The organism is Bartonella ancashensis (assembly GCF_001281405.1).
Taxonomy (GTDB): domain Bacteria; phylum Pseudomonadota; class Alphaproteobacteria; order Rhizobiales; family Rhizobiaceae; genus Bartonella; species Bartonella ancashensis.
Genome location: NZ_CP010401.1, coordinates 155,172 through 205,000 on the forward strand (window position 1 = coordinate 155,172; position 49,829 = coordinate 205,000).

The window sequence follows — 49,829 nt, forward strand, 5'->3', positions numbered from 1 at the left end:
CACATGATGGAATTATAACACATGCTGGTGAAGTCAAGATGACTGGAGGTTCCATCACAGCAAAAGCGAATGCTGTAATAGCTCAATATGACCCTAAAAATAGTAAAAATACGCTCATTACTTTAGCTGGTACGTACATAAAATCTGAACTCAATGGCCTTCATGCAATAGGTGAAAAAGCAAAAATCGTTATGACTGGAGGCCAAATTTTTGCGAATAAAAATGCATTCATCGTAGAAAATGGCGGGCAACTTGAAATTACAAATGTCTCTTCTGCAAAAGCTAATGACCATGGTATAATTTTGAGAACCTCCAATGAAGAAGGAAACCCTGCTGGTTCAAAGCATTCCAATAAAGTAACTTTGACTAATACAAAATTGGTTGTAAAAGACGGCATTGGCATTCTTGGAACTTCTGCAAAAGGTGAAATAAACCTAAAAAATTCTGAAATTCATGCAGATGTCTTATTGGACAGTGTGAAGCAAGAAGAAGGAAATATTAAAAATGGTTCTGCTAATCTCACACTCAAAGCTGAAAATTCTATCTTAGAAGGTAGTGTACGCACCGCAAAAAATGATAACGTCTCCTTCGATCTTAACAATACAATATGGAACCTAAAGACAAGTAATGAAAAAGACGAAAATGGTCAATTGCTTGATATTAAAGACAGATCATATTCTAAAATTTCTAAGCTCACACTGAAAGACAGTACCATCTTTTTTAAAGAACCTGACGGCGATAATTATCACACATTGCTCATAGACTCGAAAACACCTGCTTCCTTTGTGCAAGACCATAATTTTAAAAATGATCCTATTGCCTACATCGCAGAAGGAAATGCGAAAATTTATATCAATAGCCAATGGAGTAATGGTGCTAAAATAGGAGATCAAAAAACTGATCGACTTCTCATTAACGGTGACGTATTAGGAACCACTATAGTCTACGTCAAAATAAAAGAAAATAACACTGACCAAGAAGATGACTCCATACCTTTGAATAAACAGGGTATTTCGCTCATTCAAGTTTCCGGTAAAGCTGATAAGAACTCTTTTAAGCTAGCAAATAATTATATTACGCTTAATGACTCACCCTACAAATACACACTTAATGCCTATGGAAAAGATTCAAGTAACGGTGAATCAAACTCTGATCAAAACTTGGTCAATCCTGGTGATGATTTTTGGGACTTTCGCCTACAACGTGCATATCTTGATCCCGACAAAAAAATAAGAGCTGTCGCTTCACAACTTGCCAGTTATCTAATTTTGCCTAACGCTCTATTTTCTGCTGGTCTTACCGATATGGATCATCAAGAAACAACCCTATCACACATACGATCAAACTCTTTATACGTAAATGATCACAAAAACAATTCCTTCTCTCTCTCTTCCTATGGCCATACAATGGCACTATCATCTGAACGTACAGCGCTAGAATATGGCTATGGAGCTAACGTCAACTATGGTGCTTTACAAACAAGGCTGGAACTAAAAACATTGGAAAGAAAGAACTCTACCACATATACCGGCTTTTTAGGAACTTATGGTAGCCTCTCTTTTACTCCAAAGGACATGGCTGATTCTAGTAAGAACAATCTAAATAAATGGTCAATAACAGCCTATAGCAGCACACACTACGATAGTGGCCTATATGTCAATACATTACTATCCTACGGTATTGTCAATGGTAATACCACCAATGACATAATAGGTAATACTTCAACATTAGATGGCACAAGAATGTGGGGATTATCCGCAACCGTTGGACAATTATTTGAAACAAACGTTGAAAACCTTCTTTTAGAATCACAAGCACAAGTTGCTTACCAAAATTTAATCTTTCCTATCATTTCAGATGTTGACGGTTTTAAAGTTGATATGGGGTCTCCACATCAGTGGTTGGTACGTCTTGGCGGACGTTTGACAAAAACAGTTGTTAAAGCTGAAAATGAAAACATAATTTCCTTTTATAACAAACTGAATCTCATGAAAACATTTGGCAGCAGTGATACGATAAAAATTGGTGATATATTCCACGTTGATCCTATGGGATCTTTACTCGAAGGAGGTGTAGGTATAAATGCTCAATTATTCCAGCAGGTGAGCTTACATGGGGATATAAGCCACCGACACAAACTCCAAAAAGCCGGTATATCTGGAAATATCGTTTCAGGAGGATTGCGCTATAACTTCTAAACATGATATGTGACATTGATCATTTAGATGTAGCAATTACAAAATTGCGTAAATTGATTTGACTTTTTGATAAAAAAAGTGATAGCGCTCACCGAACATTATTTGAAATGATCAGACCTACCTTCTTCGGTTAAACACAAGAGGGTGAAGTAGGGGTGGTCTGTAGGTGGGGGAACATTTTCATGAATAATAAATATTCTTGGTTGTGCACAGCAACTGCTAGCGTTTTTTTTCTTTATACAAATTTTCACGCAACTGCTGAAAGCGTTGGTGTTGATAGTGGAGAAACGGTAAATCTTGTCGACAAAACCTATACATCTGAAGGTGCCGGAATAAAGGGAGCAGCCATTCATGTTGATGGTTCCACGGGTAAGAATGGTGGCACAATCATCGGCACCAATATAACATTAACATCTAATGGTGCAGGAGGAATCGGTGCAGGAGCTATGGGGTCTAATAGTGTAATCATACTAACGAATACAAAAATTCACTCTATAGGTCTTGCCCTTGCAGCACTAGATGGTGGTCAAATCTCAATGAAAGGTGGTTCGATCGATACCATAGGAACTGCTCTTAATATCAGTTCCCCTGGGAACATAGCCCAATTAACCTCCATCACCCTAGATGATGTTGATGTAAAAGCAGACCTAGCCATTTATGTGACAGATAGAAATTCCAGAGCTATTATCAATGGAGGAAAAATTTCTGCAAATACTGCTTTTTCGATAAGAGAAGGTGGACAAGCTAAAGTAACAGATACAACTGTGATAGCAAATAAAGTCGGTATCAACCTTGTGGATCGATGGTCGGGGGCCCCAACCGGAGAGGTTAGTCAAATAAGTATGACTAATGCAAACGTAACTGTAGAAAATGGTACCGGAATTCTCAATCAAGCTCGACTTGGCAAAATTGATCTCAAAAATTCTGTAATTCGCGCTGATGTTTTACTAATTAGCTTAGCAATTACAAAAACAAGAGATTTTGAAAAAATTGAAGACCGTAAGGACATTTCTCCTCTGCTCCAATTAAAAGCAGAGGATTCCATTTTGGAAGGAAATACACGAATTCTAGATGATCGCAAAGTATCCTTTGATCTAACAAATACAACATGGTACTTAAAGATCAGTAATGAAAAGGACGGCAACGGAGACCTTATTGATATCGCAACTAGATCAAACTCTCAAATTTCTGAACTTATACTGAACAATAGCAAAGTCATTTTTAAGGAGCCAATGGGAAGTGATTATCAAACATTACTTGTAGGCCCTAATATTTCTTCCTTAAAAGATTCCGATTCTAAAGACGATATATCACCTGTATATGTTGCACAGGGAGATACACAAGTTCATTTTAATGCAATATGGAGCAGTGGTAAAAATATAAAAGATCAAAAAACTGACCGGCTCCTCATTAATGGTGACGTTGCAGGAACTACCACAGTTCATGTCAAAATAAAAAGAAATGGTGAAGATAAGGATGATACCCTTCCTTGGAATCAACGAGGTCTTTCACTCATTCAAATCTCTGGAGAAGCTAATGAAAATTCCTTTAAATTAGCGAATGGTTACGTAGCCCTTGATGGCAAACCGTACAAATATATACTTAATGCCTATGGAAAAAACTCAAGCCATGGAGCAGCCGACGCAGATCAAAATCTAATCAATCCGGGCAATGATTTTTGGGATTTTCGCTTGCAGAATGAGTATCTCAATCCTTCACCTCCTAACCCAGGTAATCCCGACCCAGGTAATCCCGACCCAGGGAGGCCCAATCCAGATGGTGGTGTAAAAGCTGTTGTTCCACAAGTAGCTAGTTATTTAGTTTTGCCCAATACTCTCTTTTCTGCTGGTTTGACTGATATAAATCACCAAAACACGCTTTTATCCCATATATGGTCAGCGCCTCAGGGCACAATGCGTGATAACGATAATATCTTTTTCTTTTCCTCTTACGGTCACGCAATGACTTTATCCTCAAAACGCACAGCCCTAGAGTACAGCTATGGTGCCAATACGCATTATACAGCTTTGCAAGCAGGTTTGATATTGAAAACATTGGAAAGCCAAAGTACTATCACACATATTGGTTGGTTGGGAACTTATGGCGAATTATCCTTCACTCCGAGAGATATGGCTGATTCTGATAAAAATAAATTAGACAAATTATCGTTTACAGCCTACAGCAGCACACAATATAATGATAATTTATATATTGATACGCTACTATCCTACGGTATGATCCTCAATGGAAACACCACAAATGCTATCATTGGAAAAACTTCAACATTGGAAGGCACAAAAACATTTAGCTTGTCTAGCACCATCAGAAAGCCACTAGAAATAGGCATTAATAAACTTGTTTTTGAACCAAAAGCACAACTTTCTTACCAGTATTTGATGTTTGATACTATTTCAGATGTTGATGGTTTTAAAGTTGATATGGGTCATCCTTCTCAATGGTCAGTGCGTATCGGTGGACGTTTAACAAAAACAATTAAACCTAATGAAAAAATAAATGCTTTTTCTTTCTATAGTAAACTAGATATTGTGAAAATCTTCGGCAATGATAGTTCAATAAAGATTGGTGACATCTTTCAACGTGACCCTGTAGGTGACTTTCTCGAAGGAGGTATTGGTGTTGACGCACAGTTATCTTCAGCGGTTTCCTTATATGGAGAGATGAACTATCAGCACAAATTCCAAAAATTTGGTATGTCAGGAAAGAGCTTCTCAGGAGGTTTACGTTACCGTTTTTAAAAGCAATTCTAATATGATTAATCTGCATCTCTGCAAACCATAAACTTAATAATTTAATAAAGCAAAGACGTTTATTCTGTGAAGAATGTTTTGTGGAAAAATAAACTCTTACTACCTCTCTGATAAAAAACAAAGGGAGGTAGTTTTTTTAGAAAGTTTCTAAGCAAAACATCTTCTCCACTATACATAACAATCATAGAGCATAACAATTACAAGATTCGTTTGTTTGGTTACTTTAACAAAAGCATCGCAAATACAACCGTCAAGAATGGAGAAGTTACATTTCTCTCCCATAGAATTTATATTCCACAACGACTAATACAGAAATTCTGCAATCTACATCGACACCTTCAAGCAAAAAATAATAGAAAGCTAAAGCTATTGAGCTTCTATCCAGCATTTATCCCTTGAAATGACAGACTAATCAATTTCAAAAGCATTAGTGTCACGCAATCCAACATAAAACCTATTAAAAACCACATAACAAATTTTACAAAATATACGATTTTCTCTTTTTCATTCCTAATTTCAATAATAGATTGAGTGAAAAACTCAATTTCTCTCTGTTACAGAAAAGAAAAGTTATATATTCTCCACCGACTCAGTTATTACAGTCAATATAAAAATTTAAATTTTTTTATGAAAAATTTTAACATTAAAATGCAAAAACACATATTTTCCATAATGGATTATTTTAAATGTTAAACTTTCAAAACATCGTAATGCATCTAAAATTTAATTTTTTCTTTACAAAAAATCCATAACAAACTAAATTGGTTCACAAGAATCATTTCAGTTTTGAAAGTTGTAAAAAGAGGGAATTAGATACTTTAGGAGCGCAGACGTGTTGAAGAAAAATATTTTGTTTTGTACAGTTGCTGGGATTTTATTCTGTTCTCACTTGGGGGGAGCACACGCGGGCGGGGAATCTTCTGGCGATGTGGCAAGAGGTGGCAGCCCTGTCCGGAACGCGGAACGGGATTCTCGCGGTGTTTCTAGCCCTTCTGGGTCCCCCTCTCATTTTGGTGCTAAAGTTGGGATAAGGGCACATGATTCCGATGTGCATGTTACAGGAGAGTCATTTAGTAATAAATTTTTCGGAATTCATGCTGAGAATGGCAGAGCCGTTGACGCAGCTAATATTACTTTGAAAGATGCACATGCCGCTATACATGTTGGGGGTGGCAGTGTTAGCCTTAGAGATTCAAATATCCAATCTCTAGGTCATCATAATTTTGGTATTGTAGGCCCCGTATCCAGTGTTGGGAGCGCAGACAGTAAGGGAAGTTTTGTAACATTAACTAATACAAAGCTTCATCTTGATAATTCTGTTGGCATTTTAGGAAGACACGGGCGTCTGACAGTAACCTTAAGGGATTCGCATGTTGATACCGATGTTCTAGTAAAGAGGTTGCAGCCTCACGATGGCGAAAATAGGCTGTCTCTCAGTATTACCAGCAGTAATTCTTCCTTAAGGGGTGGAGTAAAGACTATTTTAGCGGGAGATAATTTTGATGAAATCATAAAAAATGAGACATTTACTCCCTTACCTACAATTTCAGCGCAAGGGCGGGATGTATTGCCGTTGGTAAGTGGTCGGCAGCAACAGGAAGCTCCTGCTAGGCAAGTGGACGCTTCAGGGAGTCCAGGAATGCGGAGTCATGCATCAGCAGAAACGAACAGGCCGCAAATCACGCCTAACGAGCGATCCAGTGGAGCTCGTGTACATAGTCACGGAGTGAGCGGTTCTTCTTCGAGAAGCGTCTCTGGGAATTTAGTGCAAAACGGGGTTGTTCTGAATTTGCATAATAATTCTAAGTGGACACTAACCGTTAGCAAACGTGAAATGTCTGATAGTGGCGAGTTCATACATAGAAAACCGGAGATTGGTCTTGAAAGAAGGGCGACTTCTGATCTTTCTGTACTCAACATAAGAGATAGTTCTGTTGTTTTTGAAGCTCCTAAAGAAGGTGTCTACCAGAAATTGTATGTGGGGTATGGAAATCCTGGAACTAGGGATGTCTATTCTGCACAAGGTGATGCACGTTTGCATCTTAACGTTGAAGTGAATGATGGTCACATAGTGGGAAAAGGAAAGCATGATCAGGTTATAATCAGAGGGGATGTATCGGGGAAAACTGTAATTCATGTGAAGTCTGTTGATCATCGTAAAGAAAAGAAGAAAAGAGAAGCTGTTGTACATAAGAGGAGTAATGTAACGTGCGCGATGGATGTAGTTTCTGCTCGTAACGATGTGGCTTCGCTTGTTCGGGTTTTTGGAAAGGTAGAGAAGGATTCTTTCCAATTAAAGAATGGGTATACTACATTTGATGGTCTTCCTTATAAATATGTTCTTACTGTCCATAAGTCAGAGTTAAAGAATGATGTGGCTGTGGATGCTCCCAGCGGTAAGGATCCTACTCCAATTGCCTCTCCTGGCAAGGTTGCTCCGTATTGGGATTTCCGGTTGCAGAAAGGGCATCTTGTCCCTCAGGCTGCAAGTTATTTAGTTGTGCCCGGTACCCTGTTTTTCTCTGGATTTACTGATGCAAAAAACCAGAACATGTTCTTAAATGACATCTGGACAATGCCATCGGAAACAGGAACGAACGGAGCTTCTTCTTTCTTCTTATCTTCTTACGGGGGTAAAGGAACTTTGTCATCTGATCGTACCCCTCATGACTATTCTCATGGTGCGGATGTTCGCTATGGTGCACTACAGACAGGTGTAGTCTTTGCCAAAGAAGTAAGCCAAAATACTGATTCTCGTTTTGGTATTTTGGGAACATATGGTCGCCTTTCTTTCATACCAGCAGATATGGAAGATGCTGCTAAAAGTACTTTGAACAAGTGGTCTTTGACTGCCTATGGAAGTTTACAGCATGATACTGGTTTGTACGCAAATTTACTTCTGTCGTATGGTGTTCTTAAAGGCGATATCGCGAATGCTATTGAAGGAAAAACTGCTTCCCTAGATAATGCAAAAGCATTGAGTGCTTCTGCTGTTATTGGTCGGGAAATTAAAACCGATATTAAGAGCTTAACTGTTAGACCTGAAGCGCAAATTGTCTATCAGCGTTTTTCATTTAAAGAGATCTTAGATCTTGGTGGATTTGAGGTTGATATGCTGGACCCTTACCAATGGTTGCTGAATATAGGTGGACGTTTGACAAAAACTGTTTCCTTAAGTGACGAATTGGGAGATATTTCTCTGTATGGTAAGATGTATCTCATAAAATCCTTCGGTGAAACCGCAACGATGCGGATGGGTGATGTCTTCCATCTTGACACAACAGGATCTTCTGTTGAAGGCGGTGTTGGGATTGATGCGAAGATCATGAAAGACGTTACCTTCCATGCTGACGTAAGCCATCGTTTCAGATTGCAAGAAACAGGTGTATCGGGAACTTCTTTCTCAGGTGGAATACGTTACCGCTTCTAATATAGAAATTGAAATTTACCATATAAAAAGAGGCAGCAGAACGTGCTGCCTTTTTTGTTAAAGAGATTTATTTTATAGGATTTTTACCAATAAGTGGAATACCAATATACCCTAAGAGTAAATAGCTTTTTATAATTAATTATAAAAAGATTGAATCCTACCCTTCTCAATTTAGAAACTATTCAAAAAAAATCTTCACATTTATTACACAACGGGAAAAGCTTTAATTTCTATTTTGCCATACTATCATGATGTTACCTTTCACAAAGATAGGTAGATTAAGTAACGTGAGTACCTCTTTTACACAGCGGTAAGATCTTCTTAAATTTATGAAATATTTATTAAGCTTTTTTCTATACAAAAAAAATTACCAATTTTTGCATTTTAGAAAACAAATTTCGCGGTATTGACACTAATTTACGCAGTTTAAACTGCACTTAATTTACATTTAGAAGATATCAATTCTAGGACTTATTACACCTAGCATTAGTTTCCTAACTATAATATAGCTCCAATCCTCTACTGAGCAGTATCATGAAAAACAATCTTAAATTGGTTTTGTGTAACGCTGTATTTTCAATATATCCGCTCAATTTGTAAAATTTAGCTATAAAATTAAAAAGATCTTATTAAACTAACAACCAACAAATTCCACCCATCAATCAATACAAAAAATAAAATTTTGAATGGTAAAGAAATAACTGTTGGAGGAAGCATCATCATTCCCATTGACATTGTCAACGTTGCCACAACGAGATCTATTACCAAAAACGGCAAAACAATAAGAAAGCCAATTTCAAATCCACGACGCAATTCAGAAATCATAAAAGCAGGAACTAATATTCGAAAATCAATATTTTCACCTGTTTGAACCTGAAAAGAGGGATCAGAAAGATCAACAAATAAATTCAAATCTTTTTCTCGAACTTGTGACATCATAAACTCTCGAAACGGCTGACTAATCTTCTCTATTGCCTGCTTCTCACTGATTTCATTATTTATTAAAGGTTGTACCCCTTCTTCCCAAGAAGCATTAAATGTTGGTGCCATTACATAAAAAGTCATAAATAGAGCCAAAGAAATCATGACAAGATTAGGAGGTGCTGTTTGTAACCCCAATCCCGAACGTAAAAGTGAAAAAGCGATAACAAAGCGAGTAAAACTCGTCACCATAATAAGTAAACCAGGAGCAACTGATAAAATAGTCAATATACCAAATAATTGGATAATACGCCCACTAACCGGACCTCCAATAGATGGGAGAAGTTCAGAAAACCCACCTGCCCCTGTAATGCCACCAGTTTGTTGAGCAAAAGCACCTGTTGTCGCTACAATAAATATCATTGCAATGAAACTACCAAGCCTCTTCATTGCTCTATTACCAACTGTGAAATCAAAATGTTACTAATCTTATTATCAGAGCGAATTTTGGCGCGATCAAAGAGGTCAGCACGCAAATTCATCAAACCCGACGGTCCCTCTATCTGATCAATGGTTACTTGGTGCAAAAACGCCAAAAAATCATTCGATATATCAGATACAAGAATTGATGAAATTGTCTGGCCAGATTGAACAACTAAAAAAATCTCCGCTCGAATCCAAGCTGTCTCCGGCTCAGCAATATTCGTCACAATAGGGGGTAAAGCAATAACGTGAGAACTACCTATTACCCTATCAACAGACTTTTGCACGGATGCTTCCTTGGAATTATCAGAAGTTAATATTCTTTTTTGATCAATCCAGATTCCAAAAAACCACCCAGAAGCTCCAGCAATCAATGTTAAGATAACTCCAACGATTAAAAGTGTAACCACACTATGATTTTCTTTCGTTGTTGTCTTTTCCTGCATCGGCGCTTCTTCCATAAAAACCTCACTATAAAATGTATAAAGCAACCAAATAAACCAGTCGCATTTCTTAATTAACTAGCCATATTCAAAAAAATTCTAAATAACTGTCCCTTAAAAAGGTGCAATTTGATTTAATAATTGCTGACCATAAGGAGGTTGTTGTATTTCACTCAAACGCCCGCGCCCACCATATGAAATGCGTGCTTCAGCAATTTTATCGTACTCAATCATATTATTTCCTGAAATATCGCGTGGGCGCACAACTCCCGCAACATTGAGAATGCGCAATTCATTATTTACCCTTACCTCCTGTGAACCACGAATGACTAAATTGCCATTAGGCAAGACGTTGGTTACAATAGCTGCTACAGATAAACTAATATTTTCTCTCCGTTCAATTTTTCCATCTCCTTTAAACTGGTTAGATGACTCAGCTTCAATACTACCCGCAAGCTTTCTTAAAAAAGACTCTCCTGTCCCAAGAGTATACTTAGAACCAGAACCGCGCTTTAAATCACTTTTATTATTTAAACTAGCACGATCATTAATCGATATTTGTACAGTTAAAACATCACCCGGATTCGTTGCTCGTGGATCACGATAAAAACCATTATTACTTGAACGATAGAGTGAATACTTGCTTTCTCGCGGTGCAGATGGATAAGCCTGAGTTTTGTTCAAAGAGTCATAGCCTAAATCTGCACGCACTGGTGAAAAATCTGGTGCTGCATTAAAATCTTTTACGTTGTAAGAACAAGAGGTTACAACCACTGATACTAATACGATACTAGCCACTGAATACAATCGAGAATAGCATCTGTTCCTGTATTTCATCTATTTTACTTTCATAATTACTTAACTGTAGACATTACTGATATTTTATTTACCTTTCACTGGAACTTGCTGTGCACTCACTAATATTTGAGTAAGCTCAGCTGATTTTTCAGGAGGTAATTCATTCATAATGGCACTTGAAACTCTAGGACTAAGCTTTAAAACAAGGGAAGCTGCAGTAAGGTCATTCATCAAAGCCAACTGAGCAGCAGCAGCATCAGGACGCATTTTTGATATAATATCAACCAAAGAATCTTCTACCATTTCCAAAAATGCATCACGCCTTTTAAGCCAAGTCTCATATTCACTCCGTTTCTCTTCCAGATCCTTTACACGTTCACTAATTTGGTCACGCAATTGCTGTAGTTGCTGACGTTGCAATTGAAATCGTGCGTCCGCAGCCTGACTACCAATATTACTGCAAAAACGCTCTATTTCTTCAATATTAATATCAGAAGTTCTCTGTGTTAATGATGCAGCAACTGCAGTTGTCGTATTTGAAGAAATAGCAGATGGATCTTTTGATTTCTCTGCAACCTGAGCAACAGGTTTTTCTGATACCAAAGCACTAGAAGGTGCTGGTGCATCCGAAGAATTATCTGATAAAAGCGTTGTTGGCTGACCAGTTTCACGAGAAGTAGCTTCAGGTACTTCTACTTGTTCTAAATGCAACATAGGAGATTGGATTGGCACAGGAATTGAACGTGGCATAGATCTTGTCTGCGCATATCCTTTTCCCAACCCGCTGATAACCATAATAGTTGTTAAAAAAATTAAAAATAAAAACGTATCTGTATCACTGCACTATGAGCTCCGCATGAAGAGCGCCTGAGGTTTTTATAGCCTGCAAAACCGCTATGATTGCTGTTGGTTTAACACCAATTTGATTTAGTCCCTTAACAAGATTATCCAGATCAACTCCATTCAAAATGCCTACATTAGAAGGGGGTTGAGCTACCTCAACAGATGTTCTTGGTACAACAATTGTATCACCCGTTTCACTAAAAGGATTTGGTTGAGAAACAAGAGGTTGTTCCGTAACACGAACAGTCAAACTTCCATGTGAGATTGCAACACGTGAAACACGAACTTTTTCACCAATTACTACAGTTCCCGTACGCTCATCAACAACCACGCGCGCCACTTCATCTGTAGGGATCGGCAGCTGTTCAATATCAGCAATAAAACGTGTGACAGAAATATCACGTGGTTTACTCAAAATGATCGTCTTAGCATCACGTTCCTTAGCAACATTTGTCTTATAACGTTGACTGGAAAAAATATTCACCAAGTCTGTAACACGAACTGCTGTTGAAAAATCAGAATTCCGTAATTCCAAAATGATCTCTTTATTACTATTAAAATTTCCTTCAATCTTCCGTTCTACTAGAGCACCATTAGGAATACGGCCTGATGTTGGAACACCCTGTGTTACACTTTCTGCTACACCTTGAGCACCAAAACCAGAAATTATCATATTACCTTGTGCAACCGCGTAAGTCTGACCATCTGCTCCAAGAAGCGGTGTCATTACCAATGTTCCACCTTGCAAAGACGTTGCATCTCCTAATGAAGAAACTGTAACATCAATCCGCGAACCTGGGGTGGCAAAAGGTGGAATTTCAGCGGTGACAATAACTGCTGCCATATTATTCGCACGTGCAGCACCAGCAGGAGGGCTGATGCCTAAATTATCAAGCATCGCGCGCATAGATTGTTCTGTAAAAGGTGAATTTCGCAAAGAATCTCCTGTACGATTCAAACCAATTACTAAGCCATAACCTACTAATTGATTGGAGCGAACTCCTTGAATTTCTGCAATATCTTTCAAACGTGCCACAGCACCTGGACGCGCTAGATCAGAATAATACATTTGAGAAGTCTTCCCGCCTGACCCTAACAGAAAAGCGTCTGCTTCCGTGGCTAAACTATAATCACTGACAGTCCCAGCTTCCTCATTTGCAAATACTGCAAAAGAAATTGAAAAATAACTAACCAAAAAAAGAAAATAAAATGGGAAGAACAACGATATACAGCCATTAAAAACCTACTCTCACGCTACCATCTTGTAAAACGGTACCCATCACTATGCGGCCTGAATCTGCATTGCGAACACGAACAACATCACCAGATGATCCTGACTGTAACACTACACCTAAAGCGGTAATTTGCAGGTTACTTGTTTGAAAAATTAATTTAGCTGTTTGACCACGTTCAACCAAAATTGGCTCGCCCAATGAACTTAATGCGATAGGACGTCCTGCTTTTAAAGGGCGTACCGCAACCTTATTCATAACTTGCTTCATGTCTACAACATATGATGACGCAGAATTAGACTTAATAAAAAAATCCTTTTCGTTTAAATTAATATCAACAATACGTTGGCCAACCTGAATAGACTGATCAGGAACAAGAAATCGAACACGATCGGCATGAGCTTCCGCTAATACAAGCAATGAGAAGAAAAAATTCACTAGAAAAAGCGATTTTCTTTTCATCGTACTACCTTAAATTCCTAGAAACAACCGCTGCCATTTCATCTGATGCTTGAATCACTTTAGAATTCATCTCATAAGAGCGCTGTGCTGTAATTAGCTCTGTAATTTCCTTCACAGGATCAACGTTAGAAGCTTCAAGTGTTGCTTGCATGATGCTGCCATAGCCATCTTCTTTCGGATTTCCTGGAACAGGCGCTCCAGAAGCAAGTGTTTCACGATAAAGATTATCCCCTACAGCTTCCAAACCAACCTCATTAACAAAGTTAATTAAGTTAAGACGACCAGCTTCTACGGGATCAGGATCTTCAGCAGTCTGATAATAAACGGTCCCATCAGGACTAACCGTAATCTTTTTGCTTCCAACAGGAATAGTAATGGCAGGTTGTACTAAATTGCCATCCAGTGTTATAAGTTGCCCTGTTTCACTCAAATTAAAAGCACCGGAACGCGTATAAAAAACATTACCGTCAGGATCTTGGATTTCAAACCAACCATTTCCATTAATAGCAAGATCTAATGCATTTCCAGTTTGAATAAAAGCTCCCTGTGTATTAACTTTACGGACAGCAGCAGTACGCACCCCCATACCAATCATAGCACCCTCAGGTACAATCGCTTGATTAAGCATATTTGGAACACCAACAGCCCGGTCTGCCACATACATCAAATCCGAAAATTCTGCACGCGTACGCTTGTATCCCGTTGTGTTAATATTTGCCAAATTATTGGCAATAACATCGAGATTTGTTTGCTGAGCAGCCATTCCTGTTGCTGCAATCGACAGTGATCTCATGACCATGATTTTCCCCTCTAGTATTTTTAAATTTGCAAAACTGAATAAGCTACTAAATTTGCATCCGGCTCACTTCAAGATAAGCTTGAACCATCTTATCGCGCAAAGCAATAGCAGTACTCAAAGAACGCTCCGCCTCCATGATAGAATGTACAACATCTCGGACACCTACATCACCGCCAGAGACTTGGCCCATCGACAAACTTTCTGCATTTTGCAATTTTGTACCAACAGCTTCTGAAACTTCAGAAAGCACTTGCTCAAAACTAACATTATTAGCTTTATTAGCCATATTCGTCGATAAACGCTGCATATCAACATTGTTAATGCTTCCCGCTTCCTGTCCAAATAAATCTGCACCTGCAGCAACGGAAGTAAGTGCTCCTATCATTGTTTATGTTCCTTTTTTAAACTCAACTATATAGTTCATTAAAAATAATGAACATCTTCACTGTTTGAGCAAATCAATTGTTTGTGCAACCAAATCACGAACTTGGCGAACAACTTGTAAATTTGCTTCATATGAACGATTTGCTTCACGCATATCCGCCACTTCTATGACTGAATTAACATTTGGATATTTTACATAACCATTGCTATCCGCAGCGAGATGACCTGGCTCATAGCGTAAAACAAAAGGAGCTTTATCAAGACCAATACGTTTCACATGCACACCCTGCGCATCTGCATAAGGACCAAGTGCTGTTTCAAAACTCACAGTTTTACGTCGATAAGGATCTGAACCTGGTGTACGTCCTGTTGAATCAGCATTAGCCAAATTTTCAGCGATAACACGCAAACGCGTCGATTGTGCATTCAAACCTGTTGTCGCCACACGCTCTGCAGTCATTAATGGATCTGACATCTCTAACTCCCTCCCCTGACCGTTAACATAGTCATACGATGAAAAGCTTTGACGATAGCTGTATTAAGGGACATCTCACGGACAATACCTGCACCCTTACTCATTTCTTCTTCCAAATCGACATTATTGCCAGAATGAGTGGTCTCCCCTGCACTTCCAAGACGAACTTCCCGCACTTCCATCCCACTTTCTGTTAAATCCATATGACGATTATGAGTAACATTCATCGAGATTGATTTACCATACATAACATCCGTAAAATTTTGAATATCATGCGCTTTATATCCTGGCGTATTAGCATTTGCTACGTTACTAGCAACTGCTTTTTGACGCGCAGAAAGCCACTCTGCTTGCTTATTTGCAATGTCAAAAAGGTTAACTGGATCCATAGATTCATTCCTACTTGTATTTTTGCTAGAATAAAAAAGAAATCTTGTGCGAGGCTTGTCAGCCGTTTTGGGAGAAAAATAAAATCTAATTTGCACTCAAAATTGTAGTAATAACGGCAAAATACGCCTGCCGCATAGTGTAGCTGATCTCCTCCATTCCTACCAATTATGGTAGTCTATCCACTAGAAAAAGATTCTTTTGAATACTAAATCCCTCTAGACAAAATCATTACCAGCTCACCAAAAATCATTGGCTCTTCAACAATCTTGCTAGTTCATCATAAGGATCACTAATAGGAGGTGTATCAGGACTCTGATTCATTGCGGCATAAATTGACGGCACTAAACAAACTGCTTTATCAAGAACCTGATCTGCTCCCGGACGATAAGCCCCCATGGCGCGTAAATCACGTGTCTCTTCATATCTAAAAATCATTTCTTTCAAATTTTGAACCAATATACGCTGTTCTGGCGTCCAACTATGAACTGCTAAACGTGAAATGGAAGAAGTAATATCAACAGCAGGAAATCTTCCCTGTGCTGCAATCGCACGATCCAGAACAATATGGCCATCCAAAATTCCGCGAATTGCATCAGAGACAGGATCATTATGATCATCACCATCAACTAAAACAGCGTAAATACCCGTAATGGATCCTTTATTTTCCCTTCCTGGACCTGCTCGTTCTAATAGACGTGGTAACTCACTAAAAACTCGTGGAGGAAATCCACGTGCAACAGGTGGTTCATGAGCAGAGATAGCAATTTCACGTACCGCTAATGCATAACGCGTTATGGAATCAACCACTAGCAATACATTATCTCCTAAAGAAGAAAAATATTCAGCAATAGTTGTTGCCATAATTGGTGCCAAGCGCCGCATCATTGGGCTTTCATCCCCCGTTGCGATCACCGTAACAATATTATCTAATTTGTTTTGCAGCGTGTCATCAAGCATGTCACGTACTTCACGACCACGTTCCCCTGTCAATGCCAAAACCACCGTATCAAAATGATTTGCTTTCATCATCATTGATAAAAGGGTTGACTTTCCAACGCCAGAACCAGAAAAAATCCCAATACGCTGTCCAAAACAAAGAGGTGTAAAAATGTCAACTACCTTCACTCCCGTACACAACCCTTTACCCACACGGTTCCGCTCAAGTGCTGGAGGAGCGATTGTTTCAACTGCTTTGTGATGTGATCCAGATAACAACACTCCATTCCCGTCGATTGCTTCGCCAAAAGCGTTTAAAACCCGCCCACGCCAAGAACGATCCGGAGCAACAACGAGAGGACCTTGTGGAAAAACAGAAGCATTCAAAATAGGTGCAATAGTCTCATCATAAGGCTTTATTAAAACATTATCTTCATTAACATGAATAACCTCACCTCGAACAGTCTGGTTCCCACATTCTATGCGCACCATATCTCCAAGGAATACAGACTGGGATAAACCACGAGCACTCAATATCCCACGAGATATGTCGTTTATCACTCCACCTTGACTGACAAAGTGATCAAAAGTATTACACGTTACAAAGGAACTTAATCGGCTCAAAGCCGTAGAAGAAGCTGTTTTTTCCTTCTTGCCTTTTGAAGAACTCTTAATTTCGTCCTCTTGTGACAATTGCAAATCTGGAACCGCTCTCTCCTCCGTATCAGCTACATCTTCACTACTTGAAGAAGCTTTCATGCCATCTCCTTGGAAAAAAAATGGAGCTGAAGAACTCTCCTCCCCTACATCAGCCGTATCTTCATCCATTGAAGAAAATCTCACACTATCTGATTGAGAATCTTGTGAATCTAAGACCATTGATTGCACAGAATCATTGCAGCTGTTTTGCATTGCGCAACACACTCTTTAACTGAAAAAAATCTATCATGCATTTCTTAAACTTGCCCACCTAGTATTTGAATAGATTTAGAGCGCATCTCTTCTTGCTGGCGTAGCATTGACTCAAGACGCTCAAAAGCGCGGCTAACTTCAATAAGACGAGTCATTTCCACAACTCCATTGACATTAGAGTTTTCAATATATCCTTGCATAACACCACTGCCTATTTCTCCATCTACCTGCATTACCTCTCTATCAGGAATTACAGAAGAATTAGGCCCATAATTTAGCTGTGTTCCTTGCTGAAACTGGAACAAACCAATCCGCCCTATTAAAACATTATTTTGGTAAATACTCCCATCTTCTCCAATGCGTGGTATCCCACCTACAGGATTCAACTGAATTGGTGCTCCACCATCATCCAAAAAAGGTAAGCCTGTTACAGAAACTAAAACACCGTCCTCAGTCATAACCATGCGGCCATCACGAGTATAAACTTGTCCGAAAGATGCTTGCATAGATAGGTACGAATCTCCAGAAACGGCAATATCAAGTGCATTACCTGTTTGCACAAAAGCACCATTTTCTGTTGAAATATATCCCTTACCAGCACTCGCAAACAAAACATGATCTCCCTGCTCTTGAGCGGTAGGAGATATAAGCATATCAAATTTTACACCACCAGCACGAAATCCTGGTGTATTCACATTAGCCATATTTTGTGCAATCGTCTCCATTCGCCGTGCCAAACTAATTTGGCCCGACACGCTCACATAAATTGGATTTTGCATTAGCGTGATCCTTTTCTTGTATGATCAGTAAAATTGTCTACTAGAGGCCACCCCGTTTCAGAGATTGGAGAGCCATTATCGTGTCATTCGAAAAGGATATTCCACTCACTGAATTCGAACTTTGCAAAATCATCAAAGCAGGATTGATTTCTGCTTGATTTTGCGCATCATATAAAGCAGAAAACCGAGCAATGAACTGCTCTAATTTCTTGGGATCTTTTAAATCTTGCACGGACATACGCGACTCAAGTAAAGATTTTTGTGCTTCAATCTTTGAAGAACGCACATTTTCAGGAATACCCAAAGCTGTGAAAACAACGGCTGACAAAGCTTTGTCACCAAGAATTTGATAGGCCCAATTTTTTTCTGAAATGAGGCCTTCATTTGCCATTCCCCCAATCGTACGGGTAAAATATAGTGCCAAACGCGTTCCCTCATTATCTTGTCCGACTTGCACTTCCAACGTTTGCTGCATATATTTATTAACAGTTGCAGATTGCGCACTATTTTGTAGAGTCGTCTTTTCACCATGAAGATTAAAATTAAACGCTTCAGCAAATTGCTGATAACGTTTATCTGTTAACTGCAATGCATAAAGAGGGTCTGAAAGGACCTTACGCATCATGCCTTTTGCGTAAATCATTTCCTCCAAACCATAAGCTTTCATAGCATAACGATAAAGCTTATCATCAGCGAAAAAGTCATCCATTGATCTAGCACTTGCAATATTTTGAACGTAATAATCTGTTTCTCGCTTAACCTGTGGCTCTTTTAAAAGACGATCAAGCGTTTTTTTCATATTATCAATTGTACTTCTATAACTTACATATGTGCCAATCATAGCAATCCCCTTCCTGGATAAACAGTAAACTACAGCATAAAACTTATCCGAAACTTACGGTGAAACTCCCCCTCTTAAATAACTCGGCTCCCCCTTAATCCGCTTATAACAGAGCCTAAGGCTAAAGATCTTAAGCATCTATCATATAAGCCATTTATGTATGTATGCACTCTTCGCTTACAACATAATGCACATAAGAACAATAAATACTTTGTTATAAAAATGGTAAGGTTTACGCAAGTATAAGGATTTATTTTGCTGATAATCAAAAATGAGGGGACGACATTGAGTGTTATTATTGGACTAATTATTACTATGGGATGTATCCTTGGTGGTTATGTCGCCATGGGTGGCCATCTCGACGTTTTAATGCAACCATGGGAATTCGTAATTATCTTGGGGTCAGCTATTGGAGCCTTTATTGTCTCCAATCCTATATCAACCATTAAAGACACGCTTAAAGCATCCTTAGAAGCTCTAACTGATGCGGTACCCCATCAAAAGGACTTTTTAGCAATTCTAGGGCTTCTTTATACACTTATGCGGGAAATGCGTTCAAAATCGCGTTCTGAAATGGAAAGCCATGTCGATAACCCCAAAGGATCGAATTTGTTTAAACAATATCCTTCAGTCTTAAAAGATGATTCTCTAACCCATTTCATTTGTGACTATTGCCGTCTTATCATCATGGGAAACGCGCGTCCTTTTGAAATTGAAGCTTTAATGGATGAGGAAATTCACACAATCTCATCCGATTCTCAAAAACCCTATCAAGCCATGCAAAATATAGCTGATGCTCTTCCTGCTCTTGGGATTGTTGCTGCTGTTTTAGGTGTCATTAAAGCCATGGGAGCCATCACCGAACCACCGGAAATACTGGGACACTTAATTGGAGCCGCTCTCGTTGGAACCTTCGCAGGAATATTCTTTTCCTATAGTATCTTTGGTCCAATTGCGACGAAAATTAAGACAGTTCGCAATAAAAAATCTCGTATCTATGTTGTTGTGAAACAAACCCTCCTCGCCTACATGAATGGCGCAATACCACAAATAGCTCTGGAATACGGGCGTAAAACAATTTCGGCAAAAGATCGCCCAACCATAGATGTCGTCGAACAACACACAATTTCTGGTCGAAACTCTGAAAAAGAAGCTCCCCAAAAATGACAGAATTACAAGAAGGCCTTGAAAACCAAATAGATAATGATAAAAAGCAAGATGTGCTTGCCCAGCATATCTTACGTGCCGCAGGACTATCTAGTGATGACCTGATGTCATTCCAATATGTCTTTCGAGATGTCGCAAGCAATCTTTGCACACAAATGAGTCGTTACACACCTTTAGAATTTGAAATTAGTGTGCAATCACTTGATACACTTAAAGTCGATGCAATTGTTGAAACTATTAAAAAAAATGCATTGCTGATTGAATTTAATTCCGATCGATGGGGTAACGATGCAATCTTCATATTTGATACAATTTTAGTCGAAATCATCACAGAAGCTTTTTTTGGTGCAACAAAACTACAACTTACAAACCGTAACGGACGTAGCTTAAGCCCTACAGAACTCAAAATAAGTGAATATTTTAGTAAATTGCTTGCCGATATCATGGATGCAACCTTCGGCACAGGAGATAAATCTCTTTTGACTTTTAAAAAAATGCGGAAAGCTCAAGAATTTAGCGTTGAGACTTTTCACCAATCGCAGATGTTTTCCTGTACATTCACAATAAAATACGAAGAGATTGAAGCTCATCTAAATATTTTAATGCCTCGCAGTTGCCATCGTCCTATGCAAGAAGCCATCGCACGTGTTATGCGTTTCCCTGAAAAACGCATGGATCCACTATGGGCAAAACGCTTAAGACAAGAAATTAGCCAAGCACATATGTGTATTGAAGCATTCATACAGCAAGGATCTATGACCCTCCATGAATTATCAAATCTTAAAGTAGGGCAAGTCTTACCTCTTCCTTCAAATGCCCTTCAGCATATCAAATTACGTAGTGGTAATAAATCACTCTACAAAGGATCTCTTGGAAAAATTGGAGCAAATTTTTCTATCCGAATTACAGACCCAATCGACGAAGAAAAGGAAATGATTGATGAGCTGGTTCATGGTTAATATCATCAGTACACTCTTAGCGCTGATTTCACTTGGCGTTTTCATCCGTGTAGCACGAAAATTGAAAGAAACTATGCACACTGGACGTGAACTTGCTGAACAAATCCAAGTTAGCACCTCACACCTTGATCACATAATTTCAGTATTACGTGAAGAGTATCAAGAAATCCATGATGAAAACCGAAAAATGGACGCACGCATAATTGAATCAACACGCATCCGACGTGAAATTGACCGTTCCCTTGCACATATGGAAGAAGTCCGTCATCAACTACAAAATGACTTCAATCTTTTACGTAGCGTACCAACCCCACCTCCTGCTCCACAAACGCATGAACCTACCCCGCAAACACATGAACATGTAACAAAACCGACAATAATCAATACAAATCAACAAAAAGCTGTTATTCCTAAAAGATTTCCAACCTTCATGCAGCAGCGACAAATGCACAAAATGTCTGCTTACAACAAACAACAACCTACAATTTCTAAAAAATTGCCGGTTTTTGTTCAACATAAAACATATCAAACACCTCTTAAAAATGCGGCATACCCTCAAAACAATCCATCTTCACACAGTAATCCGTGAGATCGTATCGGTATAAAATAAATAATATGGTGATGTAATGACAAATAAAATAAATCCTCCTGGAGGGATTAATCCAGTAAATCCTTCCCGCCCAATAGCATCTAGAACGGAAGAAGGAGGAGCGCAAAACCCCGGAGCATTTGGTGCAGGAATAAAAAAACCTAGAACCGAAGCATCTGGAATATCACCAAGCGGCACACCCTCTTTTGGTGCAGCAGGCAGAGCACCTCTTGGCGGAATGCATGCAAAAACAAATGCAACGGATACATCCGGTAATACAGAGCGTATTATGAGTATTCCCGTCGAAGTACAGATTGTCCTTGGTTCTACTACTATGCCCGTTTCTCAACTGATGAATTTAGGGCGTGGCTCTGTCATTACACTTGATAAACAAATTGGAGATCTTGTTGATATTGTCGTCAATGGCCGTGTCATTGCGCGTGGTGAGGTTATTGTTCTTGAGGATGATTCTTCTCGCTTCGGAGTTAGTCTTATCGAAATCATTGATAAGTAAACCACCTTCAAAAAATGCGGAAAGTAAATTATGGCGCAAGAAGAAAAAGAAAAAATGATAGAAGATAATGATCTCTCATCAGATAATGCATCACTTGAAGATGACTCTCAAATTCTTCCTACACTGATTGACACTCTTTCTGGACAACAAAAAGTAGCTGCACTTCTTGTTGCTTTAGGGAAATCTGCCGCTGCACGCCTTTTAAAACATTTTACACCAGATGATTTACGCCGTATCAGTGGACAAGCTCACACCTTACCTAATATTTCTCTCGCAGATTTTGAAATTCTGGTTCGCCAATTTGAAAACGCTTTTGCAGAAGGAGCTTCTTTTTCTGAAGCTGGCTTACATTTTGATAATCTTGTTTATGAAACACTGCCAGAAGAAGAAGCAGCTCTAATCTTTGATCCTTCAAAAGCACCACCTCCTCCTGTCGAAAGCCTTTGGAATATTATTGCAAGAACGGATATAGATTCCTTGCAAATGCACCTTGTACAAGAACACCCACAAGTAATCAGTTATATTATCTCACGTCTTCCCTCTGAAGTCGCTGCAAAAATCTTAATGGTGCAAAACATGGCTGTACGTGCGAACCTCACACAGAGGCGATTACATTTACACCAAGTTTCACCAGAAATGGAAGAAATTCTTGACCAGGCCCTAAGACCTCTGCTGCTTGAAAATACTAAAGCTGGAGAGGTTGCTCATCACGGCCAGGTGGCAACAATTCTAAATGAGATGGATAAGAAGGATGTCGACGACATGTTAGAAGTCCTCCAGGACTTAAATCCAGAAGATTTGAAAAAATTAAAGAAAAGCTTTTTTGTCTTTGACGACATTCCACGTTTAACGGAACGTGCACGATTACTTCTTTTTGATGGAATTGCAGCAGAAACCATTATTACTGCGCTGCATGAAACAGACGATTTAATGCAAGAGCTTATCTTGAACTCTCTTTCACAACGAACACGCCGTATAGTGCAAACAGAACTCTCAGAAAAGAACCCAACAATCCAACAAAGTGCTATCCTTAACGCTCGTCGGGTAATCGCTCAAACTGCTATTAAACTATCAGAGCAAGGAACCATAAACCTTTCAAGTCAAGAAGGAGCATCTTAAAAGACGCATTAGATCGATATGTCAGATGAAAAACCAGACAAAGAAAGCCAAACCGAAGAACCAACAGAACACAAAATTCACAAAGCAGAAGAAAAAGGAAACCTCCCCTTTTCTCGTGAATTACCCATTCTTGCTTCTCTTATAAGCTTTTGTATCATTGTGATTTTTACTGCTTTTCCAGCTTTATCAAAGTTGGTTATTTTTTTAGCTCAATGGCTCGAACGCCCAGAATCATGGCACATTAATACAGCAGAAGATATGAAGCATTTTATTTATTTGGTGGTCGGAAATGTGGGCTTGGCTTTGGCACCTTTGTTAATCATTATGCCTATACTTTCCATCACTGCATCTGCATTACAGAATACACCAAGGATCATTATAGAACGCATTCGTCCCAAATTGTCGCGTATCTCACCCACTAACGGATTTAATAGAATCTTCGGTAAGGCTGGATTTGTTGAATTTCTAAAATCACTCGTCAAGCTTATTGGTGTTAGCATCATTGTTTATGTTATGTTTTTTAGAAATAATACAATTTTCATACACGCATTATTAACTGACGCACCTGCTTTACCAGAATATATTCGGCAAAAACTCGTCGGCTTATCACTCTCCTTCATTGTATCTGTTACTATCATCGCAGGATTTGATTTTGCATGGTCACGCTTTTACTGGCGCCAACAGCTCCGTATGAGCAAACAGGAGATTAAAGACGAACATAAAAATATTGAAGGAAATCCCATGGTAAAAGCGCGAATGCGTTCTTTGGCACGAGATCGTATTCGTAGACAGATGATCGCCAATGTTCCAACAGCAACTTTAATCATAGCAAATCCGACCCATTTTTCTGTTGCTTTGCGTTATAAACCACCGCTTGATTATGCACCAGTTGTAATTGCAAAAGGGCAAAATATTTTAGCCCTCCACATCCGTGAAATTGCTGTCAAACACAATATTCCTGTTATCGAAAATAAACCCTTAGCACAAGCATTGTACAAACAAGTCGAAGTTGATCAGACAATTCCACCTGAATTCTACGAAAGTGTTGCCGTCTTAATTCGCTTTATTAACAGTAAGGAAAATCATTAAATTCGCATGACTATTTATTAAACATTACAAATTGGATGAACATCTAAATATAAGTTAACCGTGAATCAGTAAAAGTATTTTAATATCTTAATGATAACAAAAATAGGAAGTAAGTGTCGTTCTCTAAAATTACATAGGCGCTACAATTGATTGTTGATCGAAACAACGTTTTAATGCCTCAAAATATTATGAAGCTAAAAAATGAAAAAAGACTATATAACTGAAATTCGTGAAATGGTTCTGGCAAAGCAAGTTGCACAGTTCATTCCGGAGTTGCGCCTTATCGATGTCGGTGATTTTATTGCTTGTATCCACACAGAGCGCTTTGGTCATATTTCTGAGCTCGTTGAAAGTGCTGTGGAGCTCCGTTTTTACCCTCATACGATGCGCTTTGCCCAAAACGCAAACTACGAGCTAGACTGGGATACAACGCCTAAAATACTCTTGCACATGGAGTTTGTAAATGATGGGGTGCGAGCTTTTTTCCAACTCGTTATGTCAGCGGAAGAATTCGGTATTGAATTAAATCAGTGTATTTTCGATAATCCAGCAGATGAAGAGACTAATACAAGCACTTTTATGAATGCACTCAACAATGCACGGATACAGAGACAAAAGCCACTCATCCACTAAAATAATACTTTCCTTATACCTTGAAGAGAGATATCTTTCAAAGGTTTGAAAAGCTACATCAATTATCAAGATTTTTCATATAGACAAGGGGTAGCAAGACTTTTCTATGAAAATCTCGCTACTTTTTTATTTCATGTAAAATAACATTACAAATGCAGCCACTATTTATGGTGAAAAGGCCTAAAATGCCCCTCTACAGCATGTTTCTGAAAAAATAGTCATCCTTAAAGAAGCTAAAAATATAGCATCACTGTCATACTATTTTTATATTTGTCTATCCTGTATATTGGATAGGTTGGCGTACTTTGTCAACGCTAAGATAATTGAACTGCTTAACAAGCAAATCTTTTAAAATAGGCTGCTTAGAACGTTGATTAATATGTTCTATGATCTGTTGTTTAACATCTTCAAAGCTTATTTTTTCGATCATACGGACATTCGAGTAACTACCCCAAAATTGCTGAAAAATAGAATCATGAATTAAAACATCCACGGGAATAGATATTTCTCGCGCTAAACCTCTATCGATAACATATGTGAGTTGTGTCACAATATAACCTTGAACAACTCCTTCCACCAAAATAGGAATACTCATAATTTCTGTATCGTGAGACTCATTTGTTACAATGATAGCATCCTGTATACGTGAAACCCCAGAATTACTCGACCTGTTCATACTAAATGCGAGCGCCCCCAAGGTGACAATACACACCCATGTCCCCATTAAAATCATTTTGATCATTTATGTCGTCCAGCATTAACTAAAGCTGGATCATAAGTTCCATCCGTTTCTTCAGCCCGAGCGGCCATCTGCATAATCTGAGAAAGTTCTCTAACCGCTTCTAAGTTTGTCTGCAGTAACTCACTGTTACGTTGCAATTTCACCTGCAAATCAGCGAGAGCATGAGCAATATCACTTTCAACTTCCGGATCCATGTAACGCACAACATCTTTCATGGACTGATTTAAATCACGAAGCCCACGAGTTTTACGCAAATTCACCTCTTCGTAATCAGGTTTGCCATGGCTCTCAAGCATATTACTTTCATAATCTACTACTTCTGCTAACCCCTTAACAGCAGCCATAAATTTTGTTATAGCCCATTCACGCCCAATAAGCTCATTGTCTAAAGGTTTCGTTTTCAGCATTTCATTGTTATCGTCATCTTTATCACCATGTTCCGCTATAAACATTTTCATTCCCCTTTTTCATTGTTTACTTTAAATAATATGAATTCAATTCACACACAGAATAATCAGCCAGTGTAGGATCTTTATAAATAGATCAAGAATACTGACGGACTAGGTTGAGATCATTTGAATAAACAATTGCACGTGCAATCGTATTATGATCTTCGAAGGCAGTTTTTGGCTGTCTTTCTTCTTTTTCATGAGCTGCACTTTCTTCCCTTCGCGCCTTCTCGGAAGCCAACATTTGAGCAACCCCAATCCCACCAGAATTAGCGAACTCCTTAGCTAATTGCTCAACCATCATAGATTTCCATATCTTGCCTGTCTGTCCTTTACCAAAAAAAGACTGAGAATCTGTTGTAAACATATTTTCAATTAAACTCTGCAACATAAAAGACTCAAAATCTCTAAAAACCTCACTCTCCCTATCTTTTGCTGTTTCTGACTGCATAGGAGCTTGATGTCCCTCTCCCTTCAATGCGAGGAGATCAGAACTCACTAGCTCAGAAAAACGCTCGCCTACCTGCTCAACACCCTGTGTGCGCACAACATTTTGCGCACTATATAATTTCTCAACAGACGCACGATACTCAAGCGGATCAGCAGCGCGTGCAACATCAAAAACAATATCCGAAAGTGGCTGAATAGCCATAAAGTTCCCCTTTTTACAAAACCATTCTGTTACTTTTCTATCACCCCAGAATGACGAAAAATCTCTTCTTCTCAAAAAGCCTAAACATAAAATTCATCACCATAGCCACAATTAATTATAAAAAACCAAACTTACGTCAAACTGATGCCTTTATCATCTCTTATAGGTAGCGCTGTTTTCTTCTGCCGCTTTCTGGTAGGAGAGGTGTGATAGTATACTATTTTTTTGTATAATACAAACTGTGCCTATTGTATAGAGCACCCCCTGCGGATCTGGGTGTTTTTTGGTTTGTTTTCTCTAATAAGCGGCTCTAAATTTGTTGATTGACCTTCCTTAGAGAAGCGTTCTTCAATGCACAGGTGTTGTGTGATGTTTATGAAATTTATATAAAAATCATCCATTCTTAACTCAAAGCCGTATCAGGGATATGTGGTACACGTACATGATGCCGCAACTCAATGCTGATAGGCATAAACGATGAACTATTTTAAATCTTATCTCTTCAAAGATAGCGGTATACAGATCATTTTCAATGAGGTATGTTCTTAAATAAGTAAACAAAATTGATACTAAATAGATGCTCTAATCGTTTTATCAGCAATATAATCTTCTAATATCGCGCTAAAATCTTTCCTCTCTTCACTGGATTTGGCCTCTTTGTACTTATTCTCAAACCGCTGCAAACGACTGGAAGCTTCGCGTACAACTTGCTTTTTCTGAGCAACAGATTTTTCGAGATTTTGCTCCATTTTAGCTGTATGTTGCAAACGCCGTGATAAAAAATTCACGTCCCAAAAAGGAATACCCTCTTCCTCTCTCCCCATCAAAGTAAGAATCCTATGTGTTTCTTCCTCACAAAAAGAAATCTGAGAGTGTAACCTCTCTAGTTCAACTTTATGATAAGCCTCCACAAGCCCTTGTATTTTGACCAATTTACCATAACGCTTGCTGTTTTTCATACCTAAGGTCCCCTCTTGAGCCAATCCTGAAATTCTAAATTAAAGAAATTTAAAAGCTCTGGAGCGATGAAATAGAGTAAAAACATTCCTCCTGCAATAACAAACGGCAAAGAAATAAAATACACTGGAATAGTTGGAGTTAATTTATTGACCAATCCAACTGCAACATTAACCAAAACAGCGTAAACAATGAAAGGAGCAGCGATAGATAATGTTGTAAAAAATATCTTTGATAACGAGTCACGATAATCAATTAACGCCGCCTCGGGATTTGGAATCAAAGCCGGGGGAAGTACTTCGTAAGAAGCTAACAACCCACGAACCACAAGCATATGCATATCACTTGCAAAAAAAAGCATCACACCAGCTATAACCATTAAATGAGATACTTGTGTTTCTGGTGTTGAATCAATAAGATTATATCCAGATTGACCAGAATATCCTACAGACATTGCAATGATTGTTGACATAAATTGTAACGCCCAAATGTAAATATGAGATATAACCCCAAATGTCATCCCTATAAGCATTTCAGAGCACAAAACTTGCAAAAGTGACCCAAGATCAGGTTTTTCTCCTAAAAATTTGAAGAAATCTGCTACTGTAAAAAGTGCAATCAACGAAAAAGATAGAGCAATAAACAAACGCAAATGAAGAGGTACACGTGCACTAGATAAACCAGGCATGAGCATCAAACAAGCTCCCACCCGCGCAAAAATCAGCATGGTAATGAGAACCAAATTATCAATAGGAAAAGATGTTAAAGGAGATACAGATATCAAAAAACTCAACACTCCTTCTTTTTAAGAGAGAACCCCTAATGTCTTTACTTCAATATTGCGAGAAATTTCTGCATGAGAAAGGACAGATAATGTTGGGAAAAGACGTTCCATAATCATGCGTACATAAGGGCGTGCCTCAGGGGATGTTATCAATGCAAAACGCATTGCTTTTTCCATATATTGGCGTATCATCACAGAAGCCTCGGTACCGAATTTTTCAAGTTCAGCAGGATTAAGGTCAAATTCGACTATTTCACCTTTCGTATCTCGTTTTAAAGCTTTGTGAAAAATAAGATCCCACCGACTACCCATCCGAATAACATGCAAGATGCCCCCTTCGGAAAGATCACCACAAATTTGCTGAGACAAACGCAGACGGACATGTTCAGCAATAAGATCAGAACGCCGAATGTGAGGAGAAATTTCAGCAATTGCTTCAAGAATAAGATGAAGATTACGAATAGAAATGCGTTCTGCTAAAAGCAGTTTCAAAATTGATTGTAGTCCTGAATAAGAAAGATGTGCAGGACAAATTTCTTCCAATAATTTACGATATTCTCCCCCCAAACGATCCAAAAGAATTCGCATATCCTTGTAAGAAAATAATTGTGCCAAGTTGCTGCGCAAAACTTCGCTTAAATGGGTCAAGAGGACAGAAAGATTGTCTACAGCCATATAACCTTCACGTACTAATTCAGTACGAAATGTTTCCGACGTTGAAAAGGCACCCATTCCAAAAGCTGGTTCTACCACTTGCTCACCTGGAATATTAGGAATGGGTTTGTTCCCTGGCATAATGAGAACCTCACCAATACGCATTGCGTAAGATGCTATAACTGTACCATGTAATTTGATCCAATAAGTTTTAGCTGGAACTGTATAATCATCAGAAAGTTGAATATCAGGAATGACAAAACCATATTCCTGAGCAAATTTTCGACGCATCTTTGCAACACGAGTAGCTAACTCAGCCTGCTGAGGTAGCAAGCGTTGGGATAATTGTTTGCCCATGGCAATTTCAATTTGCACCGTATCAAGCGATGCCTTAACCGATTTACTTTCTTCTTGAACAGCTCTTTTATGGGCCTCTTCTTCTAAAGCTTGCTGTGCGATAGCCTCTTTCTTTAAACGACGTGGAATAGAATAACCAATTGCAGCTAAAACAATACTCAATGTGATAAATGGAAAAGCAGGCAAACCTGGCATCACACCCAGCATAAATAAGAGTAATGATGAAACAAAAAGAGCTTTAGGATATCCCCCTAATTGTCCTAAAACAGCTTTTTCAGCAGAACCACGCGTTCCCCCTTTTGAAACCAAAAGACCTGCAGCTAAAGAAACAATTAAAGCTGGAATCTGTGTAACAAGACCATCACCAACAGAAAGTTTTGTAAAAACATCTGCCGCACCAGATAACGTCATACCATGGCGTGTAACACCAATAATAATACCACCAAAAATATTCACTGCCGTAATAATAAGCCCAGCAATAGCGTCACCACGTACAAATTTCGAAGCCCCATCCATTGCTCCGAAAAAAGAACTTTCTTCTTCAAGTTCTCGACGGCGACGCTGCGCTTCCTTTTCATCAATAAGACCTGATGAAAGATCTGCATCAATAGCCATTTGTTTCCCAGGAATAGCGTCTAACGTAAAACGCGCACCAACTTCAGCAATACGCGTTGCACCTTTAGTGATCACTAAAAAATTTACAATAATAAGAATGGCAAAAACAACAAGCCCAATGACAAAATCCCCACCCATAACAAACTGGGAAAAACCATGAATGACATGACCTGCTGCCTTATAACCTTCATTTCCATGAGTTAAAATCACACGCGTTGTTGCAATATTAAGAGATAAACGCAGCAATGTTGCAATTAACAAAACTGTTGGAAAAGCTGAAAAATCAAGAGGACGCTGAATCCATAAAGAAACCATTAAAATCAAAACAGAACATGCTATGGAAAAAGAAAGTCCTAAATCTAAAACAAAAGCAGGAACAGGTAAAAAAAGGACTGTTAGAATTACAACAATTCCTGCTGCGAATGCAACATCACGACCAGAAAATTGACTCTGATCCTCAGCAGAAGCTTTCAGATTATGTTGCACATTTCTCTCCTTTAATAATCATTGTCAACGCAACAGTGCAAAAAAGCAAATGATTTTCAATTTTTTTAAGACTGCCTTACGCCTCCAGATATTTCTCATTCCGTTTCAAAAGTTTTAAATTCTTAAAATTCCTGAAAGATACCTCAATTCATTACTAAAACTCTCATAATATACGGTGAATCTTGTGCGAAAATGGTGCTGAACGATATGAAAAATAAATAAAAGCTCACCATAGCATCATGTGTAATTTCGATGTTCATTCCTTCTTGAAAAACAACAATTACTTTAAGCTTGCTGAACACAAAATATCAGCATATATTACATCTTGTGATGTTTTGTGAACGATTCTGTAAAATTACAAAAGTAGGGGGGTGCTGGTATGACTGATATAGTGAAAGTAGCTGTGCTTTATTCTGCTTTAATTATTAGCGTTAATGTGGCTGTTGTTTTTGTCTTGATGATGGATATATGTCTGTAAGATCTTATAAAATATCTTAATGTTTCTCGCGCACTCATCGTGAATTTTTAGTCGTAGTATTTTTCTTCAAAAAGGATTTTGCCGTTATTTTAAAAAAGTTCCATTCTTTATTTTTTTGCCGTCTTCTACAAGCATCTATTTCTATTAAGTAGAATAAACCCTCCGCTAAAACTTTTCTCGTAACGAGATTTTTCTGAAAGTGGTGTATAATATCTCCGATACGGATGTGTAACTATGAACCTACAACAGATTGAACAGCATTTCTTTGCTAGCTCTCAGATCAGCATTCAAGATATCCCGAAACTTGCAAGTGATGGCTTTAAAACAATCATCTGCAATCGGCCTGATCAAGAAGATTTGGATCAACCACTTTTCAATGTTATCCAAGAAACCGCTCTTCATTATGGAATACAATCCCATTACGTTCCTATCACCCCCCCTACCATAGAACAATCAAGCATCGATGCTATGCGAGAAGTGCTAAAAACTGCACCTCGCCCTATTGTTGCCTATTGCCGCCATGGAACACGCTCCATTCGTTTATACAACTTGGCACTTCTCTGATTTTCTTTAACAATTTTTAGAAGTGAATATTAAACTCTTTTGCCCTAGTGAATATTACAAATTTGTGCAAATAGGAGGAAATGCAAATGACAGCTTCAGATCTTCAAACCTTCGGTTCACCTACCCATAGGCGAAAATTTCACATTATCCGTAATATATTGGAATATACTGTTATCATCGTGATTAGTTTGGGTGCTATTGTTGCATCCCTGTTATCGTTTTTAGACCATTTCAAGACATACATGTAAAAGTCAAATATTGATCTAAACTCGAAAGAGGTTGTGCTGTCGCTGTAATTTTTTTTGCATCTTGTTCATCACGATGCATTTGCTCGACCAGACGCTCTAGTCCATCAAATTTTTCTTGCCCACGCAAAAATTGTAAAAAAGAAACTGTACAATTTTCACCATAAAATTCTTCGTCTAAATCAAATACATAAGTTTCAAGAAGTGCTTCTCCACCATCAACAATGGTTGGACGACACCCAAAGCTAGCAACACCATCATACAAAACGCCATTGGCTCGACGCAACCGCACAGCGTAAACGCCGTGTGCTAGTGTTGTTTGATCAGACAATGCCTGATTAGCTGTTGGAAAACCCAAAAGGCGACCAAGTTTCTCCCCATCAATAATGTTTGAGCGCACCCGATAATGGTACCCTAATAAACCAGCTGCTTGCTTCACCTTTCCTTGCGCTAAAAGCTGCCGAATTATGCTAGAAGAAATTTCCTGCCCTAGCTCATCACTGCATATAGAAGAAACCTGAATAACTTCAAAACCATTCTCTTTTCCCCTCTGGCACAAAAAAGGTGCACTCCCACTCTTATGGCGACCAAAGTAAAAATTATCCCCTGTAACAACAATAGAAACGTCAAAAGCTTGTTTTAAAACTATTTTAATGAAATCATCAGCTGAAAAAGAAGCAAACTGCATATCAAAAGATTGTTCAATCACACCATCAAAACCAAGAATTTTGAAAATTTCAGCTTTCTCCGCGGCCTCTGTTAAACGACAAATAGGCATCTTTTTTTGAAAAAAACTCTTTGGATGCGGTTCAAAAGTTAAGACCAGAGCCGGTTTGTTTTGAAGACGTGACACTTCAAGCGCCTTCTGTAATACTTCTTGATGACCACGATGGACACCGTCAAAATTACCAATGGCCAACACAGAACCACGCCATGACAAAGGAAGCTCTTGATAACCTTTAAGACGTAAAAAACCAACCATTATTGGAATGCCCACATAATAGCTTTAGGTTTATAACCATGACGATCAAGATCACTATACAAAGCTTCTTTATTCATCAAACCGTCATGTAGATAATTATGTCGGTGTATCCCACCTACGATGTAAACAACATCAATTCCAAAACAGATTGCACCCTTAACATCTGTTAATAAACCATCACCAATCGCTAAAATGCGACTTTTGTTTACTGGTCCACCAATATTGTTCAAAATTTTAAGAGCATGACTATAAATAAGCGCATGGGGTTTTCCAGCAATATGCACCTCACCCCCTAACTGTTGATAAAGGCGCGCTAACGCCCCAGCACACCAAACCTGTTGATCCCCATAATAGACCATAATATCAGGATTAGCACAAATAAATGGTAAGTTGCGTTTACATAAACGCTTAAATAATTCTTCATAATCTTGCGGAATAGCACCAATTTCTTCAAGAAAACCACTACACACCACCGTACGAGCTTCATCTTCTCCAGTTATCTCACAAGATAACCCTTCAAAGAGAGATAAATCACGTCGCGGACCGATGAAAAAAACCTGACATGGTGCTGTATGAATGAGATCACGTGTAACATCACCAGATGTAACAACAGCATCATAATATTCAGAATCAACATTCAATTGCTGTAACTGAGTGATTACATATTGCCGTTGTCGGGGTGAATTTGTTAACAAAACAACATGCTTCCCCATTTTCCGAATTGTTTGCAATGCTTTCAACGCTGGCTCAAATACACGTGTACCATCATGTATAACACCCCAAATATCGCAAAAAACTGCATCATAATTATCCATTATAGGGGCAATGTAGGTAAGTTCTTTCATGGAACATCCATCGAACTATTATCTGTTGCTCAAAATCATCTACGATGATCCTACTCTTTATCTTAAGATTTTTTTCTTGTCATCCGCTTTCTCAGAACAACACCTTCCAATTATTCAAAAAAGAAGAAATTCCGAAAAGTAAAAAACCTTGTAGCGTTTTTAAATTATCAAAATAGAAAATTAGATAAAGAGTAATATTTTATACAAGATGGTATTAAAAGGGAAAAAATATCCTCAACAATATTGCATAAAACACCAAAATTTTCTCAACGAGAAAGCGTATAGCGCCTGCAAAATACACCTATGCTTTATGGGAAAAACTTATACCAAGATAAAGTTCTTACTATATTCTCAAAAATTTAAATAGTAGCATTCATGTTTTATCGTCTTACAAATAGTTACACAACATAAAAATTCTTTAATAATAAACATACACTATAATAGTATTTTTGCTATAATATAGTAAAAATTAATTCATAAAATAATATTTCCTTATAGACATACTTTTTCTTATCATTAAAGAATGAAAAACCATAACTCTTCATTCTTGTGGATAATAGACATTCAATAAAATTTATTTTTTAAATTTTTCCCTTTATTTTGAAGACTATCGAAGTACAAAATCATTGTCCTACCACCAAACTTCTCTGTAATAGGAATAAATGATCTTCATTGACAAAATGATACTCATCAAAGCATATGGGTGTACTCATTGATTATCATATTCCTAGAGCACAGTTGTTCTCCATTATATGATATACTCAAAGGATTCTAACTTCAGTAAAAAGCATCTTTATGAACCTGGTTAAAAAATTCATCACTGTTGCCTCCGGAACCTTAATGAGCCGCTTATTCGGCTTTGTACGTGAAATGCTCATGGCTGCATCCTTTGGAACCGGGCCTGTTTCTGACGCATTTAACGTTGCTTTTCGTTTTCCAAATACATTTCGCAGATTCTTTGCTGAAGGTGCTTTTAATGCAGCTTTTGTTCCCCTTTTTTCAAAAAAAATTACCGAAGATGGCAAAGAAAAAGCCTGTCAATTCGCAGAAGAAGTTTTCGGGGTATTATTTTCAATACTCTTACTCCTAACAATTGTTATGGAAATCAGCATGCCCTTTTTGGTACGAACTGTCATTGCACCAGGGTTTGCAGAGGATGCAATAAAATTTGATGCTACAGTTCGCTTTACTGCAATTATGTTTCCTTATTTAACATGCATGTCTTTGTCTGCAATGATGGGAGGGATGCTTAATGCACTGCAAAACTATTTTGTAGCTGCTATTGCGCCTGTTTTTTTGAATATTATCCTCATTATTGTCCTGGCTTATGCTTGGATTTACCAATTAGACCCCTGGCATATCGGATTAAATCTTTCGTGGGGAGTGATGGCTGCAGGCATTTTTCAGTTGTTTCTCATTGCTATTGCTTTACGCAAAAGTGATATAAAACTCTATCTACGTTTCCCTCATTTCAGCCCTAATGTTCGCCAACTTTTAACTTTAGCATTTCCTGCTGCCATTACAGGAGGAATTACGCAAATTAATTTATTAATCAACACCAATATTGCTTCTAGCCAACCAGGAGCTGTGTCAGCTTTAGTTTACGCTGATCGTCTTTATCAAGTCCCATTAGGTGTTGTTGGAATTGCTGTTGCAACCGTTCTTTTACCAGAATTAACAAAAGCTCTGCGAAAAAAAATTACCAAGACGCTAATTCTTTACAAAATCGTGCTATTGAATTTACCCTATTTCTCGCCTTACCAGCATCCATTCTTTTTTCTTCTAATATCCTCTCCCATTGTTAGTTTACTTTTTGAACGCGGACAGTTTACACAAGAATCGACAAGTAGTGTAGCCTATTTACTGGCTCTTTATGGACTGGGATTACCTGCATTTGTACTCATTAAGGTTTTTATTCCAAGTTTCTTTGCCCGAGAGGACACTAAAACACCTATGATTTTTTCAGCTATTTGCGTTTTTGTAAATGTCAGCTTAGCTCTAACATTGTTTCCTCTCTTATCTGCACGGGGTATTGTTATCGCTGAAATTACCTCTGCTTGGGTCAACACAATTTTACTTTATGGAACTCTGATTAAACGTGGCTATTGGAAATATGATAAACAGCTGATCATGTGGATTGCTCGTCTCATTATTTCTATTTCTTTAATGGCTTCCATCTTATACTATGCTCGTGATATCCTGGCTGTTCCCTTATCTTCACAAACACCTTTTCTCACCCGGGCAACCACTCTCGCGGGATTAGTTATCGGCACTTTGTCAATTTATTTCACTCTTTGCTTCCTGCTAGGCACTAATTATATCACCCTCCTGCGCAAAAAATTGAAACAATCTTCACAATAATATATTTTGAGTATATCTTTCTCTTAGAAAAATGCTCTGCCATAACACTGCAGCCATATAACAATGTAACAGCTACATAGTATCAATGAAGAAAGGATTATCCTATGGAAACCTTCGCACCGCTCGTTTTTTCCGGTGTGCAACCAAGCGGAAATCTACATCTTGGTAATTATCTTGGCGCTATTAAGCAATGGGTTGCATTGCAAGAATCTCATAACTGCCTTTACTGCGTTGTTGATATGCATGCTTTAACGATCAATCCAGATCCTCTCATTGTTATGGAATCCACACGCTCAGCAGCAGCAGTTTTTTTAGCTGCTGGCATTGATCCCAAAAAACAGATTATTTTTAACCAATCGAGAGTTTTTCAACATGCTGAATTAGCATGGATCTTTAACTGTGTAGCTCGGATCGGTTGGCTTCAACGCATGACACAATTTAAGGATAAAGCCGGCAAAAATCGTGAACAAGCATCTCTTGGGCTTTTTGCTTATCCAAGTCTCATGGCTGCTGACATCCTGGTATATCGAGCGACACATGTTCCTGTCGGCGAGGATCAAAAACAACATATTGAACTAACACGTGACATCGCTCAAAAATTTAATAATGACTATGCTGACCGTATTGTTGAGTTGAATTATGGTCTCTGTATGCCAGAAAACAGACAGAAAAAATGCGCTTTTTTCCCTATACCAGAAGCTCTTATCGGTAAAGAAACGCCTCGTATTATGTCTTTGCGTGATGGTACAAAAAAAATGTCTAAATCAGATCCTTCAGATTTTTCACGGATCAATTTAACCGATAATGATGACCTTATTGTACAGAAAATACGTAAAGCGAAAACTGATCCAATGCCCCTACCAGATACCCTTAGCTCTTTGGAGAAAAGGCCTGAAGTAGATAATTTACTCGGTATTTATGCAGCCCTTGCAGATATGAGCAAAGAAAAAGTCTTATTAGAATTTTCTGGACAAAATTTTTCAATTTTCAAATCAATGCTTGCTGATCTTACTATCCATAGATTAGCACCAATAACGCGGGAATTACAGCGCCTGCATGAAGACAATGCCTATATCGATTCCATTCTACGCGAGGGCGCAGAACGTGCTGGTATTCTTGCAGAAAATACAATGAAACAAGTGCGCGATATTGTTGGATTTTTACAAAATACATCTAACCCTTCCCCATAACCAAAAAAGAGAAATTCTATCACCTTCCATATCTCTTCATGACACAATCCCCTCATATAATGGGCATATGTCCTTTTACTTTGTTGTTAGAGAAAAATACTGTATTATAGCGAGTTCCAAAATTGGCAGGCCAACTTCCACTTCCAGAGATAAAATTCTCTCTTCCATATAAACGAAACTGATCCGATCTTTAATAACTCTTCTGTAAAATGTAATGAATCTGATGGCCTATAGTGTCACATTCATTGTAAATGACTTTAGCTCTTTTTAGAAAAGAGATTTCTCTTTTTATTATAAGTAGTCCCATTATTTACTATCTTTGCAACATTTACTGCTATAATACGCTAAATCAAATATTTGCTACACTAAATAATGCTATTAACGAAGTATGGAATCTGTGGTGTAAAATTTATTAAATAGTAACAGACAGAAAACTCACTTATCAGAACCTGAAAAGATTGATAACGGTCGGAGGATGTCACTATCATCAATTATGATTTCTTGTTATTACAATGCATAGAAGAATATAAGCTGATCATATATAGAAAATATTTTCTTATATCTTTGTTATTTAGAATAATATTTCTCATAAGAACTGCAAAGAAAATATATCAAAAAGCTATGTTTTTATGTAAGAAATTTTGCTTAATTCTAACAACGAAAGGGGTAACGCATGTTTATTCAAACTGAGACCACACCTAACCCTGCAACACTCAAATTTTTACCAGGACGCGTTCTCCTCACGACAGGTGTTTTAGAATTTCGTAAAAATGATGAATCCACTCTTCATTCTCCTTTAGCAACTAAACTTCTTCAAATTCCTAATATTAGCGGGATTATGTTGGGTTATGATTTCATCACCGTCACCAAAAATGAAGGAGAGTGGCAACATCTTAAACCTGTAATTTTGGGAACAATCATGGAACATCTTTTATCCGATGAACCTATTGTTACAAAAAAGGCTAAAGAGCAGGCTCAAATTCATACGCTTAACGAGGAATTTTACGACGAAAAAGATGCTGACATTGTCTCTATCATTAAAGAGGTTTTAGAAACACGTGTGCGTCCAGCAGTTGCTAATGATGGTGGAGATATTACTTTTCGTGGTTTTGAGAATGGCGTTGTTTACCTCAATATGCGAGGTGCTTGTGCTGGATGTCCTTCCTCGACAGCCACATTAAAACACGGTATCGAAAATCTTTTACGACACTTTATCCCAGAAGTTCTGGGTGTTGAAGCAATGCCGCAGTAAGATTCTCGTAAATTTTATCGTCTCTGACACTATCTTTCACCATCGATCTTCAAAATTTCGTGTAATTTGCAGTTTTTTAAAAATATATGCCAAATAAATAAAAAAACGGGCCACTCAGCCCGTTCCTTATTTCTTACAATGTTCGTGGAAATTTAGAAATCCATTCCGCCCATTCCGCCCATTCCGCCACCAGGCATTGGAGGCATTGGTGTATCTTTTTTCGGAACTTCAGCAATCATCGCTTCTGTTGTAATCAAAAGACTTGCAATGGATGCAGCATTCTGTAACGCAGAACGCACAACCTTTACAGGGTCAACGATCCCCAAAGCGATCAAGTCACCGAACTGATCTGTCGCAGTATTATAACCAAATGTACTTGAACTATTCTCAAGAACTTTTCCGACAATAACAGCAGCTTCTGCACCAGAATTTTTAACAATCTGACGAGCTGGTGCCTGCAGAGCGCGACGCACAATGCTAACACCTGCTTCTTGATCTGGATTTTTCCCTTTAACAGTGAGAGCATGTGCAGCACGCAAGAGCGCTGTTCCACCACCAGGAACTATCCCTTCTTCCACAGCAGCACGGGTTGCATTTAAAGCATCCTCAACACGATCTTTCTTTTCTTTTACTTCAACTTCTGTTGCACCCCCAACACGGATAACAGCAACACCACCAGCAAGTTTTGCTAATCTTTCTTGAAGTTTTTCACGATCATAATCAGATGTTGTTTCTTCAATTTGAGCTTTAATCTGACTAATGCGGGCATTAATTTCAGCTTTTTGTCCAGAACCATCAACAATGGTCGTGTTTTCCTTAGAAATCTGTACCTTCTTAGCGCGTCCCAGCATATCTAAAGTAACATTTTCAAGCTTAATACCAACATCTTCAGAAATAACCTGACCTGATGTCAAAATTGCAATGTCTTCTAACATCGCTTTACGGCGATCACCAAAACCTGGAGCCTTAACAGCAGCAATCTTCAAACCACCACGCAGCTTGTTAACCACGAGAGTTGCTAAAGCTTCACCTTCTACATCCTCTGCAATGATAAGAAGGGGTTTACCTGATTGAACAACGGATTCTAGAACAGGAAGCAATGCTTGCAAACTAGACAATTTCTTCTCGTGAATAAGGATGTAAGGATCATCAAGATCCACCATCATCTTTTCAGCATTGGTCACAAAGTAAGGTGAAAGATATCCGCGATCAAACTGCATACCTTCAACAACTTCTAACTCAGTATCCGCTGTTTTTGCTTCTTCTACTGTGATAACACCTTCATTGCCCACTTTACTCATGGCATCAGCAATCATTTTACCAACTTCATCAGCGCCATTTGCAGAGATCGTTGCGACCTGTGCAATTTCTTCTGAAGTCTGAATTTTCTTTGCTTTTTGAGAAAGACTTTTAACAACCTCTTCTACAGCAAAATCAATCCCACGCTTAAGATCCATAGGATTCATACCTGCTGCTACAGCTTTCACGCCTTCTTGCACAATAGCCTGCCCCAAAACAGTCGCTGTTGTGGTTCCGTCACCAGCAACATCATTTGTTTTTGAAGCAACTTCGCGCAACATCTGCGCACCCATATTTTCAAACTTGTCTTCAAGTTCAATTTCTTTAGCAACAGACACACCGTCCTTCGTGATACGTGGTGCACCAAATGATTTATCAATCACTACGTTACGACCTTTAGGGCCGAGCGTCACCTTAACAGCATCAGCGAGAACATTTACACCGTGCAACAAACGCTCGCGAGCGTCACGGCCAAATTTAACTTCTTTAGCAGCCATCTAATTTCTCCTTGGAGTTATCCCAAATAATAATAATAAAAATTGAGAGGCTGGATTAGCCCAAAATTCCCATGATATCTGACTCTTTCATGATCAAGAGTTCTTCCCCGTCAACCTTAACTTCGGTTCCAGACCATTTTCCAAACAGGACGCGGTCTCCCTCTTTTACTTCAAGAGGAATACGCTTACCATGATCATCGAGAGCGCCGTTTCCGACAGCCACAATCTCACCTTCTTGAGGTTTTTCCTTAGCTGTATCAGGAATAATAATTCCACCAGCTGTTTTATTTTCAGATTCAACCCTGCGAACAACGACACGATCGTGAAGTGGGCGGAATTTTATGTTAGCCATGTTTTAAATCCTTAAAACTGAGTATAACGAATTAATTTTTTGAAATTTACTAGCACTCTCTTGTAACGAGTGCTAATATCTACGCTAGATATAAAAACGCTCCCTTGTAATGTCAAGAACTCGATGTAAAATAATTCAATCGGGGGATTCTATTATATATCTCCATTAAAAAATTTTGACCATTTTTTATTCTGATTGATCGATGCTAAGTAAATAAAAATTAGATCTAAATAAGGATTTTACCATGACTAAAATACGTCAAGAAACTGACAGCCTCGGAACGATATCGGTTCCTCAAAATTGTTATTGGGGAGCGCAAACTGCACGGTCTCTGCATCATTTCAACATCGGTACCGAAAAGCAGCCCTTAGCTTTAATATACGCGTTAAACCTTATTAAAAAAGCGGCAGCCCTTGTAAACATGAAGAAAGGGAAACTTGCTAAAAATATAGGTGACGCTATTGTTACCGCTGCTGATGAAGTTATTTCTGGTAAATTCGACACACATTTTCCTCTCTCTGTTTGGCAAACAGGCTCTGGGACACAAAGCAATATGAACGTCAATGAAGTAATAGCCAATCGTGCTAACGTTCTTTTGGGAGGAATACTCGGTGGCAAGACACCTGTCCACCCAAATGATCATGTTAATATGAGCCAATCATCAAACGATTCATTCCCAACAGCTCTTCATATTGCTGTTACACTGCAAACAAGGCAACATCTTTTCGAAATGCTTGATACTCTTATTGATAGTTTGCAAGAAAAAGAGAAAGAATTTGCAGATATTATAAAAATTGGACGAACGCACACTCAAGATGCAACCCCTATCACACTTGGACAAGAATTTTCAGGATATCGAGCTGCATTAGAAGCTAACCGCTATCGCATTGAGAAATCCCTTATTGACGTACAAATGCTTGCTCAGGGAGGAACTGCCGTTGGAACAGGCCTTAATGCGCCAAAAGATTTTGATATTGACTTTGCTGAAACAATAAGTTCCCTGACAGGAATTGGCTTCAAAACTGCTCATAATAAATTTGAAGCTCTCGCGCATCATGGAGCTCTTGCCAATTTTCATGGAAGTTTGAATGCATTAGCTGCTGATCTTTTCAAAATTGCTAACGACATCCGCTTCTTAGGATCGGGACCACGCTCAGGATTAGGTGAATTAAACCTTCCAGAAAATGAACCTGGTTCCTCCATCATGCCAGGAAAAGTTAATCCCACACAGTGCGAAGCATTGAGCATGGTTGCGTGCCAGGTCTTCGGCAATCATACCAGCGTAACATTTTCTGCTAGCCAAGGTCACTTTGAACTCAACACTTTTAAGCCAATCATCGGTTATAATATCCTACAATCACTCTCCCTCCTTGGAGATTCAATGAGTTCCTTCAGTACTTACTGTATTAAGGGGCTTCGCGCTAATCGAGAACATATTCATTCTCTCATGGAGCGCTCCCTTATGTTGGTAACAGCTCTCGCACCAGAAATTGGTTATGAAAAAGCTGCTGAAATCGCTAAGGCAGCCCATAAAAATGGTACAGATTTGCGTGAAGAAGCATTAAAAGCTGGAATTTCTGAGGCTGATTATGATCGACTGGTCGATCCTAAAAAAATGCTCTATCCACAATGATCCTCATTTTACGATAATCCTCATCTTATGTCACAAGATCAGGCTGTTCTCGACCCAAGTAGCGCTTCATCTTTAATATCTCAAGCGCTACTGAAAATAACCGTTCAAGTGCCTTTTGTGAACTGTAAACATAATGATGAGGATTACGCTCATATTGTTCAAGGTATAATCGTATGGTAGCTCCTGCTGTTCCTGTTCCAGATAAGCGCACCACAAGCCGTGCTCCATTATCAAAAAATATGCGTACTCCCTGCTGTGTGCTGATACTCTGATCAATTGGATCGCAATATGTAAAATCATCAGCTTTTTCAACTCGAAATTCAGCTATCTGCATCCCAGCTTGTGGCAAATGGACACGTAATCTTTCAATCATCATGTTCGCTTTTTCTGCATCTACATTCTCGTAGTCACAGCGCATATAATAAAAGCGCCCGTATAAATGCCAATGCTGTTGGACAATTTGCGCTACCGTCTTTTTTGTAACCGCTAAAAGATTTAACCAAAATAACACAGCCCAAATGCCGTCTTTTTCACGTATATGTGTTGATCCCGTCCCAAAACTTTCTTCGCCACAAAACGTAATTCGTCCAGAATCTAAAAGCGTGCCGAAAAATTTCCATCCCGTTGGTGTTTCGAAGCAGGGAAGTCCTTTTTGTTTTGCAACCAAATCAACGGCGCGCCCTGTTGGCATCGAACGTGCGACCCCCACTACACCTTTCTGATATCCCTTAATAAGATGTGCCTGATCAACCATAATGGCTAAGGAATCTGAAGGTGTGACAAATTGTCGACGACCAATGATAAGATTCCGGTCTCCATCACCATCTGAAGCTGCACCAAGATCGGGACCATGATCAGACATTAATAGATCATACAAACCCTTTGCGTGAACTAAATTGGGATCTGGATGTTTTCCTCCAAAATCAGGCAGAGGTGTGCCATTAACTACCGTTCCCTGAGAAAACCCCAAACATTTTTCAAAAATTTCTCGTGCATAAGGACCTGTAACAGCATGCATAGCGTCAAATTGCAAAGTCAAACCTTCTAAAACAGCCTGAGCAATATGGTCAAAATCGAAAATTTCCTGCATCAAGATATTATAATCAGCAACTGGATCAATAATATCCACCTGCATAGAACCTATAAAACTTTGCCCTTCTACATCTAGATCAATGTTTGGAGTTTCAACAATTTTATAAGAAGAAAGCTTCTGTGACGTTGCAAAAATGGCTTCACACAAGGTACTAGGTGCTGGACCACCATTTGCAATATTATATTTAACACCACAATCACCCTCAGCTCCTCCAGGATTATGGCTGGCCGATAAAATGATCCCTCCACGCGCATGATATTTACGAATAAGGTGTGAAACCGCAGGCGTCGACAATACTCCCCCTCGCCCAACTTTAACAGCTCCAACACCATGAGCAGCAGCCATCTTTAACACCCGCTGAATAAATATGCGGTTCATGTAGCGCCCATCTCCTCCAAGAATGAGAAGCTTTCCTGTGAGTGGACCAATATTGTGAAAAATTGATTGGATAAAATTTTCAATATAATGGGGCTGCTGAAAAACCGATACCTTCTTACGTAAACCAGATGTACCTAATTTTTGATCCTCAAAAGGTATTGTTAAAACAGTATGGATATTCATATAAAAATCTTTATTCTCTTCCTTAGCTATTCACACAAGAACTCTCTTTAACCAAAATCAAAGATAAATTTATTTAACACAATGTAAGCACAAAGGTCTTGCAAATTTGCTGCAATAAACTACTCTCCTAAGATCTGTCGTAAAAAGCAATCCTGTTTTTGCGATGAAACTCTGCAAACCATAGAGGAGGCGCAACCATGGTTAAAAAAAAAGTTCCTAATGTAACCTTCCACACTCGCGTATATGACGAAACAGCAGGTGACGGTAACACCTATAAATGGCAAGATGTAAACAGCGACACCTATTTCAAAGGGAAACGAGTTATTCTCTTCTCTCTTCCTGGAGCCTTTACACCTACATGCTCAAATTTGCAACTTCCTGACTTTGAAAAACTTTACGATGATTTTAAGAAGGTTGGTATTGACGAAATTTACTGCCTCTCAGTTAATGATGCATTTGTAATGAATGCCTGGAGCAAACAACAAAACCTCAAAAACGTCAAGCTTATCCCTGATGGCTCCGGCGAATTCACAAGAAAAATGGGAATGCTTGTTGATAAAAGCAACATCGGTTTTGGTATGCGATCATGGAGATACGCTGCTGTCATCAATGACGGTACTATCGAGCACTTGTTTGAAGAAGAGGGATTTTCAGATCATTGCGGTACAGACCCATATGAAATTTCGTCACCACAACATATTTTGAAAGTTCTTCAAGGCTCATAATAAAAACGCTTAAACTAATAACACACACTCCTTTAACAACGAGGAGTGTGTGTTGGCTTTCTTCCAGATAATAAGAATATTCCGAAGAGTGAGGCATCATTACTTCTGGTTTTGTTTTCTTAAATTAGAGATTGGTGCTTAGCTAAAATCTCTTGCACTGCTTGAACTAACTTGTCTTCATCAACCGTTATTTGCGCGGGGCGGCTTTCACGCCATGTTTGGTTGTCTTTAATCTGAGTAGCCAAATGTGCTCCCTCAATTAAATCCTTAATCTGCACTTTTCCCATGTCACGTTCTTGCACTCCTTGAATCACAACACAAGGCGAATGACGACGATCCGCATATTTCATTTGTGCCTTCATCCCTGCAGTTCCTAAATATAACTCAGAGCAAATCCCCGCACGACGTAAATTCATGACCATATTTTGATAGCAAGCGATATATTGAGGTTCTTTATCCATCACAAGTACTACAACTGGCCCCGTCCCCTCTTTTGCAGAAGAACATCCAAGAGCATGCAAAGCAGACATTAAACGTGAAACACCCATGGAAAAACCAGTTGCAGGAACCATTTCACTACGGAACCGAGAAACCAATCCATCATAACGCCCTCCACCCCCAACAGATCCAAAAACAACCTTCCGCCCTTCTTCATTAAGAACATCAAAAAGCAATTCAGCCTCAAATACAGGCCCCGTATAATAATCTAATCCGCGCACCACCGATGGATCAATCTTGATACGCTGTTGATAACCATTCTTTGCAAAAATAGTTTGCATTTCCTCTAATTCACGGATTCCTTCTTCTCCCTGAATAGTATCGCCTACTATCTCTTTAAGATGACTAAGAGCTTCTTCTGCATTTTCAGCATCACAAGACATCAAAGAAAGGATAAGATCACTTTCTTGATCGCTCAGGCCTGCTCCTTGTGTAAAATCCCCACTTTCATCAAGACGCCCCTTTCCTAAAAGCAAACGTACTCCTTCTATGCCAAATTTATCCAATTTATCCATGGCCCTTAAGACGCTTAAGCGTTTTTCAGTCTGCCCATTGCTCGTTAAATTAATCATCTCCAAGACGGCATCAAGAATCTTTCGATTATTTAAACGAATAACATAGTCATGCCGTTGGATACCTAATTTTTCCAAACTATCTGCAGCCATCATACAAATCTCTGCATCTGCAGCTACAGTTGGAGAACCAACAATATCAGCATCAAATTGCATAAATTGACGAAATCGCCCTGGACCAGGTTTCTCATTACGAAAAACAAAACCAAGACGATAACTACGATATGGCTTCGGCAAAATTTCAAAATTTTCAGCAAAATAGCGTGCAAGAGGTGCCGTCAGATCGTAGCGCAAAGACATCCACCGGTCGTCATCGTCCTGCAAAGAAAAGACACCCGCATTAGGACGATCTGCATCAGGTAAGAATTTTCCAAGAGCATCTGTGTATTCAAAAATTGGCGTCTCAAGAGCTTCAAATCCATAAAGTTCATAAACAGTACGAATTTGAGCAATCATTGTTTCCAACGCGCGCAACTGCGTACTCGTGCGATCAACAAAGCCACGTGGTAAACAGGCTTTTATTTTTCTTGTTTCATTGTAGGCATTTTTCTTTAGCAGCAATTTACAATCATACATCTTATATATTTGTGAATTACTTATGTTTAGCTTATACCCTTAATGAGTTCAATGAGTTTATCCAGAAACCGCAGGAGACTTATCAAACATTTTTAGGTTTATCCGGCGCAGGAGATTTATTTTTAACGTCGAATTCTTTTTTATCGAGGAACTATCGTGTTGGTTTAGGTTTAGCGTCTGGTATTTCTTTGGATTCTATTTTAATGGATCTTTGTGAAGTAGCTGAAGGAGTTAAGACTTGTGAAGCGATTGTTAAAATTTCTCGTGAGCATTGCATTCATACTCCTATAGCTAGAGAAGTTTTTGAGATTATAGGAGGTAAGGATCCTCTAGAGAGTATGTCTCTTTTGATGAAGAAAGTTTTTTAAGCGGCACGGTAGCACCATATATTTTCTTACATATGGTTATATAGCGATTTTTATTCCATGTATTTTTTGAGGATATGGGTGCTTTTTTGATTTATCTGTGAAGGAGAGTCTTAGCGCATGATTGGAGCATAGGAAGAGTTTTTTTCCGGGAGGTTATTTCAGATTTTTTAAAGGATAAATTGCTTCTCTTTTTTATTTCCGAGAAGAAGATCCCCTATCAAAAGATTTATGGCTGTTTTGATAAATTTTCATTTAAATTGTTTAACGAAGCAAATGCATTGTTTATGTGAGATTTTTGTTTCAGATGCCTCTTTTTTGGAAGGAGATCTGATAGTTTAACGTGAACTGCGGAGATTTTCTGGGGATATTTTTTGGTTGCGGGGGCAGGATTTGAACCTGCGGCCTTCAGGTTATGAGCCTGACGAGCTACCGGGCTGCTCCACCCCGCGTCACGAAGACTTAGTTAGAACGCATGCAGGACAGGCGTTTTTTATGGTCTACCATTTTGTTCATATTTAGAACTGTTATTGACATCTATTTATACCCTTAGCAGACCTGGCAGCGACTTACTCTCCCGTGTCTTAAGACAAAGTACCATCAGCGCTGGAACCTTTCACGGCCGAGTTCGGGATGGGATCGGGTGCAGGTGTTCCGCCATAACCACCAAGTCAGCGAAAGGTATAGATAGAAGGAGAAACTGGTTTTTTTGCTTTTATAATTATTGCTTGAGAATGAATAGAGGTAATGGGAACGATCAAGCCTATCGAACTATTAGTATCAGTAAGCTCCATGTGTTACCACACTTCCACACCTGACCTATCAACGTGGTAGTCTACCACGGTTCTCAGGGAATACTCGTTTTCAGGTGGGTTTCCCGCTTAGATGCCTTCAGCGGTTATCCCGTCCGTATATAGCTACCCTGCTATGCGGCTGGCGCCACAACAGGTCCACCAGAGATACGTCCATCCCGGTCCTCTCGTACTAGGGACAGATCCTGTCAATATTCCTACACCCACGGCAGATAGGGACCGAACTGTCTCACGACGTTCTGAACCCAACTCACGTACCGCTTTAAATGGCGAACAGCCATACCCTTGGGACCTGCTCCAGCCCCAGGATGCGATGAGTCGACATCGAGGTGCCAAACAACCCCGTCGATATGGACTCTTGGGGGTCATCAGCCTGTTATCCCCGGCGTACCTTTTATCCGTTGAGCGATGGCCCTTCCACACGGGACCACCGGATCACTATGACCGTCTTTCGACTCTGCTCGACTTGTCAGTCTTGCAGTCAGGCAGGCTTATGCCATTGCACTCAACAAACGATTTCCGACCGTTCTGAGCCTACCATCGCGCGCCTCCGTTACTCTTTAGGAGGCGACCGCCCCAGTCAAACTACCCACCATACACTGTCCTGGATCCGGATAACGGACCGCAGTTAGACATCCATGTCGATAAGGGTGGTATTTCAAGGATGACTCCACAAAGGCTGGCGCCCCTGCTTCAAAGTCTACCACCTATCCTACACATATCGACACAAATGCCAGTGTAAAGCTATAGTAAAGGTGCACGGGGTCTTTCCGTCTAACCGCGGGAACCCCGCATCTTCACGGGGAATTCAATTTCACTGAGTCTACGTTGGAGACAGCGGGGAAGTCGTTACGCCATTCGTGCAGGTCGGAACTTACCCGACAAGGAATTTCGCTACCTTAGGACCGTTATAGTTACGGCCGCCGTTTACTGGGGCTTCAATTCAATGCTTGCACATCTCCTCTTAACCTTCCAGCACCGGGCAGGCGTCAGACCCTATACATCGTCTTGCGACTTCGCAGAGCCCTGTGTTTTTGGTAAACAGTCGCTACCCCCTGGTCTGTGCCACCCTCTAACGGTTGCCCGCTAAAGGGTCACGCTTCTTCCGAAGTTACGCGTGCATTTTGCCGAGTTCCTTCAACGTAGTTCTCTCAAGCGCCTTGGTATTCTCTACCTGTCCACCTGTGTCGGTTTCGGGTACGGTCTATATGTGGGAGCTATTTCCTGGGATCACTTCACTGCAAGATCAATCCAATAAGACCTTACAATTTACGCAATCCGTCACTTCCCACAGGTCCACGAATATTAACGTGGTTCCCATCGACTACGCCTTTCGGCCTCGCCTTAGGGGCCGACTCACCCTGCTCAGATTAACTTTAAGCAGGAACCCTTGGACTTTCGGCGAGGGAGTCTCTCACTCCCTTTATCGTTACTCATGTCAGCATTCTCACTTCCGATACCTCCAGGAGCTCTCGCGAGTCTCCCTTCACAGGCTTACGGAACGCTCCGCTACCACTTACTCATAAGAGTAAATCCACAGCTTCGGTGTATGGCTTTAGCCCCGTTACATTTTCGGCGCAAGGACCCTTATTTAGACCAGTGAGCTGTTACGCTTTCTTTAAATGATGGCTGCTTCTAAGCCAACATCCTGGTTGTTTTGGGATCCTCACATCCTTTCCCACTTAGCCATAACTTGGGGACCTTAGATGGTGGTTAGGGTTGTTGCCCTTTCCACGACGGACGTTAGCACCCGCCGTGTGTCTGCCAGTCAGTTCTTCCAGGTATTCGGAGTTTGGTTAGGTTTGGTAATCCGGTGAGGACCCCTAGCCCATCCAGTGCTCTACCCCCTGGAGAATTCAACTAACGCTCTACCTAAATAGATTTCGCGGAGAACCAGCTATTTCCGAGTTTGATTGGCCTTTCACCCCTAGCCACAAGTCATCCCAATCTATTGCAACAGATACGGGTTCGGCCCTCCAGTAAGTGTTACCTTACCTTCAGCCTGCTCATGGCTAGATCACTCGGTTTCGGGTCTAATCCAACGAACTGAACGCCCTGTTCAGACTCGC

42 protein-coding genes, 1 tRNA gene and 2 rRNA genes (2 of these 45 cut by a window edge) are annotated in these 49,829 nt (G+C 39.3%); 17 read left to right on the plus strand and 28 right to left on the minus strand.

Annotated elements, in window-relative coordinates; all coding sequences use genetic code 11:
- The 3 genes from PU02_RS00730 to PU02_RS00740 all read left to right on the plus strand — a co-directional run.
- Positions 1 to 2,198: the 3' portion of an autotransporter outer membrane beta-barrel domain-containing protein gene (locus PU02_RS00730; protein ID WP_053944594.1), read on the plus strand. Its footprint begins 370 nt before the window's first position; 2,198 of the gene's 2,568 nt are visible here — the last part of the coding sequence; its start codon lies beyond the left edge, outside the window; it ends in the stop codon at positions 2,196 to 2,198.
- Between the two features lie 182 nt (positions 2,199 to 2,380).
- Positions 2,381 to 4,954 (plus strand): autotransporter outer membrane beta-barrel domain-containing protein, encoded by a 2,574-nt coding sequence (locus PU02_RS00735; protein ID WP_053943646.1) that lies wholly within the window; start codon positions 2,381 to 2,383, stop codon positions 4,952 to 4,954.
- An 844-nt stretch (positions 4,955 to 5,798) separates the two neighbouring features.
- Complete coding sequence (locus tag PU02_RS00740) at positions 5,799 to 8,396, plus strand: autotransporter outer membrane beta-barrel domain-containing protein (protein ID WP_053943647.1); 2,598 nt, start codon at positions 5,799 to 5,801, stop codon at positions 8,394 to 8,396.
- Positions 8,397 to 9,011: 615 nt separating this feature from the next.
- Here the strand turns inward: PU02_RS00740 and fliP are convergent.
- The 13 genes from fliP to PU02_RS00805 form a co-directional block, all read right to left on the minus strand.
- Positions 9,012 to 9,767, minus strand: a complete 756-nt coding sequence (gene fliP, locus PU02_RS00745; RefSeq protein ID WP_053943648.1) for a flagellar type III secretion system pore protein FliP — start codon at positions 9,765 to 9,767, stop codon at positions 9,012 to 9,014.
- Positions 9,764 to 10,261: a flagellar basal body-associated FliL family protein gene (locus PU02_RS00750; RefSeq protein WP_053943649.1), complete on the minus strand. Its 498-nt coding sequence runs from the start codon at positions 10,259 to 10,261 to the stop codon at positions 9,764 to 9,766. Before PU02_RS00750 ends, fliP begins: the two co-directional genes overlap by 4 nt.
- 96 nt (positions 10,262 to 10,357) lie before the next feature.
- Entirely contained in the window at positions 10,358 to 11,080 is a 723-nt protein-coding gene (gene flgH / locus PU02_RS00755) for a flagellar basal body L-ring protein FlgH (RefSeq protein WP_414947447.1), read from the minus strand.
- Between the two features lie 45 nt (positions 11,081 to 11,125).
- Positions 11,126 to 11,836, minus strand: a complete 711-nt coding sequence (locus PU02_RS06895; RefSeq protein WP_053943651.1) for a MotE family protein — start codon at positions 11,834 to 11,836, stop codon at positions 11,126 to 11,128.
- Between the two features lie 40 nt (positions 11,837 to 11,876).
- Complete coding sequence (locus PU02_RS00765) at positions 11,877 to 13,106, minus strand: flagellar basal body P-ring protein FlgI (protein WP_144417860.1); 1,230 nt, start codon at positions 13,104 to 13,106, stop codon at positions 11,877 to 11,879.
- A 13-nt stretch (positions 13,107 to 13,119) separates the two neighbouring features.
- On the minus strand, positions 13,120 to 13,578 hold the full coding sequence (gene flgA, locus PU02_RS00770) for a flagellar basal body P-ring formation chaperone FlgA (RefSeq protein ID WP_053943652.1): 459 nt from the start codon (positions 13,576 to 13,578) through the stop codon (positions 13,120 to 13,122).
- Positions 13,579 to 13,582: 4 nt separating this feature from the next.
- The gene (gene flgG / locus PU02_RS00775) at positions 13,583 to 14,371 is read right to left on the minus strand and encodes a flagellar basal-body rod protein FlgG (protein WP_053944596.1); all 789 of its coding nucleotides are present in this window, start codon (positions 14,369 to 14,371) and stop codon (positions 13,583 to 13,585) included.
- A 52-nt stretch (positions 14,372 to 14,423) separates the two neighbouring features.
- Complete coding sequence (gene fliE / locus PU02_RS06900; protein WP_053943653.1) at positions 14,424 to 14,762, minus strand: flagellar hook-basal body complex protein FliE; 339 nt, start codon at positions 14,760 to 14,762, stop codon at positions 14,424 to 14,426.
- Between the two features lie 57 nt (positions 14,763 to 14,819).
- A complete protein-coding gene (gene flgC / locus PU02_RS00785; RefSeq protein ID WP_053943654.1) occupies positions 14,820 to 15,236 on the minus strand; it encodes a flagellar basal body rod protein FlgC in 417 nt (138 codons plus the stop codon).
- A 2-nt stretch (positions 15,237 to 15,238) separates the two neighbouring features.
- Positions 15,239 to 15,625 (minus strand): flagellar basal body rod protein FlgB, encoded by a 387-nt coding sequence (gene flgB / locus PU02_RS00790; protein WP_053943655.1) that lies wholly within the window; start codon positions 15,623 to 15,625, stop codon positions 15,239 to 15,241.
- Between the two features lie 247 nt (positions 15,626 to 15,872).
- Positions 15,873 to 17,474, minus strand: a complete 1,602-nt coding sequence (locus PU02_RS00795) for a FliI/YscN family ATPase (RefSeq protein WP_053943656.1) — start codon at positions 17,472 to 17,474, stop codon at positions 15,873 to 15,875.
- Between the two features lie 44 nt (positions 17,475 to 17,518).
- Positions 17,519 to 18,253, minus strand: coding sequence for a flagellar basal-body rod protein FlgF (gene flgF / locus PU02_RS00800; RefSeq protein ID WP_053943657.1), 735 nt, complete (start codon positions 18,251 to 18,253; stop codon positions 17,519 to 17,521).
- Between the two features lie 40 nt (positions 18,254 to 18,293).
- On the minus strand, positions 18,294 to 19,094 hold the full coding sequence (locus PU02_RS00805; RefSeq protein WP_053943658.1) for a DUF1217 domain-containing protein: 801 nt from the start codon (positions 19,092 to 19,094) through the stop codon (positions 18,294 to 18,296).
- Positions 19,095 to 19,379: 285 nt separating this feature from the next.
- On the opposite strand from PU02_RS00805, the gene motA reads away from it, so the two are divergent.
- The 7 genes from motA to PU02_RS00840 all read left to right on the plus strand — a co-directional run bounded on the left by motA (position 19,380) and on the right by PU02_RS00840 (position 25,164).
- Complete coding sequence (gene motA / locus PU02_RS00810) at positions 19,380 to 20,261, plus strand: flagellar motor stator protein MotA (protein ID WP_053943659.1); 882 nt, start codon at positions 19,380 to 19,382, stop codon at positions 20,259 to 20,261.
- Complete coding sequence (locus tag PU02_RS00815; protein ID WP_053943660.1) at positions 20,258 to 21,220, plus strand: FliM/FliN family flagellar motor switch protein; 963 nt, start codon at positions 20,258 to 20,260, stop codon at positions 21,218 to 21,220. The genes motA and PU02_RS00815 overlap by 4 nt, the downstream gene beginning before the upstream one ends.
- A complete protein-coding gene (locus PU02_RS00820; RefSeq protein WP_053943661.1) occupies positions 21,201 to 21,809 on the plus strand; it encodes a BAB2_0123 family type IV secretion system effector in 609 nt (202 codons plus the stop codon). The genes PU02_RS00815 and PU02_RS00820 overlap by 20 nt, the downstream gene beginning before the upstream one ends.
- Before the next feature lie 238 nt (positions 21,810 to 22,047).
- Positions 22,048 to 22,323, plus strand: a complete 276-nt coding sequence (gene fliN, locus PU02_RS00825; RefSeq protein ID WP_053944597.1) for a flagellar motor switch protein FliN — start codon at positions 22,048 to 22,050, stop codon at positions 22,321 to 22,323.
- Positions 22,324 to 22,353: 30 nt separating this feature from the next.
- Positions 22,354 to 23,442, plus strand: coding sequence for a flagellar motor switch protein FliG (locus PU02_RS00830; protein WP_053943662.1), 1,089 nt, complete (start codon positions 22,354 to 22,356; stop codon positions 23,440 to 23,442).
- 18 nt (positions 23,443 to 23,460) lie between these two features.
- Positions 23,461 to 24,531 (plus strand): flagellar type III secretion system protein FlhB, encoded by a 1,071-nt coding sequence (gene flhB, locus PU02_RS00835; protein ID WP_053943663.1) that lies wholly within the window; start codon positions 23,461 to 23,463, stop codon positions 24,529 to 24,531.
- Between the two features lie 201 nt (positions 24,532 to 24,732).
- The gene (locus PU02_RS00840) at positions 24,733 to 25,164 is read left to right on the plus strand and encodes a hypothetical protein (RefSeq protein ID WP_053943664.1); all 432 of its coding nucleotides are present in this window, start codon (positions 24,733 to 24,735) and stop codon (positions 25,162 to 25,164) included.
- A 274-nt stretch (positions 25,165 to 25,438) separates the two neighbouring features.
- Here the strand turns inward: PU02_RS00840 and PU02_RS00845 are convergent, their stop codons facing one another.
- The 6 genes from PU02_RS00845 to flhA form a co-directional block, all read right to left on the minus strand.
- Positions 25,439 to 25,840: a hypothetical protein gene (locus tag PU02_RS00845; protein ID WP_236824012.1), complete on the minus strand. Its 402-nt coding sequence runs from the start codon at positions 25,838 to 25,840 to the stop codon at positions 25,439 to 25,441.
- A gap of 62 nt (positions 25,841 to 25,902) precedes the next feature.
- Entirely contained in the window at positions 25,903 to 26,358 is a 456-nt protein-coding gene (locus PU02_RS00850; RefSeq protein ID WP_053943666.1) for a flagellar protein FlgN, read from the minus strand.
- A 91-nt stretch (positions 26,359 to 26,449) separates the two neighbouring features.
- Positions 26,450 to 27,007 carry a rod-binding protein gene (locus tag PU02_RS00855; protein WP_053943667.1) on the minus strand — a complete coding sequence of 186 codons (558 nt, stop codon included), beginning with the start codon at positions 27,005 to 27,007 and terminating at the stop codon, positions 26,450 to 26,452.
- 569 nt (positions 27,008 to 27,576) lie between these two features.
- Positions 27,577 to 27,966 carry a hypothetical protein gene (locus PU02_RS00860; RefSeq protein ID WP_053943668.1) on the minus strand — a complete coding sequence of 130 codons (390 nt, stop codon included), beginning with the start codon at positions 27,964 to 27,966 and terminating at the stop codon, positions 27,577 to 27,579.
- A gap of 2 nt (positions 27,967 to 27,968) precedes the next feature.
- Positions 27,969 to 28,757 carry a flagellar biosynthesis protein FliR gene (fliR, locus tag PU02_RS00865; RefSeq protein WP_053944598.1) on the minus strand — a complete coding sequence of 263 codons (789 nt, stop codon included), beginning with the start codon at positions 28,755 to 28,757 and terminating at the stop codon, positions 27,969 to 27,971.
- Between the two features lie 12 nt (positions 28,758 to 28,769).
- Positions 28,770 to 30,848, minus strand: a complete 2,079-nt coding sequence (gene flhA, locus PU02_RS00870) for a flagellar biosynthesis protein FlhA (protein WP_414947450.1) — start codon at positions 30,846 to 30,848, stop codon at positions 28,770 to 28,772.
- A 724-nt stretch (positions 30,849 to 31,572) separates the two neighbouring features.
- Between flhA and PU02_RS00875 the strand changes: the two genes are divergently transcribed.
- Entirely contained in the window at positions 31,573 to 31,902 is a 330-nt protein-coding gene (locus tag PU02_RS00875) for a protein tyrosine phosphatase family protein (RefSeq protein ID WP_053943670.1), read from the plus strand.
- A 231-nt stretch (positions 31,903 to 32,133) separates the two neighbouring features.
- On the opposite strand, the gene PU02_RS00880 is transcribed toward PU02_RS00875, so the two are convergent.
- Together PU02_RS00880 and PU02_RS00885 are read right to left on the minus strand one after the other, a co-directional pair.
- Complete coding sequence (locus PU02_RS00880; protein WP_053943671.1) at positions 32,134 to 33,129, minus strand: bifunctional riboflavin kinase/FAD synthetase; 996 nt, start codon at positions 33,127 to 33,129, stop codon at positions 32,134 to 32,136.
- Positions 33,129 to 33,974 (minus strand): TIGR01459 family HAD-type hydrolase, encoded by an 846-nt coding sequence (locus PU02_RS00885; protein ID WP_053943672.1) that lies wholly within the window; start codon positions 33,972 to 33,974, stop codon positions 33,129 to 33,131. The genes PU02_RS00880 and PU02_RS00885 overlap by 1 nt, the downstream gene beginning before the upstream one ends.
- 795 nt (positions 33,975 to 34,769) lie before the next feature.
- Between PU02_RS00885 and murJ the strand changes: the two genes are divergently transcribed.
- From murJ to PU02_RS00900, 3 genes are all read left to right on the plus strand, one after another.
- Positions 34,770 to 36,335: a murein biosynthesis integral membrane protein MurJ gene (gene murJ, locus PU02_RS00890; RefSeq protein WP_236824013.1), complete on the plus strand. Its 1,566-nt coding sequence runs from the start codon at positions 34,770 to 34,772 to the stop codon at positions 36,333 to 36,335.
- A gap of 104 nt (positions 36,336 to 36,439) precedes the next feature.
- Positions 36,440 to 37,525 carry a tryptophan--tRNA ligase gene (trpS, locus tag PU02_RS00895; protein ID WP_053943673.1) on the plus strand — a complete coding sequence of 362 codons (1,086 nt, stop codon included), beginning with the start codon at positions 36,440 to 36,442 and terminating at the stop codon, positions 37,523 to 37,525.
- Positions 37,526 to 38,198: 673 nt separating this feature from the next.
- On the plus strand, positions 38,199 to 38,777 hold the full coding sequence (locus PU02_RS00900; RefSeq protein WP_053943674.1) for a NifU family protein: 579 nt from the start codon (positions 38,199 to 38,201) through the stop codon (positions 38,775 to 38,777).
- A gap of 152 nt (positions 38,778 to 38,929) precedes the next feature.
- On the opposite strand, the gene groL is transcribed toward PU02_RS00900, so the two are convergent.
- Positions 38,930 to 40,573, minus strand: a complete 1,644-nt coding sequence (groL, locus tag PU02_RS00905; RefSeq protein WP_053943675.1) for a chaperonin GroEL — start codon at positions 40,571 to 40,573, stop codon at positions 38,930 to 38,932.
- Positions 40,574 to 40,628: 55 nt separating this feature from the next.
- Positions 40,629 to 40,925, minus strand: a complete 297-nt coding sequence (gene groES, locus PU02_RS00910) for a co-chaperone GroES (protein ID WP_053943676.1) — start codon at positions 40,923 to 40,925, stop codon at positions 40,629 to 40,631.
- Positions 40,926 to 41,169: 244 nt separating this feature from the next.
- Here groES and fumC point away from each other — a divergent pair, with 244 nt between their 5' ends.
- Entirely contained in the window at positions 41,170 to 42,558 is a 1,389-nt protein-coding gene (gene fumC / locus PU02_RS00915; RefSeq protein WP_053943677.1) for a class II fumarate hydratase, read from the plus strand.
- 25 nt (positions 42,559 to 42,583) lie between these two features.
- Here fumC and PU02_RS00920 read toward each other — a convergent pair whose 3' ends face one another.
- Complete coding sequence (locus tag PU02_RS00920; protein ID WP_053943678.1) at positions 42,584 to 44,212, minus strand: alpha-D-glucose phosphate-specific phosphoglucomutase; 1,629 nt, start codon at positions 44,210 to 44,212, stop codon at positions 42,584 to 42,586.
- Positions 44,213 to 44,409: 197 nt separating this feature from the next.
- On the opposite strand from PU02_RS00920, the gene PU02_RS00925 reads away from it, so the two are divergent.
- On the plus strand, positions 44,410 to 44,937 hold the full coding sequence (locus PU02_RS00925; RefSeq protein WP_053943679.1) for a peroxiredoxin: 528 nt from the start codon (positions 44,410 to 44,412) through the stop codon (positions 44,935 to 44,937).
- 119 nt (positions 44,938 to 45,056) lie between these two features.
- Here PU02_RS00925 and hisS read toward each other — a convergent pair whose 3' ends face one another.
- Positions 45,057 to 46,565 carry a histidine--tRNA ligase gene (hisS, locus tag PU02_RS00930; RefSeq protein WP_236824031.1) on the minus strand — a complete coding sequence of 503 codons (1,509 nt, stop codon included), beginning with the start codon at positions 46,563 to 46,565 and terminating at the stop codon, positions 45,057 to 45,059.
- A 29-nt stretch (positions 46,566 to 46,594) separates the two neighbouring features.
- Between hisS and PU02_RS06905 the strand changes: the two genes are divergently transcribed.
- On the plus strand, positions 46,595 to 46,951 hold the full coding sequence (locus PU02_RS06905) for an NAD(P)H-dependent glycerol-3-phosphate dehydrogenase (protein WP_053943681.1): 357 nt from the start codon (positions 46,595 to 46,597) through the stop codon (positions 46,949 to 46,951).
- A gap of 372 nt (positions 46,952 to 47,323) precedes the next feature.
- On the opposite strand, the gene PU02_RS00940 is transcribed toward PU02_RS06905, so the two are convergent.
- The 3 genes from PU02_RS00940 to PU02_RS00950 form a co-directional block, all read right to left on the minus strand.
- Positions 47,324 to 47,400 (minus strand) — tRNA-Met (locus PU02_RS00940).
- A 104-nt stretch (positions 47,401 to 47,504) separates the two neighbouring features.
- Positions 47,505 to 47,619 (minus strand): 5S ribosomal RNA (rrf, locus tag PU02_RS00945).
- 82 nt (positions 47,620 to 47,701) lie between these two features.
- Positions 47,702 to 49,829 (minus strand): 23S ribosomal RNA (locus PU02_RS00950) (it continues 683 nt past the right edge of the window).

What these genes read in the sequence shown, in the direction of transcription:
- flhB (WP_053943663.1), top strand. Translation starts at nt 23,461, where the DNA reads ATGTCAGATGAAAAACCAGACAAAGAAAGCCAAACCGAAGAACCAACA.
- PU02_RS00920 (WP_053943678.1), bottom strand. Translation starts at nt 44,212, where the DNA reads ATGAATATCCATACTGTTTTAACAATACCTTTTGAGGATCAAAAATTA.
- PU02_RS00900 (WP_053943674.1), top strand. Translation starts at nt 38,199, where the DNA reads ATGTTTATTCAAACTGAGACCACACCTAACCCTGCAACACTCAAATTT.
- fliE (WP_053943653.1), bottom strand. Translation starts at nt 14,762, where the DNA reads ATGATAGGAGCACTTACTTCCGTTGCTGCAGGTGCAGATTTATTTGGA.
- PU02_RS00925 (WP_053943679.1), top strand. Translation starts at nt 44,410, where the DNA reads ATGGTTAAAAAAAAAGTTCCTAATGTAACCTTCCACACTCGCGTATAT.
- PU02_RS06895 (WP_053943651.1), bottom strand. Translation starts at nt 11,836, where the DNA reads ATGGTTATCAGCGGGTTGGGAAAAGGATATGCGCAGACAAGATCTATG.
- PU02_RS00820 (WP_053943661.1), top strand. Translation starts at nt 21,201, where the DNA reads ATGAGCTGGTTCATGGTTAATATCATCAGTACACTCTTAGCGCTGATT.
- PU02_RS00750 (WP_053943649.1), bottom strand. Translation starts at nt 10,261, where the DNA reads ATGGAAGAAGCGCCGATGCAGGAAAAGACAACAACGAAAGAAAATCAT.
- flgB (WP_053943655.1), bottom strand. Translation starts at nt 15,625, where the DNA reads ATGGATCCAGTTAACCTTTTTGACATTGCAAATAAGCAAGCAGAGTGG.
- PU02_RS00735 (WP_053943646.1), top strand. Translation starts at nt 2,381, where the DNA reads ATGAATAATAAATATTCTTGGTTGTGCACAGCAACTGCTAGCGTTTTT.
- PU02_RS00860 (WP_053943668.1), bottom strand. Translation starts at nt 27,966, where the DNA reads ATGAAAAACAGCAAGCGTTATGGTAAATTGGTCAAAATACAAGGGCTT.
- trpS (WP_053943673.1), top strand. Translation starts at nt 36,440, where the DNA reads ATGGAAACCTTCGCACCGCTCGTTTTTTCCGGTGTGCAACCAAGCGGA.
- PU02_RS00855 (WP_053943667.1), bottom strand. Translation starts at nt 27,007, where the DNA reads ATGGCTATTCAGCCACTTTCGGATATTGTTTTTGATGTTGCACGCGCT.
- fliP (WP_053943648.1), bottom strand. Translation starts at nt 9,767, where the DNA reads ATGAAGAGGCTTGGTAGTTTCATTGCAATGATATTTATTGTAGCGACA.
- PU02_RS00795 (WP_053943656.1), bottom strand. Translation starts at nt 17,474, where the DNA reads ATGCAAAACAGCTGCAATGATTCTGTGCAATCAATGGTCTTAGATTCA.
- fumC (WP_053943677.1), top strand. Translation starts at nt 41,170, where the DNA reads ATGACTAAAATACGTCAAGAAACTGACAGCCTCGGAACGATATCGGTT.
- murJ (WP_236824013.1), top strand. Translation starts at nt 34,770, where the DNA reads ATGAACCTGGTTAAAAAATTCATCACTGTTGCCTCCGGAACCTTAATG.
- flgA (WP_053943652.1), bottom strand. Translation starts at nt 13,578, where the DNA reads ATGAAAAGAAAATCGCTTTTTCTAGTGAATTTTTTCTTCTCATTGCTT.
- PU02_RS00845 (WP_236824012.1), bottom strand. Translation starts at nt 25,840, where the DNA reads ATGAACAGGTCGAGTAATTCTGGGGTTTCACGTATACAGGATGCTATC.
- groES (WP_053943676.1), bottom strand. Translation starts at nt 40,925, where the DNA reads ATGGCTAACATAAAATTCCGCCCACTTCACGATCGTGTCGTTGTTCGC.
- PU02_RS00875 (WP_053943670.1), top strand. Translation starts at nt 31,573, where the DNA reads ATGAACCTACAACAGATTGAACAGCATTTCTTTGCTAGCTCTCAGATC.
- PU02_RS00840 (WP_053943664.1), top strand. Translation starts at nt 24,733, where the DNA reads ATGAAAAAAGACTATATAACTGAAATTCGTGAAATGGTTCTGGCAAAG.
- PU02_RS00880 (WP_053943671.1), bottom strand. Translation starts at nt 33,129, where the DNA reads ATGGTTGGTTTTTTACGTCTTAAAGGTTATCAAGAGCTTCCTTTGTCA.
- PU02_RS00830 (WP_053943662.1), top strand. Translation starts at nt 22,354, where the DNA reads ATGGCGCAAGAAGAAAAAGAAAAAATGATAGAAGATAATGATCTCTCA.
- PU02_RS00850 (WP_053943666.1), bottom strand. Translation starts at nt 26,358, where the DNA reads ATGTTTATAGCGGAACATGGTGATAAAGATGACGATAACAATGAAATG.
- PU02_RS00805 (WP_053943658.1), bottom strand. Translation starts at nt 19,094, where the DNA reads ATGATTGGCACATATGTAAGTTATAGAAGTACAATTGATAATATGAAA.
- groL (WP_053943675.1), bottom strand. Translation starts at nt 40,573, where the DNA reads ATGGCTGCTAAAGAAGTTAAATTTGGCCGTGACGCTCGCGAGCGTTTG.
- flgF (WP_053943657.1), bottom strand. Translation starts at nt 18,253, where the DNA reads ATGCAAAATCCAATTTATGTGAGCGTGTCGGGCCAAATTAGTTTGGCA.
- PU02_RS00815 (WP_053943660.1), top strand. Translation starts at nt 20,258, where the DNA reads ATGACAGAATTACAAGAAGGCCTTGAAAACCAAATAGATAATGATAAA.
- flgG (WP_053944596.1), bottom strand. Translation starts at nt 14,371, where the DNA reads ATGAGATCACTGTCGATTGCAGCAACAGGAATGGCTGCTCAGCAAACA.
- PU02_RS00885 (WP_053943672.1), bottom strand. Translation starts at nt 33,974, where the DNA reads ATGAAAGAACTTACCTACATTGCCCCTATAATGGATAATTATGATGCA.
- flgH (WP_414947447.1), bottom strand. Translation starts at nt 11,080, where the DNA reads ATGAAATACAGGAACAGATGCTATTCTCGATTGTATTCAGTGGCTAGT.
- fliN (WP_053944597.1), top strand. Translation starts at nt 22,048, where the DNA reads ATGCATGCAAAAACAAATGCAACGGATACATCCGGTAATACAGAGCGT.
- flgC (WP_053943654.1), bottom strand. Translation starts at nt 15,236, where the DNA reads ATGTCAGATCCATTAATGACTGCAGAGCGTGTGGCGACAACAGGTTTG.